The organism is Paenibacillus campinasensis (assembly GCF_002272015.1).
Lineage (GTDB): Bacteria > Bacillota > Bacilli > Paenibacillales > Paenibacillaceae > Paenibacillus_AQ > Paenibacillus_AQ campinasensis.
The window spans coordinates 57,672-103,650 of record NZ_NPBY01000063.1; the positions used below are offsets into that span (position 1 = coordinate 57,672).

Sequence of the window (45,979 nt, forward strand, 5' to 3'; positions counted from 1 at the left end):
GAAGATGATGTAGCCTTAATAACGGATTCATTACTGCTTGAGGCTGCCTGTTTGTTAAATGATGTAGTGAACCTGAGCTTATCCGTTAGCGTGCGAAGAGCAGTCAGTTGGGTGTTCATTTCCTGGTAAGCTTCTCGTTTCCATGCCAACTTCTGTTTTTGTTGATTTAATTTGTTTAGAGGCATTCTTTCTGCAGTCATCAGCTGGCTAACTAGCATATCTGTATCTAGCCCCGAGGCGATACCTCCAAACCGAATAGGTGATATCATTGTTCACACCTCCTGAGTTTATCCCTTTTCATCTACGATCAGACCAACCTGTCTGCAAAGATTATAAACAAGGTCTATGAACTTCTCAGGCGGTATCTCCCTGATGACTTCATCCGTTTCCGTATCAACGACCTTCACTACAATTTGACGGCTCATGTCATGAACAGACAGCTGCAAATGAGTACCTTGCGAAGCAAGCTTTTTGTTGGTCTTCTCTATCAGTTCATTAAAGTATTTGTCTCCTAATGAGAGACTAGGATTTGATGTCATATCATTATGTCTATCCGCTTCCCCTTGTGCCTTAGCAGTACCTACATTGAAGTCATGGGATGAAGTCACGGGTTCATTTATTGGATTAACTCGCATCCACTGCAACTCCCTTAATATTCATTGTAAAAAAAGCCGACCGGATAATCCGGCCGGCTTCCATGAGCTGCGATAAAAATTAACGAAGCAATTGAAGCACACCTTGAGGTTGCTGATTGGCTTGAGCCAACATTGCAGTCGCAGCTTGTTGAAGAATATTGTTTTTCGTGAATTCGGACATTTCTTTAGCCATATCAACGTCACGAATCCGGGATTCAGCAGCTTGCAGGTTCTCGGCAGTTGTTCCGAGGTTGTTGATTGTGTGCTCCAGACGGTTTTGTACAGCACCAAGATCAGAACGGATCGCGGAAACTGTGTCGATTGCAGCTTGAACGATATCCAGGTTACCAGCAGCAGTAGCGTTGGTGCCATCAAGAGCTGTGAGGTTATCCAGGCTAAGAGCAGCTCCATCAGCAGCAGCGAGTGTTAGAGTAATGGTGTCACCGTTGTTTGCACCAACTTGGAAAGTCAATGTCTCGCCAGCAACAGTACCGCTGATCAGTTCTTTCGTGTTGAATTTCGTTTGTGTAGCAATAGAGTCGATTTGCTCACTCAGCTGAGAAATTTCAGCGTCAATCTTTTGAGCGTCTGTATCTGTCAACACTTCGTTCGCTGCTTGCGTGTACAGCTCGGCCATACGTTGAAGCATTGCGTGAGTTTCGTTCAATGCACCTTCAGCGGTCTGAATCAGGGAAATGCCATCCAATGCGTTACGGTTGGCTTGCTCCAGACCACGAATTTGGTTACGCATTTTCTCGGAAATCGCCAAGCCAGCAGCATCGTCAGCGGCACGGTTGATACGGTAACCGGAAGACAATTTCTCAAGGGATTTGCCTTGTTGAGTGTTGTTGAAAGTCAGTTGACGCTGTGTGTTGTAAGAGCTGATATTGTGGTTAATACGCATGATAAAATTCCTCCTTGGAATATGTTAGTGATGAGCATCCTTGCTTCACCCTTAGTGATCGGGACTATGGCATTCGGCCGTCCATACCATGTCGCGCGATCCTTAATATATTTATCGGTCGAGTTACCTTAATGTTTATAGCTCTATATGATTTTTTTATATTTTTTTATTGTTTTTCTTGGCGACAATTTCGTGAAGGATATCTTCAACATTATCATTGAAATCAACGGCATTTTGATTCTGCAGTTTGATGGCTTCGTATATCTCTTCTCGGTAAATCGATATATTTGAAGGTGCTTCAATGCCAATCCTGACCTGATCCCCATTAATATCAATAACGGTAAGAACAATATTGTCATTGATCATTATTTTTTGACCTTTATTTCGAGACAGGATTAACATCGGCATCAGCTCCCTTCTTCCCTCCAAGTAAAGGTTGCTTTGTCGGGTAACTTCCTTGCTCCAAAATGACTTGAGCTGCTACTCTTTTTGTCCGGTTAATCACAATAGGGGCTCTCAAATTACAAGTAATATCCTCAGGTGAACGCACCGTGACAATAACCATGACTTGAATGTCCTCTTCACGATGTACATCCAAAGCCTCAGTCCAATGTTTATCAAGCTGAAATTCATAGTCCTTAAAGAAGACAAACGGATCTGTTACGATGAATGTCAAATTCTCATCCTCGATTGCTTGCAAAAATTCAAAGGGTTGGCGATCCTCTCCAGTTGAAACAAAGGCATACTTCTTTAAGTTCTCAAAGCCTAGTACCGGTCCAATAAATGTTATAACTTGATCCTCGTTAATTTCTACGAGCCCAAATCTTTTCGTGTTGACCATCATGACATCCTTCCTCCTTAATTAAAAAACAATAGCTATAATGCATTAAAATCATTATAGCTATTGTATATCTGCCATCAGACAACCGCATCCAATTGTTTGCCCGCGGCAGACATAAATATAAAATTTTTCTGGATTAAATACGGATTCACTTTACCGGGGTAATAATCAATGACGGGTTTATAGGTTTCCGGATTGAACGTAACGCCACCAGGACGATAAGTGATATGTGCTTGTCCAGGGATAAATGTAATATCTACATTGTCATATCCCGGCTCTCCCGATAATTCAACCCTAGGCCGATCCTTAAACACATTGTCTCTAGCAATCTCAGCAAAGACATTTCCACCTTCTTGAAAAGCCATCATTCTATCTCCATTACGGGCAATCTCAGCAATGTTATGCATGGAAATTTGAAGGGAGGATTGAGCAATCCGATCAGTCATCTCTTCAAATCTCGGTTTACCGAGTGCAGACCAGGCTTTTCTTGAATCGATCTCGAGTCCGGGCATCGTCTGCTCCATTTCTAGGACGCCGCGATGCTGTTTCATATTGAGCGAAGGTCGGGGCTGTTCTATGCTATGCAGACCCTTCGTTGTTTCAATACCCAACCGAGAAAATCCCTGCTGAATTTGAATGCGGGGGATATTCATAAGTAACTCCCCCCTATCTTAGAAAATCCACTAAACTAGGCCTGATAATCCGGGCCATGGTATCGAGTGAAGCCTGATAGATGCTTTCCGCAGTTTTAAGCTCAATAATCACTTTAGAGATATCCGCGTCCTCTACTTTGGACTGAAGGTCCATATAGTTTATATTGAGATCGCCGAGTCGACTAAGTGTAAATTCCAGGCGATTTTGCCTTCCGCCAATTTCTGCCTGCGCTATGATTGTAGTCTCCAGGTTCTTCTGAAGGGCAGGTATAGCGGCTGAAATGCCTGCAGTATCATCGGCAAGTAATGCCTGCCTAAAATTATCCACGACCACAAAGATCCCTGACGGATCTCCAAAAGCCCCGAAAACTTCTTCTCCAAGCGTATTCACTGGGAACGTAATGCCAGCCCCTACCTGGTACATAACAACTCCTTTGTCCAGATCATAAGGAGTTTGAGTAGGGTCATCCGGAAACGGTCGTTGATCCGTTCGCTCCCCATTGAAAATATACTTCCCTTTAAACTGAGCATTACCAAGGGAAACCAACTGATTATACAATTGCTCCACTTCTGCTGCAATATTAACTCGAGCATCAGCAGGGGTCGTCTCCGTCGAGCCTTGAACCGCCAATTCAGCCAAGCGTTGGATAATCTGAGTTGTTTCCATCAACACGGTGTCCCCATACTTGAGCCAAGAATTCGCATCTTCTGCGTTTTGTTCAAATTGAGTTGTGGCCGTAATCTGACTCCGGTATTGCAGCGCACCTGCAACTCCGACCGGATCGTCGGAAGGACGATTGATACGGCGCTGGGTCATCATCTGCTCCTGATATTTGTCAAGCCGCTTGTAATTGCCCTGCAGACCGCCCATCATGTTACTAGTCATCATAGATTGCGTAATTCGCATCATTCATTCCTCCTATCTGCCGACGATGCCGGTGCTGTTGATCAGTTTATCCAGCATCTCATCGATTGTAGTAACCACCCGCGCAGACGCAGTATATGCATGCTGGAAGCGAATAAGATCCGACATTTCTTCATCTAGAGACACGCTGCTAATCGACATCCGAAGCGTGTCCGCATGCTGTACGAGCAGATCGCCATTTTCCATCATATTCCGGGCGTTCACGCTGTCCGAGCCTAATTTTGAGACAATTGACTGCAAATAACCCTCGAAATTTGAAATATTGGTCAAAGCGCCGTTGTTATTATTCGGGTTAAAGCTGAACGAGAGCTCGGACAAGCCGGCAATCAGCAGAGCCATTCCGCCATTTCCTTTCAGAACAACTTCCGACGTCGTTCCATCCGGATTGGTCTTCATCTCTGTCCGCAACGAAGCGGCAATGTTCTTCAAGTCCCCCTGAATCGTAGAACTTAACCTAATGTTTCCCGCGGTAATCGGTGTTCCATCCGCCGATACAAAGAAGTCCCCTCCAGCGGTTGCAGGCTCGCTTAATGTATAACCCAGCTTGTGCAGTCCGTTAAGGCCATCTACCGTATACGGCGTATTCTGAGCCAACATACGCGGATTGTTCGCATCCATGACAGCGTTCGGAATCGTAACTCCTGGAGGCAATATCGTACCCGCCGGAAGGGTTACCTCCACTCTTCCGGTTGCAAGCGTATTTGCCATGATGTTGAGCTGGTTAATGTAAGTCTCCACGTGTACATCGCGAGAGGTTACATAGCCCGCAATCTCGCCGCCTGTCAACGTAGCTGCGATCGCTGCAGTAACTGGAGTGGATGCCATATCATCAATAACAAGCTGACCTCCAAACGTAACCTGATAAATATCATCGGTTTCCGTTACGACCACATTGCCCAGGGCCGATAGCTGGTCAACAAGCAAGTCCCGCTTGTCCCGCAAGTCATTGGCGTTATCGCCAAGGCCCTCGATACGTTTAATACTCTGGGTCAACTCTGAAATCTGGTCGATGTAATTGTTCGCTTCCATGATCTTGGTGTCGATCCGAGCCGTCAGGTTGTTGCGCAGCGTATCCAGCTGGGAGTATATATGATTAAATGTTTCTGTCAAAGCAATAGCCTTCTGCTGGACAGCCATGCGCGCTGATAAATCGGCATCACTCGGATTTTTACTCAGTGTTTGCCAAGCCGTCCAAAACTCTGCAATGTTATTACTTAAACTGCTCTCCGAAGGTTCATTAAAGATCCCTTCAATATTTCGCAGCGTCTCTTGTTGAACAGCCCATGTCGCCAAATTCGTATTCTGGTTCCGATATTCAATATCGAGCAGATAGTCGCGCACACGCGTGATACTCTCCGCCTCAACACCCATGCCGAGCTGCCCCGCTGCCTGAGAACGCTGCATTCCGGGAAACGCGATCGGATTGGAAGCAACAAGACGTGTGGTCTGCCGGGAATAACCCGGTGTGTTGGCATTGGTTACGTTGTGACCGGACGTATTAATGGCTGCCTGTTGTGCAATCAAGCCCCGTTTTCCGACTTCAAGCAAATGAAATGTAGATCTCATCGTATACGTTCCTTTCTTCTTATGCCCTGGTATCAAACATGCTATGGCCCTTGCCTGTCGTGTTCGGCTGGTTAGGATGTCGGTAAAGCATGTCATCATCGGGGTTGCTAACCAGCAAGTTCAAGCTGTAATCAATAAAGTCCAAGGACTGCTCAATCAAATCCCGATTGCTGTTGTTCAATTCCTTCAGTTCCAAGAGCCGATCCGTCAATTCACGCTGCACGGCCAGCAGCTCATCCTTCTCTTCCGGGTTAAATACAAGTCGAGTCAATTCAGTAACCGTCAGCTGAAGCTGGGAGCGGATGCCCTTTTCACGTAAAAAGTTATCAGCGGCGCCTTGTCGCAGCGCTTCCGTTTCCGCCACCTGCTTCAGCAGGCGGTTCTCCCTGGTTATGACTGCTGTCAGACGTTCCACATCATTCACCATGATGGCTTGTCTCTTGTCTTTCCCCGCTTCGATCAGCTGCTCGTGCAGCTCAATCTGCCGTCTCATACAATCGATAATGGACCTAACGCTCACTTGGATTCACCCGATTTGTTATAGGGTTGAAAATAAGGAAGCAATTTATCTGCCAGTCGTTCGGCAGGCACCTGGTACGTCCCGCTCTCCACTTCCTCCTTCAAACGTTGAACCTTCTCAGCGCGTTCCGGATCCTGAACCTTGCTCTGTGCATTCAGTTCCATTGCCTTCATGGAGATGGACACTTCATCCTTCCGGCGCTGCTTCTTATCGATATGCTGTGCTTCTCTCGATTCTATATTCCGCTGATACGAATTGATGCCGTTCAGGCGTCCCGATTCGTTGATCTTCATTCTCAAATCACCTCGCTTAAATTAAAGGACCGATAAGCTTTACTAAGTTTATCGGTCCGGATTGAAACATAGTTAATAGTTCAAAAGTTAGTTTTTCCGCAGTTTATCAATGGCTCGATAAGTCTCCTTCTCCTTGCCGGACCCGGACTTTCGATCCTCGTTCTCGTTCTCCGCCGCTTGCCTAAGCTCCCGTGTCAACCGTGATCTGCAGGAGTCGCACATGTTGCTCTCACGGATCAGCGTTCCGCACACTTCGCAAGGATACGCCATGTTCGGCGCATTCGCTATCGATATTCGGCCTTCTTTAATAAACTTCGTAATCTGCCGGACAGAAACCTCCGTGGCTTCCGATACCTCATGGATCGTGGCACCCTTCTGTTCTCTTAAATAGGTCGCGCATTTCTCATATTCTTTCTCAATTTCTTTCAAGCAATCCTGACACATATCACGAAAATTCAAGGCATATAATTTGCCGCAACGAGGGCAATTCCCAAGATTCATGCTCAACGACCTCCGCTTACGTATGAAACCTTTAATACTCCTAGATTACATGATATTGCCTGCCACGTCTATTGGCTTGCGCGGCAAATTCATAGAATTTCTCTTCACTTCATCTGTTTCCTAAGATCGTGCCCAAGTCAAGCAGTAGACCTCAATCGGCATATCCAGTTCCGTTTCATAGGACTGCAGCACATGAGCACAGGCATCCGCCGTACTGCCGGTCGTATAAATATCATCAATCAGCAAAATTCGTAACGGGGCCCTTCGCTTCCCCCTTGCCCGTTCCGCAATTTGAGACAATCTCATACAAGCATTCGGATCCCTGTCAAACGCGCTCCCCATATCCTTCAATCGCGCCATGCGGTTCTTGAAGCTCTGTTTATCGGTGTGCCGTACGCGCCGTAGAAGACCGACATACGGCAGCTTCACCTTGCCTGCCAGCAGCTCTGCCAGCACTTCGGCTTGATTAAACCCCCGCTCCTGAAGCCTCGCCTCGCTGACAGGGACGGACGTAACCGCATGGATCAGCCGATCCGCCGAATGAATGCCGGAAGTCTCCGAATTGCCTAATACCACGCGCAAGTCCTGCTCTAATTGAACATACGGACGAACGATCATCTCTCCCAGCAGCTCCGCGTAGCGTTCATTTCCCCGGTACTTATATTGGGCCAGCCACTCCCGCATCGGCCCGTTATACATAACGGCACTTCGATTCAGGACAAAGGCCCTTTCATCTGCCCCTGGCCGGCTGCAATCGGGACAACCGATGGCCCTTCCGCATTGGAAACAGCGAATGCTCGTGATCCAAGGTATCATTCTGAAACAAGCCGGACATATACCCGGCAGTTCACGAGTCAGCCGGGTGCGCCTGCCGCAGGTCAAGCAGCTTGGATCGGATGGCCCCAACAACTCTTGCACTCGATTTAATAATTGGCCTAAACCATGCCCAAACATATGGACAGCCCCCCGTTATGTACTTTCAAGCACCGCATATATCTACTAAATGCCAGATGCGTAGGTGCCCGATATTCGCCTCTACTGGCTTCAAAAGTTAACTTCTTCATGAACCACCATGTCGGAGATACCCTCCCGCACTCGCAATCCGGTTCATCTGCTTGATCTGCTGCACAGCCAGACGTTGACTTCGCGTCCACTGCGAGGCTGCAAACAGCACCCTCCCGGCCGGATCATCCTTCGATCGTCCGGCACGTCCGGCCATTTGAATAAGCGCGGCCTCGTCGAACAGCTCGCTATCGGCGTCCACGATAAACACATCGCTTTTCGGTACCGTTACGCCGCGCTCAAGGATCGTCGTGGTGACCAGCACACGAATGTCGCGGTTGCGGAACGACATCACCTTCTCCGCCCGCATAGGATCCACGGAGGACGTACCGTCAACAGGTGTCCCAGGCAGCGCCTGCTGCAAAAGCCGAAGCATCGGCTCGATATGCTTAATCCGCGACACAAACAGAAAGACCTGCGCTCCCCGTCCCAGCGAGGACCTGAGCCGGTTCAACAGCGCCGACGGAAGTCGCTGCTTCTGCAGGCACTGGGCAAGCGTCATCATCTGCATCCGTTCCGGCACCGGCAGCGGATGACCATGGAACCGCGCCGGCACCTTGGCATGCGGCAGCCTTCCTGCCGCCGCCTGTCGCTGCAGCCTGGCTGGCGGCGTAGCGGACAAGAGAATGTACTTCCCTCCAGGCTTGACCGCTCCCGTTGCCGCATAATCCAGCATGGGGTTGTTGTGATACGGAAAAGCGTCAATCTCATCGATCACCACCAGATCGAACGCCCTGCGAAAACGTAGCAGCTGATGGGTCGTGGCAAGCGTAATGCGCCCCTCCTTCCACCTGTCCGGGCTCCCGCCATACAGCGTAACGACGGTCTCGCTGGGGAAAGCTTTCGCTAGTCGCGGCGCCAGCTCCAGTACGACATCTCTACGGGGAGCCGCGACCAGCACCCTGCCGTCCGCATCAAGGACGGCTTGCAGGAGCGGAAAGATCATTTCTGTATAATTTTGCCTCCTATTATATAGGATACGTTGGTTATATCAGCTATTTTAATGGTCTTATTCGGATACACTCAGATTAGTTCAGTTATAAATATGGTCAGAATATGGTCACGACTATGACTAACATTTACTTCCCCGACTTAATTGAATGGGTCGGGGTATTTCCTTTAGTTATATGTAGAAACATTTACCTGTTACTGATAAAATGGCTTTAAAAGTACGGGGGTGTTTATCGATGCCGAGTGTTGAAGAAATCCAGAAACAAGTCGAACTATTGGAATATGGTAACAAGCTGGGCAAAAAAGCCGAAATCAAAGAACTAAGCAAATTCTTGCTACCTGAAGAAAAGATCATTGCGATTGCACGCGGTCGGTATAGCAAGGTAACTGGGAGTATTGTGGCTACGGATAGCAGGGTTATATTGATCAATAAAATTACATTTGGAGGTTCTAAATTCGAGGACTTCCATTACAGCAAAATTACTTCGATCGAGAATGAAAAGGTCCCTCCACTGCTACTGGGCAAAATAAAAATCAATGTGGCGGGTAACGAAGCAACTATAGACCAAATGAAGTACGAAGAATCACAATACATATCCAAACTAATTCGGGAACGTATTGAGCAACGGGCCGGTACCAACCAAGTTAAGCCGTCGGAAAATGATGTATTCGCCAAACTCGAAAAATTAAAGGAGCTTTACGAGAAAAAGATTCTAACTGAAGAAGAGTACCAAGCCAAGAAGAACGAACTTTTATCATCAATCTAATGAAAAAAAGACCCGCCTTTCCGGTAAGGGTCTTTTTAATACGTCCAATAATTAATATTCCTGCTCAGGCTCTTCTTGGGGGCAGGGTCACAGTCAAACTTCAATACCACAATCCCCTCAGCCGTGGATTTGTCAGGCCAAATGATATAGCCCTGGTCTTCTAAATACTTGAGCCCCTTGATTATTTCTTGCTTTCTTCGTCCAGTCTTGATCCCAAGCAGCTTAAAACCGGGCATCTGGTGGCGATTTTGTGGCCCAGGGAAATTGACCAGAATCCGATGTAATTTACGCTCCAAATCAGGAAGCATCTTTTCCCGCCGCCCCCTTTGCCGGCGCCCAGGATAATACATTATCCATTCGGAACACTCTTGGCTGATTAGTATTTAGGCATGTGGCACGAATCAAATTATTTCGGATCCCCTGCAGCCTAATTTTACGCTGAGTGATCGTGTCTTTGCGGTCCACGTAAATGAGTTCAATAACCTCGCCGATGTATTTTTTCATTCCGCCCGCCTCCTATAGGAACATTTGTTTGTATTATAAACGAAATTTGAAATAATATGTATGGTGTTGTAAGGAATAAATAGAAAAGGATCATATGTTCCGTTAATATTTTCCTGCTTTAGTAGTACAATATACTCATCTAAAATTACGGGGGAGCGTATGGCGAAATATACTTTTAACGTTTATATCGATGAATCAGGGGATGAAGGATTTTCGATAAAGGATGGTAAATGGGTTAGTAGTCGATGGTTTATCATCGGAGCTCTGATCACACATAAAGCTAGCGATCTACCGATCTCAAAAACCGTGGATGCTATAAAACTTAAATTCAATTGGAAGAATAATAAACCTCTACACTTTATTGACTTCTCCCATGAAAAGAGAAGTTTCATCATTAATTCACTGACCTCTAATTCAGGGTTTAGAGTTTGTTATGTAGCTTTTGATAAACAGAAGATCCCCGAAGATAGTTTTCTAAGAAAGAAACGATACCTATATAATTACTGTACAAGGTACCTCCTCGAAAGGATCTCTTGGATGGTAGATGACTTGCAAGGGGAAGCGCATTTAATATTCGAAAATAGATCCAGTACATCCTATTCTGAGTTAAATGAATATATCACAGAAACTCTTTCTAAGGGAAAAAGCCAGATTAGGCAAGGGGTTTTTAAGACATGGAAAAACCTTGGGAAGTCTCAATCAAAAAACCTACAATTAGCAGATGCTGTTGTGAGTTCTTTGTATAAAGCTTTAGAGCCGAATCAATATGGATTAACAGAGGATTCCTATATAGAAGCACTCAGACCATTTATTTATAACTCTAATGGTAATTATCATGCTTATGGTCTGAAGGTGTTTCCAAATTCGTTCAGGGATCTTCAAAATGAACATAGGTGGATTAGGATGTTTACAAAAGAAAAATCTGTGTTATAATGTGAATACAGACATGCGCGAGGTAAAAACAAGGTCGCAAATGTGCGGCAGCGCGAAAGCGTGGGATCCTTGTTCTCGGGGTCTGTTATTTTTTTCTAATGACAATTTTGGACGACTAATTAGAGGTTTGGACGCTGATGTCTTTAACGTACTCCGTTTTGGATAAGACAGCGTATAAACCTCTTTGTTTTGAGAAACATAAAGACCCTGCCAGCGAATAGCCAGCAGGGTCTTTGGTTACTTCTTATTTTCCAACCGCATAATGAGAACGGCCGCTTCCTCACGGGTAATTGGTGCGCCTGGACGCGTTCCATCGAAATACCCATTCTTTGTAGCTGCTTCCCACGCCGGCGCAGCCCACGAGCTGACAACGTTGATATCCCTTTCTTTGGTCATCGGCTTACCCTCCTTCCGCTTAAGTCCCAGATACTTGGCGATCCCGGAGACATGGCCGGCGATCAAAGCCTCAATGACTTCCTGACGCTTCAGCTTCGCGGCATCCGATGCCACATCAATAAACAGGTTTTCGGTCAAGACTGCTGGCATTTTGCTTTCGCGGCACATGTGGAGATTCGCAGCCTTCTGCCCCCGATCGATCACGCCAAACGTCTTGATCGCCGCCATGATCTCGGTATGCAGAACGTTTTGAAGCGACCGCGAGGCTGCCGAAACTCCTGTATATCGGAAGGACTCAAACCCGCCAGCTCCGCCGCCGGCATTGCAATGGATGGAGACGAGGAGATCTGCGCCGGCTTTGTTGGCCGCCTCAGTCCGCTCTTTGAGCTCAAGGAATACATCCGTTGAACGGGATAGATGTACCTGCACGCCTTCGTATTCGGCCTCCAGGCGCTGTTTGACGCCCAGGGATACTATCAGGGCGATATCCTTTTCCCGCAGACTATTCGCGACCGCTCCAGGGTCCTTCCCGCCGTGGCCTGGGTCAATCCATACTATTTTCATTGGACGTCACCTCCGGTAGACCTGCCAAGCTCGTCAAAAAGCTGGTGATAGTCGCCAGCAAAACTGTGCCGCCCACCACATACCAATCAACCTCGTTAAATACTGTGGTAGCACCGATCACACCGATTGCCGTCTGAGCTGCTGTCTTAATTGCCCGGATACCTGCCGCTTTAAACCATTTGCTTGTCATTTATAATCTTCCTTTCTTATTTATCTTCGAGCTTATCCAGTCGCTTATGGGCTTGCTTTGCGGATTCTTCGACGCGCGTGATTCGTTCGGACAGCCCGTCCATTCGTTTTCCGATCTCTCGTATATCCACACGGATATCAACAATACCTGTCTTAATGTAAGACACATCCGTTTGAAGCGACGCGTCCGCTGTTGCTTCTTTGGCGACCTCGTCCCTGTAAGATTTGGTCTTACCGTGCCAGCCTAGCAAGATACCGCTGATACCTGCCAATGCGGCGATAATGGTCGTAAGCACGCTCCAGTCCACCCTTCTTCCCCCTGTCTCTATTCGGATAAAAAAGAGCCCTCGGACCACTCCAAGGGCATAAAAAATACGCCTTTCGGCGCGCTACGCTACATATTTGATTCCGGTGATTTGCTGGTATTCCTCCGGCGTGATCATCTTGGCCACGACAAAAGTTTTCAGGCTGTCATCAGTGTATAACGGATGTTGGTTGTCATAATATCGCTTGACGATCGGATACCACATTTACTCTGCACCTCCTTTCAGTGCAGCGACTTCGAGCAAAAGACTGCCTACGGTATCCTCAAGGGATGATATTGTCGCCTTGTCGTTGGCGCTCTCCAAGACTAAATTACCTATTGTCAGGTTTAATTCAGCATTAGCCTTTTGTAATCTCGATAACACGCTATCCGGTGCGATGTAGTCGTAATAAAGAGTGTTGTTCTCTTTATTTAACATCAACACTGGAGACAGACCTGGTATATCTTCCGGTCGAGGTATGCTCTCCTCTTCAGTTTGAATGCCCTCAGGCACCATTTGTTCAGGTTGGACATTGGTAATTGCTGCTCGAACGGCATTCGAATTTTCTTGACAAATAACATAAATACCCATTTCGCTATCTCCTCTCTTTACGCATAGGACACAGTCCCTTGCACCATATGAGTTACGCGCATTGTATTGTCATTAGGTGACGGGTTTTGAGCCTTTATTTCAAGCACCATCGGTCTCGACCTATCAAAACCCGTTGTCGAGATATCAAATCTGTTCATGTTAGGGTTAGGTCGTGGAAATACATTATCAGCTACAGATGAATATGTTCGTTTATTAGTCACAAGATTAAGTAAAAATCTCGGAAAATATCTACCGCCGTATGTGCTTCTGCTCTCATTAAGGACCTCTAGCTCCATGCCGTTGGCATCTCTTAACACTACATTAAGGATGGAAACGTAAGCGCTCAGTGGTTGTTCAACTTTTAGATATATACCATCAATAGTGCTACTTACATATTCAAAACTTATCATCTTAACACCCGCGGGGATGTCAGCAATTTTATAACGTTGTGTCGTATTTGCCCATACCATATAGTCCTGTTGAGAAAAATCAACGTAAACAGAGCCCGATGGCGTTTCTGTTTTAATCTGCGATATCTTGTTTGCCAATACCGCAAATTCATCGCTACCTGATGCCGCAACTCCTTTGCCGCTAATGGCGGTAGCGATCGCCTGTTTCCCGTTAGCGACAGATTGAAAAAGCGCATCATAATCAGACTGTTGCAGTATTTTTCGCCATGTAGACCATCCGTTTGAAAATTCTGTACGAGTCCTAAACATTCTCAATTGAGAAGTTACTGAAGTGAGCGTCTGGATTACATAAGAACCAGATACGGCTACCTCTAAAATACTCCAATCCATATTTGAGGGGACGTTAGTATAATTGGATGCTGCTAGCAGTTGATAAAAGCCTGATGTCACTACATTATTTAGGTCGCTACCTATTGCCAACCCTCCCATTACCCTAACCGCATTCAAGTTAACGTAATTCTTCGCATTAGCCTCAGCGGCGTTCGCCTTTGCTTGCGCTCCTGCCGGGGTCTCTGCCGCGTCAGCCTTTGCTTGTGCAGCAGCTGCAGCGTTAACGCCTGCGCTCCCCCGGTCATAGGCATCCTTTACTGCCTTCTCGGTTGCGGCCACATTCTCCCGCGTCCCGTTCGTGGCATTGGACAGCTGCACGATACCTTTTTGCGTCAATGAAGCATCTTGGATATCGACATCAATCGCATTTATTTGCTCCTGGACCCACGCCTGTTCCGCCGCCTTTTCTTGCAGCTCTTTAAGTGCCTCCGAGGTTAAATTCATGAACCAGTTCCACCATGCGGCAGGCGGCTTGTCGTTCACTTGCCAACCTTCCTGTTTCTTTGATTCGGGAGGCTCCACGCCGGGTGCGCCCCATGTTGGTGCCTTCTTATCGAATGCCAAGCTAATCCCTCCTATATCGGTAATGGATAATCATCGCCCGGGACATAAACCTCTCCCAAGGTTCCGCCGGTTGTCATTTCTTCATCTGCAAATCCAGTTGGCCCGGTTTCTAGCTGGTCATACTGTGAAGAAAACTGAAACGTCCCGGTCAACTCGATTTGAGCAACCCGGACACCCGCGGCCACCGTTTTTTGAATGATCTGTCCGAACTGCAAAGGCGACATCCCGACCTCGTTAAGGCGTTTGGTGGGTACCTTGATAAGCGATATAGCAGCCGGCTCCGGCTCCGCCGGATCATTAAATTTAGGGACAATGCGGATATCCGAATATGGACAATCCAGCGCAAGGGATAGGACCTGAATGATCGTATTTACATCTGTTTTGGACAAGTTTCGGGCAATTTTTGATTTCAGAAGAACCCGGTATACCTCGTCCGTTGATGCCCCCCTTGTCTGCACGATGTTTTCCCCGATCCGGTCCAACGTAGTGCCTTGAGCCTCGTCAATGGACCGCCAGTCCCGTACGCGCTCAAGGGTGTCGTTCACCTGCCGCAGTTGACCGTAAAGAATGCCGATGAGCTTCCCAAGGTTGCTTTGCGGGTCTTTGTTGTAGGCGTCGGCAAAGCGCCGCATCATGTCCTTTAAGCTAAACATGGCTTGTCACCTCGATGTCCTCAGCCTTCACCTGAGCCACTTGAAACGGCTCGATATGAACGTTCTCAGTCCCTAACACTCCGCTCGTACCAACCTTGATAACAACGTCCTCAACCCCTGTTACACTGTAGACGGCGCTGATCAAGCGTGTATAAACCACTTGGGCGCCCATATTCAGACCGTTGTAATAGCTGCCGCCATCTTCGCCACCAACGTACCGGACCAAGGCCGATCGGATTAAATCATCACCGTCTACCGGATAGCTGTCGTTTTTGGTGACATCTACCTGGATTTGCAAGGCGACTTCCTGCGCCCGGCTAAATTTGACGATATGCGGGTAGCCTCCCAGGTCCATGACCTCCACAGAAATGTCACCATACGATTCAATGCCGGCCGCGCCTTTATCAAAGATCGATTTGGCGATGGCTTGATTATCTCCCCCAAGCACGTACGCCTGATACGACTTTGGCGGCCGACCGGCGCTGTCCAACTGCGTTGTAAAGTTTGGAATGACTGTAGCTGCTCTAACACTTTCAAGCCGCAACAAAGCCCCTCGAATCGCATCGACCGAAGCCGCTCCGCCGCCAGCTACGGCTTGATCCATCCGGTCCCGGAATTCGGCATCGGTTTCCTTCTCCCGACCGCCTTGGGTACGCTCCGGGTTCGTAACGGCTGTGATATCAGGGTTTGGATTCACGATAATCGTTATGGAGCCGGCAGCTACATTCCCCTGAGAGCCCGGCGCCATTGCCTCGACTTTAACTGTAGCCTTGCCGTCAGCTCCAAGGGTGAAAGGTTCGATTGTTTCAAAATAAACGCCGGTCTCTGTCGCTACCTGAAATCCCGCTTCCTCGGTCCTGCCTGGCGTTCCCGAAATGACGACGGACCCGGTCGCCCATTGCTCTAAGATTCGCGTCACTCCCGAATAGGGTCCAAGCCTGTCCAGGTTGTTTCCCTCGGCGGTGTTCTTATAGGCACTGTTGTATACATCCTCAGCCACTCCCCAGATCATCGCCAAAAACCATGCAAAAAGCCGCAGGATGATTCCCAGCGGCGAACGTTCAGATGTATTAATATTTTCCCCGAAGGCTTCTTTGGCCTTGTCTTCGATTTCGTCATACAAGTCTTGGAATCGCCTCCGCTTGAATCCGGTTCTATCCAGCACCGATTTCCACCCCCTCTTGTATGGTTTCGCCATTGATTCCGGTCGCAGTGAAGGTGACCAGCATCGTTCGAGATTTACGATTGATCGTAAACTCCACATTTTCGACCGATTGAATGCGGCTCTCCTGCAGCAATCCGGCCGTCAGCTCATCGCGCATCTGTGCCTCGTCGATCTCTTTACCAAGAAACAGTTTGAAGTTGATTCCCATATCCGGATTCAGAAACCATTCATTTTTGTTCGTCCCGATCCCCAGCCGGCAGCATTGCGCCAATTCCTCGGGGCCTTCGATTGTTACCATTTCGCCGCCAGCAAAAACAAGGTCTCCACTTTGATCCACTTTAAGCGATATCATACGAACACCCCCACGATGACGGCGTCATTGATGTCGTGCATGCGGGCGCTGTCCGGCGCTGCCACTTGGCCGCCTAACGTGTTCTTGATTTCCCGATCCGCACAAACGACATATACCACATCGCCCTTCTCATAAAACGGCTTCTCGATCTCGATCTCCGGTCCGATCCTCCGTTTTCGGCCAAGGGCAGGAACGTTTTGAATGACGGCCGGGGCATCGTCGCCAGTGCGGACCAGGGGCTGTACATCTGCCCGACAGGTGGATTCGTCAAACGACACCACCCGGCACGGGATCGCCACATGTACCCCGGACATTGCGCGATTGACGAACCCCTCGATAAGCCTCGATAATGTACCTGCTGCATCCACTTTGCTCATAACAATGCCTCCATTTCCGTTGAGAAGTCCCCTGTCCGGCTAATGCGATGACTGCCGCTTCGGACGTGCAGCCTTCCGCTAAACTGTTCGCTTTCCAAGTCGATAACCGAGGCAGTCGTGATTCGGTACTGTAGCTGGGATTTAAGGTTATACCCTTTGGTACCCCCATCCTCGAAATACTCAGGGGATTCAATCAACCCGGTCTTCTTGGTCAGATTGAAGACGCTATCCCCGCCTCTGCGAAGGCTGCGCACATAAAGCTTGCCTTTATTGATGTAAACGGACGTGCCGCAGTCCTTTGCCACCTTGGATATGATCTCGGTTACCGGCCCTTTGGCCGTATATCCGTCCTGGTACCGGTAATCCTGGTTGAGGTGCATCTGAGCCACCGGCAGGCCGATGTACCGGGCCATTTCCTTAATGATGTGGCTGGCAAGCGTATTCTTGGCGTAGGCAATCTCTTTCACAACCCGTTTCGAAAGGTCCTCTGAGTCAAGCACGTTGATGACCGTAATTTTGTCCACGCCGTCCCGCTGCGTCTTTACGCTGGAGATATAGCCGTGAAGCACGACCCCCGAATCATCCCGGTAGCCGGCGTTCATCATCAGCACTTTGCCGCGCTTGATATTGTTCAGGGTATCGCTCGAAAGGTTCCATATCTTAATTTCTGCCTCATTTGGCAGCGTGTCGTTGTCGAACGGGATGGTCGCCTCGATGTTGAAGTCATCCATGGAGAACTTTATGTTTTCGGTCATGACTTCGGCCACCCGACCAAAATTATTCATCGTCCTCACCTTCAATCACATATAAAAAGACGCTTGTTCCAAGTGTCTCCCAAGTCACAGCCGTGCTTAGTTCGGATTCGTCATAAGGTACGATAGGCAGCTTCGGGAACCGGTTATCCATGACGTCATAAAACAGAGGCATGCCGTATACCAGCTTTTCCCCGACCGCCAGCACATCGCCATCTCGCTCAAGATCCACCGTAAAAAAATCATATTCAGCGTTGTAATGGACCTCAAACGTGAACACTTCGTCTGCAATCGAAATATCAAAGCGATACGGAATTTGCTCTTTTTCAATGTCGATGTACTCCATAATTCACCTCATTGCGCCCACGGGCTTCCCGGCTTGAATTTCACCCTTTTCACTTGCTCTTTTGTGGCTGCCTTGGACGCCTTTTTATTCTTTGTTTTCGATTTGGAACTGCTCTTGCTTTTCTTTTTGTTCTTGGTCTGTTTGGTGCCGGAATTGACGATTTTCACCGTTTGCGCCTTGATCGGCACCGGCAAATCATTAACGTATGATGTTGTCGCAATACGAATTTCCTTGATGGATAGGGAGAAATCAAATCCGGTCGCATTCCGATAGCTCCGGGTCGGAGCAAACCCGGTGATGAGGCCCGAGAAGGTCGTCCGGCCAACGTACCGAACAAGAGTCCCCTTCTCGCTGGCTTCCTTCAAAAAGGTCTCAATCTTGGCCGCGTTTTCCACAACGGATCCGGTCAGAGAAAGTACCCGAGGTTTACGCTGCACGTGATCCGTTACGTCGATATCCTTCTCCACCGGTTGCTCCGTGACATCCACGGAAAAATCATACGATTCGTCTTCCACCATGAGGTAATGCCCATTGATCGTTGCCATTAGTCCGCAGCCACCTCCAAGCCATTTCGACGAGCCACACTCTCAAACAGATCGTTAATTTTCGCCAATAGAACCGATTCCTCATTCGGTCCCAGCGTAGAACCAGACAGATTGATATTCAAACTAATTTCCTGCCTTGTCGTAGCACCGCCTGAACTGCTTGCACGCGCAGGCGCCAAAGGTGCCGATTCTCCGCCAGAGGAATACGCTTTGTTTTCTTCAGCCGTCAATACTCGCTCGCCTTCGTGCAGCTCCGCGATATATCCGTCAAATGGAACATTCGCAAGGCCGTTTGCGTGGCTGCCGTCCACCGGGATTTCCGGAATTTCCGGGATGTTGATGGCGAATTCTTTTCCGCCCAGCCAATCCGGCAACTTGATCGATAAGGCGCTGTTGATTTTTCGAATCATGCTATTGATCAGGCCAGTGATAAAGTTTACACCGTTAGCGAAGTTGTTTTTGACGTTCGTCCACATATTCGTAAGTCCTGTGGATATCCCTTCCCAAGTGCTGGTTGCCGTGTTCTTGATTTTGTCCCATACCCCGGTGACAAACGAAGCGATATTGTTCGCAATTGTCGAAATGGTGTTCCAGATCGTATTCCATGTATTGGTGAAGAAAGCCACTATCGCACTGAATACGGCCCTGGTCATTTCTCCAAAAGCGTTCCAATTTGCCACCACGGTATTGACGATACTCATGACGACAGAGGTAATAGCGTTCCAGGCAGCAGTTCCCCATGTCACGAAAAACTCCACTATGGAATTGAAGAGACCAACAACCCAGGTTTTAAAGGTGTTCCAAACGTTGGTTAGCCATGTACTAACTGCACCCCAATTTTTGAAAATCAGGATCACTCCGGCTACTGCAGCAGCCACGCCGAGTGCGATCGCGACAAACGGCAGCCATGGCGCTACCGCAGCCCATCCGGCCGCAGCCATAGCCCACATGGTCGGAATAAGTTTAATGCCCATAACCATAGCGAACGCACCTAATGCAGGGCCAATAACATCAATATTGTCTGCTAGGAATTTTGCAGTATCACCAGCAATACTGAATCCAGCCGCTAACGAATCCATAACAGCGCCGCCAACCTCTGTTATTTTCGGCCCGGTCTGCTCTAGCCATTGGGAGAACTCTACAAGGTATGGCAACAACTTATCACCCAAGGGCTGTAGGATCCCTGTTTCCATCTGCCGGCCGATCCGGGCGAATGCCTCTCCGGGAGTGTTCATCTTGATCGCATTCAACTCGCCCATTTTATCGATAGTCATATCGAACTCATTTCGGGCGGATCCCATCGCTAGAATGACATCCGATTGCAAGTCCTCGAATTGGGTTCCGAACAACCCAAGGGCTACCGTGTTCTGATCCACAGGATCGGCAATGTCTCCGATCATCGAAATGATTTGATCGAATGCCGCCTTCGCTTCCGGCCCGCCTTCCGCGAACGTCCTCATCATTTTTTCGGCGTTAAGCCCCAGCATCTCGTAGGCCTCGATTGCTCCGGTGTCGCCGGCATCCTTGGACCGGATGGTGAATTCCTTCACGGCATCATTGATTTTGTCTAAGTTAAAGGCACCTTCCTTGGCCCCCGCCGCCATGACATCGAACATTGATTCTGCATCGAAGCCAAGTTCCTTATAATGGACCGAGTATTCATCTAGGGAATCGAGCAATTCCCCAGAATAGTCCAGGCCCTTTTGCGAACCTTGAGCAATTAGTGAAAAGGCCTGTTCGGATGTGATACCAAAGTTTTTCATCATGGTATCAACCGATCGTACCGATTCAGACACCTCATATCCGAAGGCTTCCCGCAAGAGAAGAGCATCCTGAGTCATTTCCTTGAGTGCTTCGCCTTGCGTTTGCGTGATTTTGGCTGTTTCGGCTATGGCGCTCCCAAGGTCCTGCCAGTTCTCCCCAAAGTTATCGTTGTACAGGTCCGTAGCAATGGCCTTCGTTTCTTCCATCTGTTCGGCCGTCATACCAGTCGCCATTTGGACGGTCTTCATCGAGTCGTTAAATTCGTTGGCCGCATTCACCGCAGCCACACCGATTCCAACAACCGCAGCCGTTACCGCTCCGGCAGCCACCCCGACAGCGGCCCAATTCGTCTCCATCTCCTGTACTTGCTTGTCGGCCTTCCTCAGAGCTCCATCAGCCACCTTGAAGCCAACCGCAAACATGAGGTTACTTATAACAGCCACCCACTACACCCCCCTTCCAAACCAAAAAAGAGCGCCCGGGGGCGCTCACTTCTTTTGCTGGTCTTTTTGCTGTTGTTTGATGTGGATGTCCAGAGCTGCATTCGCCTCCATGATGTCGTCAAAATCCATCCGGTCTAAATCGCTGTAGGTGATGTTCATATCCGAGAGCAGCAACCGCCACATGGGCCAGCGTTCCCTAGCCCTCCGTTCCGCTTCCGCCTTGCTGATCGTCACTGTCTTCACCGTCCTGATCCCGGCCGGAAATAAACTCATACGCGGCGTTAATGACCTCGGAATATTCTTTGTAGGTCGGGAAATCGTCAATTTTCAGTTTCGGATTAACGATAACGTGCTTCAGCATTTCATCAGCCAACCGTTCCTCCATCACAACACCGAATTTATTTTTGCTGGCATCATTGATTTTGGATACGGCCCGGACGCCTGGAAATTGGAATACGTACTCTGTTCCTGATTTAGATGTATAGGTTTTCTGTTTGAAGTTTGTCATTTGGATTACCCCTTTTCTTTAATTTGGATTGATTTAGCTAATATCTGCGTCAAGACATTGAACTTCGTATTCTCGATCCCCAGCCTCGGTACCGTAGGACCGCGCTGCCGGCTTCTTGATATAAGCCTCCGTCACCGTGATGGTCTCCTTCGGTTCGCCGTTATAGATAACGGATACCGGAACCAGCTCCCCAGACACGGCAAGTTTGTCTAGCATTGATACTTGCGGGCTTGTTGCAAGGAGCGTGATAGACAACGTTGCCAATGGGTTATTGATTTTGGCCCTCACTACATCCCCTTGCGCTCCAACCTTTGTCTCATATCCGTCTTCGTCCTTTTCGAATTCGGCCATATCTTCACCAAATCCGGTAAGGTACACGCCGTTAACCATGACCGTTAAATCTTTCGGATCATATGTTTTTACTGCCACTTCGTTTCCCCTCCTTAATAGGTCACTACGCCGCGAATAGTGGTTTCGTGGATCGCTCCGGCCAACTCAAATGCAAACGTACCGCCGTTATAGACCCGGCTCGCCCGCTCTAGTGGCGTTGTTTGCTCCCTCGTCTTGAACGTGGTGCTGTACAATCCAACGCCGTCCGCTCCCCGGGCAATGATGCCTTGATTCAAGCAGCGCTGCAGCACGGTGCGCACAACGCCCTCGATTTGAGCAATGCCGGTGTTGTCATACCCAATCTTCCGGTCCCTAGCGTTGTTGAACAGCTTCTGCACTTCGTATTCCAGTGTGTGAATGACAAAGTGCTTGGAATGGATGACGTCGATATACTCACCGGAGACGGTTTTACCTTCCGATGTGACCGGGTCGCCCGCTTTGGTTACGTAGGTGAGGGCGCCAAGGTCGTGAATCTCCCGCAGCTCGGCTGCCGTAATATCCAAAGGTTGAATCCCTTTCAGGCGCTGCCCCTTCCAAGTAATGCTTCCAACTGGCTTCGACCCCGCTTCCCCGACCAATGCCGCCTCTGGGTAATTGTCAATATTGGTGTGGTAGAACACAAAGGTGTTCTTATATTCCTTGGCTTTAATCGCCGTCATATCATCTTTGCTGCTTGTGCTGACCGCAAATTGCCGGGCATCCGCAGCCTCAATGGCATCGGCGATTGCCGTGATGTCCTCCAACGTGCTGCGAGTGCATACCGCAAAGTACCAATCTTTATCGAAGATCGTTGGCAGGAAATCATCCCATGTGCCGGCCGTCGCCCGCAGCATCACCGCAACCTCTGGCGGTCGGTTGTCTTGGTCGAGAATTGCTTTAGCCGCCTTGTAGACCTCCGAACCTGTAGTGAATTCGGCTGCCACTTCGGATAGTTCCGTGTAGGTTTTGTATGGCTTTGCCGTTGCAGACGTGCCGATGATCAACGGTTTACCGAAACCGACTATCGGCGTTGGCTTCTGAATGTCAATAATGACGTTTACGTCTTTAATTGCTGACAATGGTACCAGCTCCTTCTATATTTACTTTTTCAATCGGATACAGCTTGCTTCGCGAAACTTCTGGCATTCTGAACACCACCTCGAACCCATGCCGGCGCTCCCATTCAGCCTCAACAGCAATATCCCGGTTCTCGACGCGGCCGATTTCATGAACGATGATCCAAAAGGCATCCTTCAAGATATCGTGACCGTCCGTTTTGAACCATTCCCGCGCCCGCAGCGCGTTGTTCATGCTGGTCGGGGGATCGTCGGCATAAGACAAAAAAGAGACGGTAAATTCCACCGTCTCAATCTGTTTAATATGATCCCCGCTGTGGATCTCGACCGGGAAGCCGCGAACGCGCTCAAAACCGGGTTCGAAATGATACGTCAAGAATGCCGTTTGCGGAATGCTGCCGCCACCGTTCATGTGAATGACCTGCAGGCCGGTATACTCGGATAAACTTTGCACCAGCAGCTTTCGAATGTCATTATACGGGATCATTGACAACCCTCTTTTTGGCAATGTATTTGTTCGTGTCTCGGTAGTCCCGATCTTCCGGCATGTCGATGGTGTATTGAATGCCTTGATATTCAATCAGGTCCCCAGGCTCGTGCCGATGCGCCGTAAAGAGCGCTCGGTCGTCAGCCGTGTAATTGCCACCTTCGGCCAACTGCAACTCCGCCGAAACTGGCTGGAAATGCCCCTTTAGCGCAACCCGGACAGGCTCGGCGGGGATCGGATCGCCGTATTCGTCATACCCTTGACCATCGCCCGGCCGCACCAGGAAATAGGGCTTTTCGTATTTCTTGATGATTGAGTTAAAACGGAACATCACTACCGCCGTCCTCCCCTCTTCGGTACAATGACCGCTGTGATCGATTCCCGAAGCTGCTCTTCATCCCGCAGGATCTTCTTATTCCCCTTCCGCTTGGCGTAGATCGGAGATAAAGGCGGAGTGCGGAGCTTGTCGAAGTTTTTGAGCACTCGCTCCTTTCCGACATCGCCAATTTTTCGCAGCAAGTCATCGGCATCGAGGTTTCCAGTCACCAACTCGACTACACCCTCTTTGACCACGCGGGCGATCGGAGTTTGTGCCTTTTTCTTCCCGGAGCCTATGAAGGACCGGGCCGGAATGCCGGCCTTGATCGATCCGTATTCATGGATGCCGGCGATCATCGCCAGTTCTTCGTCACCTTGAGCCCCGATATGAACCTCACGCGTGACCAAGTCCTGCAGCGTTTCGATGATCCCCGGCAGGTAAGTATCTTCCGTGACCTCAATGTTTGCCCGGCGGTAGCTTCGGCGCCTCTTCTTCGGCATCCTAAATCACCTCACAACTGAATCAGCGCTTTGACGACATCCGGCAGCCCCTTGCTCTCGTCATAGGTCACGGAAATATCTCCTACCCGCTCCGACTTCACGCCCGGGGAGCGCAGCAGTATTTGAGCAAACATGATGCAGGCCAGCTCAATATTTTCCGGCAGTGTGGCCGGCGGTGCGCCCGCCTCGTCGCTTGGCAGGATATACCCGGCCAAATACTCCACCTCGACCAATCGCGCCCCACAGGGCCAGCCAGTGCGCCGAAACAGCATACCGTTTTCGGGTTCGATGACAAAGGAATCGGGATCCTGTTGTTTTCCCTCGACTCGGAGCATGAAAACCTCATGAACGGGATAATTTCGGAGTCGGAGGAATTGGGTTCCAGAGCCGTCCAGCGTTTGCCGATATGGCTTGTATGCGTAACTCCGATTTGTTTCCCGTTCAATGGCTGCCGATGCTGCTTTCAAGACCGTTATGATTTCAAGGTCCTGGGATGTGTCATCTTCCGGAACGCCAAAAAATCGTTTAGCTTTTTTCAGACTTGCCAGCATTTTTATCACCATCTGCGCCCTTCTCGGCCGCTTTCTTGGCTTCCTCGATTTCGGCTTTGCTTGCTTCCTTACCGATCACATCCGCGGCCTTCAAGACGGCTGCCCGGTCCTCGTCAGCTTCATAAATGGAGCCCTTCGTGATGATTTCGTTCGTTTCCTTGTCTACGAAATCATTCGTGACATGGTAATGCTTTGTTTTCTCAGCCATGATAATCACTCACTTTCTAAATAAGATAAAGCCCGGGCAAAGCCGGGCTTAGGGTTACGGTGCAGGGATGCCCAGCTTCACAAACGGCGATACTTCGTAACCATTCTTGAGTGTCAGCGGACCATTAAGCCAAGGCTTGCCGTCTACGTTCCAAAACGCCTTGATGATCGTTTTGTTCTGCTTGAACAACGGATGTTCGGAAGCCTGGATGAAGATCCCCGCGCCATCTTTTATCACGTAGTAACCAAAGTCCGTCAGTACCAGATCGCCGTCCTCGCCCAGGATTGGGGAGTTTTCAGAGAATCGGATCGGATAGCCCAGCAAGGTGCCTGTCATTTTATCCGCAATATTCGGCTGGAAGATCAGATTTCCGGCATCGTCCTTCATCGTCAGCAATTGCGGCAGGATCGATTGGGAACCAGCCCATACCAGATTTCCGCCGAGCTTCGCTTTCGCCAACATGCCGACAATATCGGCATAGGTGATAGTGCCGGCTGTCTTCCTTGCCACCGTCACGGTTGCCGGGGAACTAATCGCGCCAAGCGGCTTAGCCGTACCGTTGCCGTACAAGAACGCATCATCTTCGGCTGCAGCAATGGCCCCGCGGAACAATCGGGTGACAATTGTATTGATGGCCGACGAGTTCCGGAGCAATTTGTCCGTAACGACGATATGGCCGGCTACTTCATGAGGCGTCAAGTTCAGGTCTTTAAACTTGGCATTGGTTTCCGGCTTTTCATCGCCCTCACCGATCCAGTTGACTTCAACGCCGCCGTACATGTTGCTTCCCGCCCCTTGATCAAGCGCCGGGAACGTCATGCTTGCATCCGGCGTATCCTCGCCGGCAGGAATCACCAGTGCACGCGGGCGCACGATTGCCGATTCTGGTGTTACTTCGAAGAGCTGCGCCGAAAATTGCGGAGGAACAAAAATACCGCCGCTGGTGTTATTCTTCATCGCCAGCTCGCGGTATTCTTTAAGGCGTTCATCATGCGGATTTTCTCGATAGGTTTTCACCATCTCTCCAAAGCTGCGGAATTCAGATTCATGCTGCGGATCGTCCGGTGTGCGCTTGGTGCCGCCGCCAGACATCGCAAGGGCTTGCGAACGCTCTTCCAATTTGATTTCACTTTCTAAATCCCTTGCCTCAGCTTCCAACCCCGTGAATTTCGTCTCTTCTTCATCCGTGAAGCCGCGTTTCTCGCCTTGGGCAGCCTCGATCATCGAGCGCATTTCATCCTTCTTTGCTGCAAGTTTCTTTCTCAGTTCGATCAGGTTTTTCACAATGACCAACTCCTATAAGTTCAATTTTTTTAATCGCATTTCCAAATCCAGCAATGCAGCATCGCGCTGTTCTTCGTCATTTGCTGTATGGGTGTTCGGTTGAGGCCTGGAATTGAAAATATCCTCTGCCGAGCGAATACCGACCGACGACTGAGGGTAAGCCGGGGTAGTAACCGGACTTACTTCGAACAGCTCCGCTTCAATAATGGAACGGATCGGCATATCCGAATTCGTTTCGTCCCATTCCTCCACGACCGAGCGAAAAATAAAAGACGACCCTCGCACGTCTCCGCGCTCGATCGTCTCAATGTGTTTTTCCGCCCAGCTTGGCGGCGTAATCTCGTACCTGAGCCCAATGTCATCCTCAATGAGCGCAAGCGTGTTCGGTGTTCTTCCCAGGACTTCCCGTGAATCATGCTGCCAAGAGGCGTAAACATCGGGGTTAATCAAGCTGGCCGTGAATGCTCCGCGCTTGAATCTCTCCTGGAACATCCCAAAAATCGGGTGTGATAACTGATCCCAGCGGACCGCATACCCTACAATTTTTGTCGGTTCGCCGTCAACCTTCCGGACCTCCGGCCGACTCTCCGGCAGCACCCATTCCCTCTGCTCCTTCTTGTTCTCCTTCATCGTTATCACCTCCCTTCAATGCTTCTTTTGGCGCAAGCTTGCCCTTGTAATACTCGTCCAAGAGATCCAGAGGAATCATATTCAACGGCGCAAAGTATCGGTCTCCGCCCGGAATAGGGTTTTCGTTCTCCTTCTCCCGAATGTCGTTTTGCGAGTACACGCCGATGTTGAACATTTCTTTATAGAAGGCAGCTCGGGCCGCGGAATCGCCCCGAAGGTAGCCTTCGATAAGAAACTCAGCAAATAGACGTTGCTGCTCTGTTTCGCTGAACAGTTTCCAGTTGATTGTTTGCTCCCACCGGATCAACCAAGGGCGGACCGAATGAACGATGAAATCCGTGCTTTGATGCTCAATGTTTGAGAATGTGGCCCGCTCCAAATCCGCCATCATATGCGGAGGAACGCGGAAGATCCGGGCAATTTCTAGAATCTGAAATTTCCTCGTCTCCAAAAACTGAGCATCATTCGGCGGTATGGTGTTCTTCGAGAATGTCATGCCTTCCTCAAGCAGCATAAGCCGGTGCGCCTTTCCTAATCCTTCGTACTTCTCACGCAGGGATTGTTTTAAACGTTCAAACGCTTCGTCCGTTAAGGTACCGGGATGGGTCGCGACAGCGCCCACATTTGTACCATTTTCGAAGAAGTCGGCTCCGAATTGTTCCGTAGCTAGCGCAAGTTCAATAGACCGCTTTGCCCACTGAATAACGGATATCCCCTTTTTTCCGTCAAACCCGAGGCCTGGAATATGAAACATAGCGTAAAAAGGGACATTATGCTGCTTTCCATCTGAAGTCGTCACCCTAAAGAATGGGTCACCCGCTTCCGTTTCCATATGTTCTACCCGGTGCGGTGGTATCGGCCATAAGGCCTTGATATCTCCCTTGCCGTCATACTCGATTTCGGCGTAACAGTTCCCCCACAATAAAATATGGGTCATCATGGTTTCTCGAAAAGTGAAAGCTGTCATCCTTGGATTTGGTCTCCGTTGCAACAGGTCGCCTACAGGGTGACTCACTCGCTCTCTTCCTCGTGGTTTAAGGCGCTTATACACGGGTAGAGGTAACGACGCCACAGTTTCGGCCAAAATACGAACGCATGTCAGGACGGCTGTAGACCTCATAGCCGAACGTTCAGTGACAACAATGCTGTTCCCGTAGGGAATTCCTAGCGCATTGTAAAGCCAGCGCTTCGGATTGCTCAGATCGCTCGATTCACTTCGTTTCTCTAACCAACGTGAGATAATAGGAATCCTCAGTGTTTTCACCCCCTTCCAGCGTTAAATCGTCCGGACCCCTCGTTCTTCGTACACGGACCGCTTCGTTCTGTTCGCCATGCAAAGTTTGTGCGCATTGATGACAGCGTCAATCGGGTCGATCCGCTTGGTCTTGGCTTTCGGATCCTTATCGATCTTGATTTCGCCGAAGCTGTTGCTTACCGTCTTGGCGTTGACCATGGACCATGTCAGCAGCTTATTGTTTCGGTCATAACTCACGTTGCCCGCTTCCACTTCCAGCCGGAAATCGACGGTGGCATCGTTCAAACTGCGCGCGCTCTGGACGATCTCGACACAATCCACGCCGAACTCTTCCAGGTCAGACAAAAAGGCATCGGCATTATGTGGGTCATAAGCGATGCCTTTGAGTTTCAGTTCGTATTTTTTAATTAGGTCTTTGTAGTACCGGATGATGTATTTATAGTCCGTCTTCACGCCGCCCAAGGTTTCGGTCACCGTGATCAAGTCGTCCATGATCCACATATCATACGGAGCATCATCCGATTGCACATGCTCGTCAACCCGAGCCGCCGGCATGAAGCTGTGGGAATGCACGTAGTATTGCCGGTGCGGACCATCGTCCAAAGGGAACTCCAAGCAGCCAGATGTCAGGTCGCCGCCGGACGAAAGGTCGAGCCCGAGATAGCATTCTCGGCCCCGCATCGCTTCAAGCGTGGTGTCGGATTCGCATTGCTTCCAGTGCTCCATGTTCATGTACTGGTTATCTGCGAATTGCACCCAAATATTGAGGCCCTTTGTCATGAAATCTCGGAGATCCGCGCCGCGTTTCTTCTTCGCTTTGATCGCATCGGCGCGCAGGCTGGCTAACGTTTCCTCTGTCCAGAGTGGGTTCGCCTTCGGCCAGTTGGCTTCATCCCAGATGTCATCGCCTTTATCCAGCTCACATATGAAAACGAAATGAGTTTCGTCCACATGGAGCCCGGCCAGGATCATCTTACCGTACTCATATTCCTCGTAGCACGGCAGATTCAAGTCAAAGCCGGCGGTTGTTATGATTGAGGTCAAACATTGTTTAAGCTTGCGTTGTCCGCCCGTTAGCAGCTTGTACATTTGGTTCGTCTTATGCTTGTGATATTCATCGACGGACGCAAAATAAGGCCGGAAACCGTCAATCGTCTCGGTATCTCGACCTATCGCCTTGATTTCCCCGCGGGTGATGTTGCAGAGAATCGTACTCTTATATTCCTTGGAAGTGAATAGCCCTTCCTCGTACTTACTGCCGCCGAGTTCCGGATCCGCATTGATGAATTTAAGACATTCCTTCAAAACAATGCGTGCCTGGTCCTCTTTCGTCGCTGCGCAGTAGATTTGCGGGTAATTATAGCCGTCAAAATTGCCATAAAACAGTGCCGGAACCGCATTCCCGAGTGATTTCCCGTTTTGCCGGGCCACTTGGACGTAGGATGTGCGGAATCTTCGGTACCCATCCATGTTCAGCCAGCCGTTCCAGCTTCCGAAAATGAAGTCTTGGAAGCCCCAAAGCCTGAGCGGTTCGGGCTCTTCCCCCTCGGCAAGCGTCAAACTTTCGGCGAAATCGATGATTTCATGAGCCTTTTCCGGGTCGAAAACGAATGGAAATTCGTCCGTTCCTTGCCGCTCAAGGTCTTTTAAGTGTCGTTCGCATGCCTGCCGCTGCGTCTGGCCGGCAATAATCCTGCCTGAAACCACCTCTTGAGCGTAGGCGGTGACCCGATCTAGCTCCGTAACCGTGTTATAAGGGTAAATCTGAGCGCTAACCACTGCGATTTGCCCCGAATCGTCCAAATTTACTTGGCGGCTTATCTTCTTTCTTCGGTTTCGGCACGTTCTTGATCTTGGCGAGTGGATTCAGGAAAAGACGGTCCTGCATTTTAAGCAGCATGTCCATTTTCTTGTTGATCGCCGTCTCGATCTTCAAGATTCCCTCGATGGACGCGAGCTGTGATAAATACATCTGAGCCCTAGCTTCAAATTCGTTCGCTTCCTCGAATTTCTCAAAATATTCGAGCAAAACGTCCTCGTTTATCGCTATTTTTTCAATCCTTTGATATTGTTTCAGCAGCCTTTCATATTCCGAATACGTCTTGCAATACATCGCCAGCAGCCCGACATCCGAAGACGTTAAAAGCTCAACGCCCTGCTGAGCTGCTGCCTTATATTCCTTTAAGCAATCCTTCCACTGCTTATAGGCGATGGTGTCACTCTTCACGTATTCCGGGGGTTTGAGCTTGTCGAGCTCCGTTTTCCCAAGCTTGATTTCGCTCTCTTGTCGCTGCCGAATTTCCTCTTTTGTTAATCGGTTCGGATTCCCCTCTGCGAGGTGAAGGCCTATCGGCTTTCCGTTCCGTCCCATCGGGTTCACCTCCCAAAATCTCAGAAAATTTCAAAAAACGAATTTTTGCGCGAATAAGGGGGCGCGCGGTCAACTAGGCAAAAGCCCCCAGAGATTTGACCCCCCCTACCCCCTGAGCACCCTCAGACGTGTGTTCGGGAGGGCCAGGTCACGGACGCCTCTATACCCCCTTAGAATCGCTCTCATGAGGTGCTTGTTTTGCTTGGCTTCACATAGATGACCCGGTTTTTAATACCCACAAGGTTACGCCATCGACGCGCCTCATCTTCCGGCAAGGCATCTACAATAACAACCTTGTCTAGCCAACCATCACCCCATCGTTTCCAGTCGCCCATCTTATCAGCAACTAGGATAACTCCCTTTCGTTCCTTGGCGATCTTTCGTATAGCACTGGATGCACCTTCGCCGCGCATGTAATGTACCACCTGATATACTGCCCCTTCATTCACTGCGGCCCTGATCCTGTCCTCAATACTCATTGCATCTTGCTCGTCGGTCACCGTTCCTATAACCAGCGCATGTTTTAGGGTGTTGCTCAGACTGTCCTTCAATACATCGCCTGCAAGTTTACCCGGCATGCCGGCATTGATTGCTTCTTGCAAGGCGCTGCCCATCTTCTGAATCAACACCTCATACCAGTCTTCGAACCTGACCTTCACACTGAGATTCAATGAACTCTTAATCTTTTCTATTTCCCCATGTGGTAGTACATGGTCATTGTATAGATGAGCGATGTGCTCACCACTTCTCAGCGTACCACCTGCATGTAGACTATTGTCCATTCGTACCCCTCCATTGCCGGTGCCGTGTCAGTATGATCTTCTGGGCCGCACGACAGCGGTCTATTTCAGCGTTCTTTCTTGCACATATTTGCTCCCACTTCTTTAGGACTGAAAGAGTCTTATCCTCAAGAGACAGCCCGCGCAGCTTATCCCATATATTCAGTCGAACATATAGGCGATCCTTGTTTTTTACGCTGCCGGGAATATATATGCGGATGATGGATGTTTGTGGGCTTGTTACTTCTACACCAGTAATGTCCCATTTGAATATATCGATTGGTTTAACCTCCATTACCAAACCCTCCATCCTCTTTGGCCGTCTTGCGGCTGTGGCAGCTATGGCAGCGTGCCCGCCAGTTACTTTTATCCCAGAACAGAACCGGATCGCCGCGGTGCGGAATCTCGTGATCAACGTCTGTAGCGGGTGTCAGCTCCCCCGCTGCGTAACAGTCGATACAAAGCGGGTTCTCTTTAAGGAACTTTTTCCGCTCCCGCCTCCAAATGTGATCATATCCCCGCTCCGCTGATGTGCCCCGCTTCCGGTCATATGATTGCTTGGGATGGTCTTCACAGTAACCGGCTGTGGTTAGCTGCTTACAGCCTGTGTGACGGCAGAACTTTTTCAGAGCCACTTGTTACATTTCCCTTATGGTCCAACGATCGAATAAATGCGGATGCTTCTCTTTGGATGGATAGAGTCGGAATGAATCTTCTTCATCTTTTTCCGTTACTATATTTTTTGTGATCTTCTCGATGGTGTACTGTTTCCCCAATCGATCAAGCGCGTCCATAGCACTGTGTAATTCTTCACGAGTAAATACCGTTTCTGAATATCCCACCTTGTACTTCACCCTTTCTTGAGAAATGAAAATAGCCGCCTATAGATAGGCGACTTAAAACCTTGTTATCCGGCCCCCGCTCCGCTGGGATGATTCGGCCGCATCGATGGCCTTCGGCCAAATAGCTACAATCGCAAATTACACGCGCTTTTATGCGTATTATTGGTTGACGCGCATTATGATGCGTGTTATAATAGAATCATGGAAGGGAGGTAAGCGATGGGGAAACAGATAACGGTTAGAGAAGTGATTCAACGGTTGAGAAAGGAAGGGTTTCGACCTTCCCCCTCTCACACTGGCGGCGGGAGTCATAAAAGATGGAAACATCAAACTGACCCCACCCGCTACGCGGACATTAGTTACCACAGTAGCGGACAAACCATACCGATTGGAACACTCAAGAGTATCGAGAAGACATCAGGGGTTAAATTCTAACCCCTTCTTCTCCCCTAATCGTTTGCCTCCCGTGAATCGTAGCATTGAATGTAATGTAAAATAGAATTTGAAGGAGTGGTCCCATGAAAGACACACACATTTATCCGGTTGTTATTGAACAGTCCGATGATGGAGTGAGCTTGTACTTCCCTGATATTCCGGGAACTGCTGTGCTGGCTCCTAATGTCGTATCCGGGATTAAGGAGGCTAAAATGATGTTGATTGACCGTCTCATTGAGATGGAAGACAAGAATCTGCCGATACCTGAGCCGTCCGACCTCCGCGACATTGAGCTGTACAATGAAACAGACCGCATCGCGATTGTCGATGTGTTTTTACCGCCATATCGTGATGAAGCGGCTAACAAAGCCGTGACAAAGAACTGTACGCTTCCCAAATGGCTACGAGATGCCAGTGAGGAAGCTGGTTTGAATTTCTCCCAGGTTCTTCAAAACGGATTGAAAGAAGCGCTGGGCATAAAAGTAAAAGAGCGGCCATAAAGGCTGCTCTTTTTTTTTGCGTATCGAGACCGTGCCGTATAGTTATCTCAATACCTTAATGTCCACCCATGGACGTTCGGCCTTGACAGGATTCGAACCTGCCTATACCATGAAGGCCATAATCAAATTGCAGTGATCTTAACTGCATTCCCCGCTTGCTACATCACCGGCGATATACGCCTAGGCGCGAAGCCCACAATGTAACCGAGTCCTGCAATGATAAGGGTTAGCAGGGACACCCGAGCGCGTAGCTCTATGTCCCTACTGTAATGTTGATCCAATATCAGATTAGTCCCGTGATGTTCTCACTTTAGTGTCAGATTTTTATATAACTCCTGCAAGTTTCAAGCATTCGGCAATGGTCGTAACGCCCGCGTCAATACGTCGATTAATTGTCGATACGCTATACGTTGCTTCGAACCTCATTCTGGTGTATTTGTGCTTGTTCCCTTTGATGTAACGATGTTCCAAGATCCGCCTCACCTCTTCGTCCAAGATCAACTCAAACCCCGCTTCAATCTCCGCCTTTTTGCGTCTATCGTCCATCAGCCGTATCTTTTCTCCTGGTGACAGGTTTTCTTTCTGGGAGTACACTTCAATCCGCTTACATATTAAAGGGTACGTCTGCAATAATCTCTTAGCCGCTTTTTTTTCCTCTTCCGTCACACTAGGCCAAAATTCCATTTGCACCACCGCCCCATATGCCCACTCCATTCATATATATTCGAATAGATCAGCCTGTCCTTCCCTTGGAAAGTCTGAAGAGTCGCATATTAGTTCCTGTTCCAGCCATTCGGCCGGTGCCTCAATCCTGTAGTGCGGCCATACAGGTTCACCAGCTTTTGAATATTTTGGATTTTGTCGTTCAGCCTTCGCCGTCCATACCCAATATGAATGTGCTTTTATTTTCATCTGTTTTCCTTTCCCTTTGATTTAGATATCCTTTTTCAATTTTGGTTTGCCGCAGCCCGGGCTTCTTCGAAAAGGGGTTGAAGATCTATTCTAACCCTTGGTGTATATCTCCGAGTGGCTTGGCTTCTAATGATGTTCTGGACCATTCGGCGCCCTTTGCTCACCTCAGAGACAAGCTCCTGCTTTTGGGTCACAAGGTCATACAACGGCTGCAGTCTTTCGTTCTCATCTTTCGCCCTGCGCCGCCGTCTACGGTTATCTTGTAACTGTTTGGCCAACTCAAGCCGCTCTATTTGATCCAGTTCAAAGAATTCCAGGGCATGGTTTAAATCAAGATACTCACCATCACAATAAGCAATCTCTTCTAAATTCTGATCATAATTATCTCTCACTGCCTTCAATATCTCGTGGAGTTGCTGGGCCGCATCCTTAGCTGAAATATCCAACCTTCCCCCTCCCCTCTTCGCTATGTTTCAACTCTTCGCATAATTCATCATATAAAGCCATGTATAGTTGATACTTTGGATGGTTCTTCCCCATAGCATCCAACATTTTAGCGCCTTTATAGATCCGTTCTCTCAATCGTTCTTGATAGTATTCGACCAATTCATTGAAGAGTCTGTCAAAGTGATCATAAATTTCTTGCTTGGTTTGGGCTGTACAATTTACGGCCCTTAATTTTTGGTAAGTTACATCATCCAGCTTCTTGCTTCGATAAGCACCTTCCAGTTGCCGGAGGAAAATTTTTTGATACCTGATAATGAGACGGACATTGTCTTCCATGTTCTCAATGTCGGAAGCTGATTGCTCCATACCATCACCACCGTTCAATATTGAATCCGATGTATATCACAAAAGCGACTATAGTTTTTTAAATAAATCATTTCGGCCAAACCTGTTCCAGTGTTCCGGCCCTTAGCAACAATAATCTCAACGATGTTCTTTTTCTCACTTTCAGCGTTGTAATAGTCGTCCCGATAAAGAAAATCTATTTCATCAGCGTCTTGTTCGATGGATCCGGATTCCCGAAGGTCAGACATCATCGGGTGTTTGTCCTGTCGCTGTTCTACACCACGACTAAGCTGAGACAAAACTTCAACTGGACAATCATTGTCGCGGGCGATCTGCTTCAATGTTCTGCTGATATAGGCGACTTCTTGCTCACGACTCTGAAACTTCTTTCCGGAATTGATCAATTGCAAGTAGTCAATCTGAACATGTAATTCAGAATGAACCTTCTTCAACTGCTTGACCTTAGCCGCTATTTCTTGGATGGTGATTCCTGGAGTATCGTCGATATAAATCGGCATCTTATCTAATATGGAGCGGGCTGTTGTATATTTCGGCCAATCGTCTTCACCGAGATTCCCTGTTCGTAATAAGCTCCCGTCCAAATTGCCGATGTTGGCTATGATCCGCTCCCCAAGTTTCTTTCCTGGCATTTCAAGGCTAAAGATAGCAGTAGCATATCCAGCATTTGCGGCAGCTACGGACCCATTCAACATAAACGCGGTCTTCCCCATGCTTGGCCGTGCTGCTACGATGATCAAATCCCCCTTCTGCCGACCCCCTGTAAGCTTATTCAGATCAGCTCCACAAGTCGGAACGCCTGTAATCCCTTTGGTTTGGCTGCGTGCCTCGATTTCGTCCTCGTGATTCCTCATAACCTCATGGATACGAGTTAACTTCCTCTCGGACCGTACCTTTTCGCCCAATCCCTCAGCTGCAGCCTGGAAGCTTGCAACGACCTTTTGCGGGTCAACCTCTTCTTCTATCAGTCTTCGCTGTTCTTCCAGCGCTTCGAGTGCCTTGCGCCTGATGCCGGCAGCCTCAATCATTTTGATGTAATGGATTGCATTCGCAGTTGATGGAACATGTTCGGCCAAATCTCCCAGGTAATCAATACCCCCAATGTCTTCCGGTGCTCCCCGATCATTGAGCCGATTTGATAATGTCAGAATGTCTATGGACGTCCCTTCCCCGTACAGATCAAGAATCGCTTCAAACACGGGACGATGCATTTCAGAGAAGTATTCGGGCTCTAAGCATTCAACTGCTTTTGCCGTAGTTTCCTGGCTCCGATCAAGTAGAATACTTCCCAGAACCGCCTGTTCTGCCTCCATATTGAAATCAATCATGTTGCTTGCCCTCCGTTAGCCGCGGTCGCGGACATGCGTTCCTCTCCCAACCATCCATGAGCCGGAATCGCTCTTCGGTCTGTATCCGCAAGTTATCCACCGATAAGGGGGAGGTGTTCCCCCTGATATCGGCTATGGTCGGCGGATATCTAGACGTTTTAATGTGCTGGGCTAGGTTTTCCGCGGCCTTACTGTAACTAACATCCTGTAGCATTGATCTCCATAAAGTTTCCATTTCCTCAGAAACTTGAACTGTCGGGTAAGCTGTGACTATCACTGATAGGAGATGCAAAAGTTCCTTGTTGTTCACGGTTTATCTCCCCCATTCGCTTTTTCAGGTATTCTTTGCTCCGGTCTTGCCGATTCCCGCTGCCCTGGCTGCCCTTTTTTTCCGTTGCCATCTTGATACCAAGCTCTTGATACTTCTCCCTCAACTTTTTAGGACTCAATATATTGCTGCTCCAAAAATGATGTGATGTGCACCAATCAATAATTGATTGAAGTTCTCTAGGGTCTCGTTTGCTGATCTCTATGATTTTTCGAAACTCATCGGCCCACTTCTGCATGTCGGCATCCCGGACCAGATGTTCCACCTTATTAACAGCAGCATGTTCCATGATTTTTCGATGAAAGTAAAGAGCCATTTTGTAATAGCGATCATCCGATCCGTAAACGCGTTTTTTGCGTTTGCGAGAAGATGAATTGTTATTATCATTGTTGTCATTATTATCATTATTGTTTATATTATCGGGTTGTCGTTGCTTTCGTTGCGGGTTCGACGGGTTTTCATCGTTGCTTTCGTCATTGCTTTCGTTGATTCCGATTCTCTGATAAACCGCATAGTTACTAATGGTTATAAGCATCTTCTGCGTTGCTTTCGTCGTCGTGATCATTGTTGCTCCCGCATTGCTTTCGTTACCCCCGTCAGACCGTTTTCGCAGCCACTCTATAATTTGATAAATTTGGTCCCTACTAGGCCGTTCTATCCGAGCACCAACGCGCCATTTACAAGCTTCTATGATCTCAGGTATGGATGTCACCAGTTGACCCGGTTGTAGACCTTTGTACTGCGTATGTTGAGCAGAAAGAAGAAGATAAACCCACACCTTTATATAAAGCGGGGGTTTCTCCCAAATCTCGCTCTCTATTAACTTACGGTGAAGGCTGATCCACCCTTCCATTTCACCACCCGCTTATAATCATTTTGTTATTTCCTGCTGTCCAAATGCAGCAGACAGCAGCCGTTCCAAGGCGTCACCGCCATCTATGATCCGCCATGTCATCTGCGCAAAGAAGTCTCTTCTTTCTTCTAATCCAATACCTTCAAGGGCGTCCGCAATCATTTGTGTCATGGCCTCCCGATCGGAATATGCGGATCTCCAATCCAACATTAGATGGGCATACCTTCCCTTGTATTCATGATCAGGCACACGCCCCCTAGTTGCCATGAAAGTTAATAATTCGGATTCTAGTAGTGTTAAATTTGTATCCTTGGTCATAGGTGAGGCACACCCTTTCTCTTTAAGCCTTCTCCCCATCCACTAGAAGTATTATGGACAGGGGAGCCGCCTTTTGTGCCTGGACTGACACTGAAATGGGAGTCAAACCCGTGGCAATGTTGGCATTCCGCTTGGATATAAAAACCCATTTCTTTCTCATATCCACTATGAACTTCAAGACCATGACCTTCACAATGAACAAAATTCCGAACTAAAATATCCCCTACCTCACTCAAATAAATCTTGGATGCTTCAATCTTCTCTTCCAGACTGAAATCAGGGTCACAATCCACAATTTTCGTGAAGGTTAGGGCAAATGTTAGACTGTATTTTTCAATCAGTTTTATATACATCCCCTCATTTTCGCGGGGAATCATTACACCTTTAGGTCTGATATTTGTTGTCACTGGATACACTCCTTAATGGGCACCCCTTGACGTTTTTCCTGATGTTATGTAATAATGTCGCCAAGGGAATACCCGTAAATTATGTGATCGCCTTAACGTCCCGCCAAAGACAAGTTAAGGTGATTTTTGCTTGTTATGGACACAATACCGGCTTCCAACTCATTCATGGTTACTTCCTCTTCATGAGTGACATCATGCATTAGATCAACAAGATCTTCATAAAGATGTCTTTCCGAGTACTGATCATCGTTTGTAATCGACAACAAGATATCTGCTACCTTTTTCTTCATTCCGATGACAACATTCAATCGTCTAGCAGGTGGATATATCGTCTGAGTTCCCACTTCCTTATCAGATTGTAATGTGAAGGACACATCATCGAACTTGCAACCGTACAGCCTGCATAATGCTGTTGCATCATCAAACTCCATCTCATCTGGGTTTTCTTCGTACCAAGCCAGTTTTTTCTTGGATATGCCCATAGCCAATGCAGCATCCCCCAATGTCATCCCTGCTTTTTCTCGTGCTTCCTGAATAGAGAGCTTTTTCTTCAATCTACTTCCCTACCTTTCCTTTAGCATGTTCATGATATTTATGATTTCGCGACCATCGGAAATAAACTGTTTGAAAGTGCGCTCGATCCATTCGATCCCCTGCTCCTTCGTTTTTCTTCTGACCTCTTGCCTAATAGCGGCGGCCGTCTTCCCGTATTTCCTCATAGCCAACAACTTGTAATATTCATCCATAAACTGGATCGCCTTAGCATTTTTGTTATCAATCATTTCGATATAAGTCCACTTTAAGAGTCCGCGACCAGAAAACATGACTTCTTCATCCCCGCTTTTACGAAGCAAATCGATGCCTTCTTCGAACAAGGGCTTACTCACGTTTGCCTTTTTGAGTCGACGCATAGTCAGATTCGGCGCATCAATTTGTGCTTGGTACGAAACCAATCGAACATTCCGATCGTAATCATGATCAAAACCATTTTCTTTGAAAGCCTCAAGGGTTGCTATTATCCCAGCAGACGCTTCTTCTATGGTCAGCGGATTGGGATAAATTCTAAAATTGTTGCGGCCCATATAAACTGCGACTGCATATTTTGAATGCGGATCTTCTTCGACAATTGGGAAACTAAATATTGTTCCACCAAGTTCTTTCCGCAATTCTTGAGCTCTAAGCTCAATGTGACTCTTATTCATTTGGATTTACCTCCGGATGGATATGCGCGCGGTAATCTGCATTCGACTCAGACAACAGGTTTGCAAGTTTCATCAGGGCAATGCTTCGGCTTTGCCAGCCATTTGCATTAGAGAAATTTTGATCATTAACACTTTCGATTGCTTTCTTTTGTGCTCTTTGAGCTGTTGCTATTAATGCGTCCTGCGCATCAAGCAGGTCATCAAATTCCAATGTTCTTATATACTCAACGAGACTCTGCTCGTAAGAATTCACAAAGAGCGGCGAATATTCATCCTCGCTGTCCTCTTTATATCCTCTAGCTTCAGCAATACCTTCTGGCGGAATTTCTTCACTACTAAACCATGCTGCATAGTTTTCACTTGCAATGCATAAAGAAATTTGACAATCAGTAATATGTTTTGAGATCGATAGATTAAGTTCAAAACAATGCTCCGATTCACCTAAAGTAACAACAACCGAATCCCCCGTCCCAACTCTATTAAAAGACTCCACGTATTCTGCTTTCACGGGTTGTCTCGTAATGCCTAAGATTGGATCCGCCTGTCCAGATATGTGCATTTCCATACTGCACAAGACTTCATATTTATTCATTACCGAAAAGAGATGAAGAGCTTCACCAACACTTGAAGGGCTCATAACTGTAATTGACATTTCATTTAGCTCCTTTAGATCGTTTTTTTATATTGCGAACAATGATTGCGTGTTGCAGAGGATTCTTGAACCATATACGCGCCAGTTCGGGAAGATCAAAATAGTTTCTGTCCATTGAATTCCTCAATCTCCCGCATCAGATTTGTTGGGGGCATCCAGCGTTGGATATACTTTAGTCCGCTTTCGAAGTCCTTTGTGTACGTGTTGTTGTACGAATTGATCCCGAACCAATCCTGGTAATCGTGCCAAAGTGCTGAATACACCCGATGACGGAGCCCGCTGTCTTTATAAGCGGCCATTTTCTTGCCGCCGAGAACGCCAATGACTTTTGCATTCCCAGCTTTCTTTAGTACTTGCTGTTGCCCGTAGTCGATGGTTGTTCGGTTCTCAAGATAACCAATCCGTGAGTCGAGCTGCTGGACTTTTCCATCTACAAACAAGATTGCTTTGAGCTCCGGACTCATGTTGTTAAAATGGTGGTCCCTTTGAATGAACGCCGCTGCAAGTACATCTTTTGCCTTTAATTGATATTGGATCAGTTTCTCGGCAACTTCCGGCTGATTTCTTTGCATGTTTGGAGTGATTGATATTTTCGCAAGCCATAACGGGAGGAAGTCTAGTTCGATGGTTAGAACATCTCTCGCCCCTCCGTTTCCGTTCAGGGTCAAATTTAACCCCCCTTGCTTCAAGACTAGATCAGACTGAATCTTCTTCCGTTCGTTCTTCATCTGATCTTCAGTTAACCCAATCCCTTCACAAACCCAGCGGACACCTACATAAACCTTCCCATCGCTCGCTTTTACTCCCAATAGATCAGCTCCGTTAAATGGAACCAGTTTTTGTTCAATCGGATGGATATTGTTCATACTTATCTCCCTTCGGAAATCATGAAATTACTTTGGATTGCTCAGAGCGGTTGAGGTAATGGAAATGCTTGTCCAAGAAACTTTTCATCTCAGCTCCTTTGAACATCCAGCGGCCGCCTTCACAACCATTTGTGATTTGCTCCATTTCTGATTTAAATCTAGGATTCAGAAGGATTTTGGATATGAGCCAGTCCCTTTTACGACATGTTTCAAACTCCAATCTCTTCATATCCCACCAAATGCCTTCCCCCGATTCTTTCAAAAGCCTCCTGACTTCTTCTTTTGCTAATTCGCGAACAAGACCTTCATCGACAATTAGTTTGAATATTGGTGTTGACTCCATGCCTTCACTCCCCCTCCCTAACCAGCCGTCTTAATTAATTCATACAGATCGGGATCGATTGTCTCTCTAGCTGCTGCCAGTCTTAACTCGTTTTTGTCAATTCCTAAAATCTCGGCTAAAGCAATGTTGACATTATCTTTCGCTGGTGGAACTTTTCCGTTTTGAAGCTTGCTAAGCACTCCGCGGTCTAGCATGATGTCCCTCTTAGCCAACTGGAAACAGATTTGAGTAAGCGATAACCCTTTTTTTGTTATCCCTCGCTTTAGAATCTTGCTGTACAATAGCCTTCCTCCTTTCTTTGCTGACTCAAAAATCACAGGGTGTGACTTTTTCGTCATCCGTTGATCAAATCTTACCAACAGAAAATAGACATGTCAATGACGTAAAAGTCACACAACACAAAAAAGTGTTGATTAAAAAATCAACACTGTGGTAATATTATTGATAAAGAAATTGGAGTGGAGGTTGAAGTAGTTGGATTATTCACAATTAGTGGATAAATACATTAAAGATAGCGGTCTAAGCTTAGGTGAAATTGCAAAACGACTTAAAGAAGAGAAGGGTATTAAAATTGACAGATCATATATATCAAAGCTTCGAAACAACCCTAAATACCCTGCTTCAGAGGAGATAAACCGTGCCTTGGCCGAAATAACTGGGGGCGACCCGGAACAATTGGTTCTAGCAGGATTTTATCAAAATGCACCAACAGAAGTTAAGTCGTCTATAGATGAGGCCATGTCTTTTCGGGAAATCTTTATTGAATTTATTAAGTCAAATGCCAACAAAGAACTTACTCAAGAAGAAGTTGAAAAAGAGATTCACGAATTAGTTACATTGCCTGAAGAAGAGTTTGAAACAAAAAGCCAAGAACTTAAAATCCGATTGCTTGATAGCCCCCCCGAGCAATTGTTGAAGTCCTATAAATTAATCTTAAAAGGTCTTGGTCAAGAGGGAAAAATAAGCAAGCTTGAAGAACTAAAAAATCTTCGCGAATCACATTCTGTGTCTATTCCCAAGATGGCCTCTTTATTGGGTATTAGCCAAGATTTATACAATACTGTGGAAAAAATCGGGGCAATAAAGATTAATAGAGAGTATAACAATGAACTAAACAATTATTACGCTAAGGCACTAGACATTTTGAATGACCCCAACATTGACACAATACTAAAAGATTCGGGTCACGATACGAAGGAAACGGGGTTGAGCGAATTTGAGGAATTTATAAATAACCCTGAACACGGTATTTTCTTTAAGGAATATCTGAATGCCCCAGAAGAAAAACGAGAAGAAATGAGACAGATTTTCCGAATTTTAATGGACAAAGAAAAGGGACGAAAACCAGGAGATCGACAAGGGGAATAAATCTTTACTTAACAGGATCAGCCTTTTTTGCTGTTCCTTCACACCCACAAAGGGAACATATGTTTTCATCCAGGAGGATACTTGTCATGTTCTCACATTACGTTAAAACTCATTTAGAAGATTTTATTGAAGATGTCTATTTAAAAGCTGGGATATTAACTCCGGATCAATTAACTATTGATGAAGTTTCTTATCGATTAAACATATGGGTTCATTATGCCAAAGTCTCCAGTCGTGCCCTAGAATCAGCGCAGGGCATGTATAGTATGTTTTTAGATAACCGGTTAACTCCAATGAGACAAAAGTTAGACTTCTTCCACGAACTTTGCCACCTTCTTAGACATGCCGGCAATCAAATGTTAATGCCGCGATCCTTTACACAAGCCCAGGAGTACGAAGCTGATATGTTTGTGATGTATGCAACCATGCCTTACTTCATGCTCACAGAACTCGATATCCCAACCATACATAACGATGCTACAAATTATATAAGCACAATGTTTAACGTCCCATGGCAACTCGCAAAGCGCCGCGTTGATCAAATATTAAGAAGACACTTCGAGGGCAAATTAATGAGTAGGAATACGATGAATTCATATTTGGAAGTGAACACCAAAAATCAAGAGTCTTTGTCGTCTGGTTCTCCAAGGATATATGCTTACTACGATCCGACTCATTACACAGATGAACCTTCACAATTACTCATCTATCTGGATTATTGGACATTAACCAGCATGGGTGAGTACGAGATCCCTCTTGACGAAGATTTCAAGAAAATTGAGTTAGAGGATCCCCAGTCTCATAATTTCCGACCGATTTCACCTATTGATTTAGTTTGTGGTAATGAGAGCATCAAAATAAACATCGATCGCCTGACTCGAAAGTATGGAGTCCATTCTCAGACGTTTGTTTTACAGATGCACGATCTCAAGACATTACTAAACGAAGTTAGTAATTTTTAAGGAGGTTGCCAGTATGGCCAGTTTCCAGAAATACACAACCAAAGACGGTGTACGATGGATGTATAAATACTATTCCACCATCGATCCGGTAACCGGAAAGAAAAAGCAGTCAACTAAACGAGGATTCAAATCGAAGAAAGAGGCTCAATTAGATGCTGCAGCAGTAGAACTGGAAATAACTAATGGGACATTCGTAAAGGAAAAAAGTATAACCTTTGCGGAGTTTGCGCCTAAATGGTTGAAAATTTATAGTAGCACCCAACACGTTAAAGTCTCAACAGTAGCTTCAAGACAAGTATCACTAAACAGACTACTAAAGAATTTCAAACATATTATGCTAAAAGACATTAGCAATGAAATGTATCAGGACTACCTTATCTCTTTGAAAAATAAGGGGTATTCAAAAGAGACGATCATCAGTACACATGCCACCGCTAAGTTGTTATTTAAAAAAGCAAAACAAATGGAGATTATTAAAACAAATCCTACATTAGACGCGATAGTGCCGGCCTTTACTCAAACAGTTGATGAAATTGAAAATGAGGTCGAGCTACCAAAGTATTTTGAAAAGAATGAGCTAGTTCATTTTCTTCAGGTAGCTAAGAAAAATGGAATGGATAAAGACTACCCTACTTTCCTCACCCTGGCGTACACCGGAATGCGAGTAGGTGAACTTTGTGCTTTGAAATGGAAAGATATTGATTTCGAGAAAAAGACCATTAGAATTACAAAAACATACTGGAACAAAACAAACGATACTGTAAAATACACTTTAAATACTCCGAAATCAAAAGCGTCTAAAAGAACAATACTAATTGATGATGAACTTATTAGTGAGCTTAAAAAATTCAAAACCATGCAAAAAGAAGTTATAATTCGTCACAGAAAAGAATACTACGACGAAGATTTCGTATTTGCGAAACTCACTCAATTTTATGGATACCCGGAAAAACCAAAGGTGATTGGGGATCGTCTGAAGAGACTACTGAAATTAGCTGAGTTAAACGAGAGTCTTACACCTCATTCGTTTAGACACACACATACTTCGTTGCTTGCTGAAGCAGGCGTAGGGTTGACCGAAATCATGGAGAGGCTTGGACAACGTAATGAGAAAATTACGCGTAATGTCTACATGCATGTGACCAAGAAATTGAAGACGGATGCCGTTGAAAAGTTCCAAAAACTCATGAACGGCATTTAATTTTCACTCAAATATGGTCAGAATGTGGTCACAGATATAAAACAACTCTTATATTCCTTATTGTTAAAGCATTATTCATCAAGCCGGAAAGACCATTTCTGTCTTTCCGGCTCCTGTCACCGCCCAGATGAGAAACTGGGCGGCCCCCGCGGAGCCCGCGGCACGCGGCTCCGCCAAGAACCGCAGCGCAGCGCCAGCGGCGGCGCTCTGCGCTGCGCTCAGCCCCCACCGGCCCAGGGCCTCGGTGGGGGAACCCCCGGCCGTGCCCCGCACGGCCGGCCCTGCTGTGCCATGCAGCAGCAGGGCACAAGCGCGGCTGCGCCCCATAGCGAGGCAGGCCTCGCAATAGGCGCAAGCCGCGGAGCCGCACGCGGCGCATGCCGTGCGGCTCTCGGCCACGCTGCCGCATCGCCGGCAGCGAAGGGCCGGTGCCCGGCGGCTGCGCAGCCAGCCGGGCACTCCCCGCGGGGCAGGCCGATCCGGCCCCAGCCCCGCTTCCAGGCGCAGCCGGCCCAGCAGGCAGCCCAGCTGGGCCGCAGGGCGCCAGTCGCCGCCGTCCCCGGCGACCTCCGCGAGCAGCCCTTCCACCTCGCCAGCCAGCAAGGCTCGGCCTACCATACGGCGGCATAACAGCTCCGTCCGCCGCATCAGCTCGTCCAAGTCTAGCCCTTGCGACTCTCGCCTCCCCTGCCGCTCCCCCGACCACGCCCTTGTTCCGGCGACCGCCCCGTTTGTTCCCATGGGCAGCGACGCGCTCAAGGTGTGCGAAGCGGTCCTCCGCACCTTCTGAGAGCTCAGCTCGAACTCTCCCCATAGGCTCACAGCATAGAGCAAAGCTTCCCAAGACGCTCGGTTCTCAGGCGGCTCCGTTTCTAGAAAAGGCATCAGCTTTTCCCGCATATACCGCCGCCATTCCATCACTCCCCATGCGTCCATTCCCTTCAGCGGCGTATAATGATCCCTCCATGCTACGGCCCATCCGAGAGGCATGTGTTCCGAGAGGACCACCAAACGCGTTCCCTTACCGTTATTCTTGAGCGATCCTAGCCACCACTCTATATCCACGCGCAGATCGAGCGATAAGCAGCAATTCCATTGCTCTTCATTCCGAAGCATATACAGCGCCACCCGCATCAGGTTTCATCCTTTCCTTATTATAATTTCCTCGCTTGGAACAAAAGCTGATCGTCTAACGAGATATGATTCAGTTCAACGCCATTGCGAGGATGTCGGACGTCCACTTCCAAATAAGGGTGAAGAACCCGCTTGTTATTTGAAGAGCCAGGTCCTGGCCCTGCCCTCGTCTGACCTTCGCCTTGCCCCGTTATCCCTTTCGCTCAGGAGGATCGGATGCTAGAAGAGAGACATTCGATTTAAACAGGTCAAGATTCGAGAAGGTTCAAGATGTGAGCGTGTTTATGATTTGAGATTTCAAGTATGGAAGACTTTTTGGT

Annotated in this window: 66 protein-coding genes and 1 pseudogene (1 of these 67 running past the window's edge); 7 read left to right on the forward strand and 60 right to left on the reverse strand. The window is 47.9% G+C overall.

The genetic code is table 11. From position 1 onward, the window contains the following. The 13 genes and pseudogenes from fliD to CHH67_RS19660 form a co-directional block, all read right to left on the reverse strand. Positions 1-269, reverse strand: partial view of a flagellar filament capping protein FliD gene (fliD, locus tag CHH67_RS19600; protein WP_095267039.1) — the 5' end (the start) only. Its footprint begins 1,219 nt before the window's first position; 269 of the gene's 1,488 nt are visible here — the first part of the coding sequence; the start codon lies at positions 267-269; its stop codon lies beyond the left edge, outside the window. A gap of 18 nt (positions 270-287) precedes the next feature. Further along, positions 288-635, reverse strand: a complete 348-nt coding sequence (locus CHH67_RS19605) for a flagellar protein FlaG (RefSeq protein WP_095267041.1) — start codon at positions 633-635, stop codon at positions 288-290. A 79-nt stretch (positions 636-714) separates the two neighbouring features. Next, on the reverse strand, positions 715-1,539 hold the full coding sequence (locus tag CHH67_RS19610) for a flagellin N-terminal helical domain-containing protein (protein WP_095267042.1): 825 nt from the start codon (positions 1,537-1,539) through the stop codon (positions 715-717). A gap of 156 nt (positions 1,540-1,695) precedes the next feature. Beyond that, the gene (locus CHH67_RS19615) at positions 1,696-1,905 is read right to left on the reverse strand and encodes a carbon storage regulator (protein ID WP_342351964.1); all 210 of its coding nucleotides are present in this window, start codon (positions 1,903-1,905) and stop codon (positions 1,696-1,698) included. Positions 1,906-1,918: 13 nt separating this feature from the next. Continuing rightward, entirely contained in the window at positions 1,919-2,383 is a 465-nt protein-coding gene (fliW, locus tag CHH67_RS19620) for a flagellar assembly protein FliW (RefSeq protein WP_095267046.1), read from the reverse strand. Between the two features lie 74 nt (positions 2,384-2,457). Next, positions 2,458-3,033, reverse strand: coding sequence for a DUF6470 family protein (locus CHH67_RS19625; protein ID WP_095267048.1), 576 nt, complete (start codon positions 3,031-3,033; stop codon positions 2,458-2,460). A gap of 13 nt (positions 3,034-3,046) precedes the next feature. Further along, positions 3,047-3,943 (reverse strand): flagellar hook-associated protein FlgL, encoded by an 897-nt coding sequence (gene flgL / locus CHH67_RS19630; protein ID WP_244908262.1) that lies wholly within the window; start codon positions 3,941-3,943, stop codon positions 3,047-3,049. 9 nt (positions 3,944-3,952) lie between these two features. Then, on the reverse strand, positions 3,953-5,524 hold the full coding sequence (flgK, locus tag CHH67_RS19635) for a flagellar hook-associated protein FlgK (RefSeq protein WP_095267051.1): 1,572 nt from the start codon (positions 5,522-5,524) through the stop codon (positions 3,953-3,955). Positions 5,525-5,543: 19 nt separating this feature from the next. Next, positions 5,544-6,044, reverse strand: coding sequence for a flagellar protein FlgN (locus CHH67_RS19640; protein ID WP_095267052.1), 501 nt, complete (start codon positions 6,042-6,044; stop codon positions 5,544-5,546). Further along, positions 6,041-6,337 (reverse strand): flagellar biosynthesis anti-sigma factor FlgM, encoded by a 297-nt coding sequence (gene flgM / locus CHH67_RS19645; RefSeq protein ID WP_095267053.1) that lies wholly within the window; start codon positions 6,335-6,337, stop codon positions 6,041-6,043. Before flgM ends, CHH67_RS19640 begins: the two co-directional genes overlap by 4 nt. Positions 6,338-6,424: 87 nt before the next feature. Beyond that, positions 6,425-6,838, reverse strand: coding sequence for a TIGR03826 family flagellar region protein (locus tag CHH67_RS19650; RefSeq protein WP_095267055.1), 414 nt, complete (start codon positions 6,836-6,838; stop codon positions 6,425-6,427). Positions 6,839-6,958: 120 nt separating this feature from the next. Further along, positions 6,959-7,537 (reverse strand): ComF family protein, encoded by a 579-nt coding sequence (locus tag CHH67_RS19655; protein ID WP_244908263.1) that lies wholly within the window; start codon positions 7,535-7,537, stop codon positions 6,959-6,961. Between the two features lie 361 nt (positions 7,538-7,898). After that, positions 7,899-8,852, reverse strand: a pseudogene (locus CHH67_RS19660) (helicase-related protein); the annotation flags it as partial. A 235-nt stretch (positions 8,853-9,087) separates the two neighbouring features. Between CHH67_RS19660 and CHH67_RS19665 the strand changes: the two are divergent. Beyond that, entirely contained in the window at positions 9,088-9,618 is a 531-nt protein-coding gene (locus CHH67_RS19665; RefSeq protein ID WP_179292177.1) for a PH domain-containing protein, read from the forward strand. Between the two features lie 35 nt (positions 9,619-9,653). On the opposite strand, the gene CHH67_RS19670 is transcribed toward CHH67_RS19665, so the two are convergent. After that, positions 9,654-9,926, reverse strand: a complete 273-nt coding sequence (locus CHH67_RS19670; RefSeq protein WP_095267059.1) for a hypothetical protein — start codon at positions 9,924-9,926, stop codon at positions 9,654-9,656. Beyond that, entirely contained in the window at positions 9,916-10,122 is a 207-nt protein-coding gene (locus tag CHH67_RS19675) for a hypothetical protein (RefSeq protein ID WP_095267060.1), read from the reverse strand. The genes CHH67_RS19670 and CHH67_RS19675 overlap by 11 nt, the downstream gene beginning before the upstream one ends. 159 nt (positions 10,123-10,281) lie before the next feature. On the opposite strand from CHH67_RS19675, the gene CHH67_RS19680 reads away from it, so the two are divergent. Further along, positions 10,282-11,055, forward strand: coding sequence for a DUF3800 domain-containing protein (locus CHH67_RS19680; protein WP_095267061.1), 774 nt, complete (start codon positions 10,282-10,284; stop codon positions 11,053-11,055). 237 nt (positions 11,056-11,292) lie between these two features. Here the strand turns inward: CHH67_RS19680 and CHH67_RS19685 are convergent, their stop codons facing one another. The 31 genes from CHH67_RS19685 to CHH67_RS26000 form a co-directional block, all read right to left on the reverse strand. Continuing rightward, positions 11,293-12,015: an N-acetylmuramoyl-L-alanine amidase gene (locus tag CHH67_RS19685; RefSeq protein WP_095267062.1), complete on the reverse strand. Its 723-nt coding sequence runs from the start codon at positions 12,013-12,015 to the stop codon at positions 11,293-11,295. Then, the gene (locus CHH67_RS19690) at positions 11,996-12,205 is read right to left on the reverse strand and encodes a holin (RefSeq protein ID WP_095267063.1); all 210 of its coding nucleotides are present in this window, start codon (positions 12,203-12,205) and stop codon (positions 11,996-11,998) included. The genes CHH67_RS19685 and CHH67_RS19690 overlap by 20 nt, the downstream gene beginning before the upstream one ends. A 16-nt stretch (positions 12,206-12,221) precedes the next feature. Beyond that, the gene (locus CHH67_RS19695; RefSeq protein WP_095267064.1) at positions 12,222-12,512 is read right to left on the reverse strand and encodes a hypothetical protein; all 291 of its coding nucleotides are present in this window, start codon (positions 12,510-12,512) and stop codon (positions 12,222-12,224) included. A gap of 81 nt (positions 12,513-12,593) precedes the next feature. Next, positions 12,594-12,734 carry an XkdX family protein gene (locus tag CHH67_RS19700; protein WP_095267065.1) on the reverse strand — a complete coding sequence of 47 codons (141 nt, stop codon included), beginning with the start codon at positions 12,732-12,734 and terminating at the stop codon, positions 12,594-12,596. Continuing rightward, on the reverse strand, positions 12,735-13,100 hold the full coding sequence (locus CHH67_RS19705) for a hypothetical protein (RefSeq protein WP_095267066.1): 366 nt from the start codon (positions 13,098-13,100) through the stop codon (positions 12,735-12,737). A 17-nt stretch (positions 13,101-13,117) separates the two neighbouring features. Further along, complete coding sequence (locus CHH67_RS26850) at positions 13,118-14,464, reverse strand: pyocin knob domain-containing protein (protein ID WP_244908264.1); 1,347 nt, start codon at positions 14,462-14,464, stop codon at positions 13,118-13,120. 11 nt (positions 14,465-14,475) lie between these two features. Further along, positions 14,476-15,117 carry a hypothetical protein gene (locus CHH67_RS19715; RefSeq protein ID WP_095267067.1) on the reverse strand — a complete coding sequence of 214 codons (642 nt, stop codon included), beginning with the start codon at positions 15,115-15,117 and terminating at the stop codon, positions 14,476-14,478. Beyond that, the gene (locus CHH67_RS19720; protein ID WP_095267068.1) at positions 15,110-16,282 is read right to left on the reverse strand and encodes a baseplate J/gp47 family protein; all 1,173 of its coding nucleotides are present in this window, start codon (positions 16,280-16,282) and stop codon (positions 15,110-15,112) included. Before CHH67_RS19720 ends, CHH67_RS19715 begins: the two co-directional genes overlap by 8 nt. Further along, positions 16,272-16,634, reverse strand: a complete 363-nt coding sequence (locus tag CHH67_RS19725) for a DUF2634 domain-containing protein (RefSeq protein WP_095267069.1) — start codon at positions 16,632-16,634, stop codon at positions 16,272-16,274. The genes CHH67_RS19720 and CHH67_RS19725 overlap by 11 nt, the downstream gene beginning before the upstream one ends. Further along, positions 16,631-17,011, reverse strand: coding sequence for a Gp138 family membrane-puncturing spike protein (locus CHH67_RS19730; protein WP_095267070.1), 381 nt, complete (start codon positions 17,009-17,011; stop codon positions 16,631-16,633). Before CHH67_RS19730 ends, CHH67_RS19725 begins: the two co-directional genes overlap by 4 nt. Then, positions 17,008-17,796, reverse strand: coding sequence for a phage protein (locus tag CHH67_RS19735; protein WP_095267071.1), 789 nt, complete (start codon positions 17,794-17,796; stop codon positions 17,008-17,010). The genes CHH67_RS19730 and CHH67_RS19735 overlap by 4 nt, the downstream gene beginning before the upstream one ends. Then, positions 17,789-18,109: a phage baseplate plug family protein gene (locus CHH67_RS19740; RefSeq protein WP_095267072.1), complete on the reverse strand. Its 321-nt coding sequence runs from the start codon at positions 18,107-18,109 to the stop codon at positions 17,789-17,791. The genes CHH67_RS19735 and CHH67_RS19740 overlap by 8 nt, the downstream gene beginning before the upstream one ends. Before the next feature lie 8 nt (positions 18,110-18,117). Then, the gene (locus CHH67_RS19745) at positions 18,118-18,654 is read right to left on the reverse strand and encodes a phage baseplate protein (protein ID WP_095267073.1); all 537 of its coding nucleotides are present in this window, start codon (positions 18,652-18,654) and stop codon (positions 18,118-18,120) included. Continuing rightward, positions 18,654-20,840: a phage tail tape measure protein gene (locus tag CHH67_RS19750; RefSeq protein WP_144029289.1), complete on the reverse strand. Its 2,187-nt coding sequence runs from the start codon at positions 20,838-20,840 to the stop codon at positions 18,654-18,656. The genes CHH67_RS19745 and CHH67_RS19750 overlap by 1 nt, the downstream gene beginning before the upstream one ends. Before the next feature lie 66 nt (positions 20,841-20,906). Further along, the gene (locus CHH67_RS25995) at positions 20,907-21,095 is read right to left on the reverse strand and encodes a hypothetical protein (protein WP_144029290.1); all 189 of its coding nucleotides are present in this window, start codon (positions 21,093-21,095) and stop codon (positions 20,907-20,909) included. Beyond that, a complete protein-coding gene (locus tag CHH67_RS19755; protein ID WP_095267075.1) occupies positions 21,058-21,369 on the reverse strand; it encodes a hypothetical protein in 312 nt (103 codons plus the stop codon). Before CHH67_RS19755 ends, CHH67_RS25995 begins: the two co-directional genes overlap by 38 nt. A 33-nt stretch (positions 21,370-21,402) precedes the next feature. Further along, on the reverse strand, positions 21,403-21,798 hold the full coding sequence (locus CHH67_RS19760; protein ID WP_244908265.1) for a DUF3277 family protein: 396 nt from the start codon (positions 21,796-21,798) through the stop codon (positions 21,403-21,405). 14 nt (positions 21,799-21,812) lie between these two features. Then, a complete protein-coding gene (locus CHH67_RS19765; RefSeq protein ID WP_095267076.1) occupies positions 21,813-22,817 on the reverse strand; it encodes a DUF3383 family protein in 1,005 nt (334 codons plus the stop codon). After that, positions 22,804-23,301 carry a phage neck terminator protein gene (locus tag CHH67_RS19770; RefSeq protein WP_095267077.1) on the reverse strand — a complete coding sequence of 166 codons (498 nt, stop codon included), beginning with the start codon at positions 23,299-23,301 and terminating at the stop codon, positions 22,804-22,806. The genes CHH67_RS19765 and CHH67_RS19770 overlap by 14 nt, the downstream gene beginning before the upstream one ends. Continuing rightward, positions 23,288-23,632 (reverse strand): head-tail adaptor protein, encoded by a 345-nt coding sequence (locus CHH67_RS19775; protein WP_095267078.1) that lies wholly within the window; start codon positions 23,630-23,632, stop codon positions 23,288-23,290. The genes CHH67_RS19770 and CHH67_RS19775 overlap by 14 nt, the downstream gene beginning before the upstream one ends. 2 nt (positions 23,633-23,634) lie before the next feature. Next, on the reverse strand, positions 23,635-24,120 hold the full coding sequence (locus tag CHH67_RS19780; RefSeq protein WP_095267079.1) for a phage virion morphogenesis protein: 486 nt from the start codon (positions 24,118-24,120) through the stop codon (positions 23,635-23,637). Positions 24,121-24,131: 11 nt separating this feature from the next. Then, positions 24,132-24,683: a head-tail connector protein gene (locus CHH67_RS19785; protein ID WP_244908266.1), complete on the reverse strand. Its 552-nt coding sequence runs from the start codon at positions 24,681-24,683 to the stop codon at positions 24,132-24,134. Further along, positions 24,646-24,879: a hypothetical protein gene (locus tag CHH67_RS19790; RefSeq protein WP_095267082.1), complete on the reverse strand. Its 234-nt coding sequence runs from the start codon at positions 24,877-24,879 to the stop codon at positions 24,646-24,648. The genes CHH67_RS19785 and CHH67_RS19790 overlap by 38 nt, the downstream gene beginning before the upstream one ends. A 54-nt stretch (positions 24,880-24,933) precedes the next feature. Further along, positions 24,934-26,163 (reverse strand): phage major capsid protein, encoded by a 1,230-nt coding sequence (locus CHH67_RS19795; RefSeq protein ID WP_218832046.1) that lies wholly within the window; start codon positions 26,161-26,163, stop codon positions 24,934-24,936. A 12-nt stretch (positions 26,164-26,175) separates the two neighbouring features. Further along, on the reverse strand, positions 26,176-26,793 hold the full coding sequence (locus CHH67_RS19800; RefSeq protein ID WP_095267083.1) for an HK97 family phage prohead protease: 618 nt from the start codon (positions 26,791-26,793) through the stop codon (positions 26,176-26,178). Further along, a complete protein-coding gene (locus CHH67_RS19805; protein WP_095267085.1) occupies positions 26,723-28,057 on the reverse strand; it encodes a phage portal protein in 1,335 nt (444 codons plus the stop codon). The genes CHH67_RS19800 and CHH67_RS19805 overlap by 71 nt, the downstream gene beginning before the upstream one ends. 12 nt (positions 28,058-28,069) lie before the next feature. Next, on the reverse strand, positions 28,070-29,827 hold the full coding sequence (locus CHH67_RS19810; RefSeq protein WP_095267086.1) for a terminase large subunit: 1,758 nt from the start codon (positions 29,825-29,827) through the stop codon (positions 28,070-28,072). Continuing rightward, the gene (locus CHH67_RS19815; protein ID WP_095267088.1) at positions 29,820-30,419 is read right to left on the reverse strand and encodes a terminase; all 600 of its coding nucleotides are present in this window, start codon (positions 30,417-30,419) and stop codon (positions 29,820-29,822) included. Before CHH67_RS19815 ends, CHH67_RS19810 begins: the two co-directional genes overlap by 8 nt. A 182-nt stretch (positions 30,420-30,601) precedes the next feature. Next, positions 30,602-31,201, reverse strand: coding sequence for a hypothetical protein (locus CHH67_RS19820; protein ID WP_095267089.1), 600 nt, complete (start codon positions 31,199-31,201; stop codon positions 30,602-30,604). 281 nt (positions 31,202-31,482) lie between these two features. Then, positions 31,483-31,833, reverse strand: a complete 351-nt coding sequence (locus CHH67_RS19830) for an HNH endonuclease signature motif containing protein (protein ID WP_095267092.1) — start codon at positions 31,831-31,833, stop codon at positions 31,483-31,485. Between the two features lie 3 nt (positions 31,834-31,836). After that, on the reverse strand, positions 31,837-32,040 hold the full coding sequence (locus CHH67_RS26000) for a hypothetical protein (RefSeq protein ID WP_144029291.1): 204 nt from the start codon (positions 32,038-32,040) through the stop codon (positions 31,837-31,839). Between the two features lie 219 nt (positions 32,041-32,259). On the opposite strand from CHH67_RS26000, the gene CHH67_RS19835 reads away from it, so the two are divergent. Together CHH67_RS19835 and CHH67_RS19840 are read left to right on the forward strand one after the other, a co-directional pair. Continuing rightward, positions 32,260-32,475, forward strand: coding sequence for a type II toxin-antitoxin system HicA family toxin (locus tag CHH67_RS19835; RefSeq protein ID WP_095267093.1), 216 nt, complete (start codon positions 32,260-32,262; stop codon positions 32,473-32,475). 83 nt (positions 32,476-32,558) lie between these two features. After that, complete coding sequence (locus CHH67_RS19840) at positions 32,559-32,975, forward strand: type II toxin-antitoxin system HicB family antitoxin (protein ID WP_095267094.1); 417 nt, start codon at positions 32,559-32,561, stop codon at positions 32,973-32,975. Between the two features lie 324 nt (positions 32,976-33,299). Here CHH67_RS19840 and CHH67_RS19845 read toward each other — a convergent pair whose 3' ends face one another. The 13 genes from CHH67_RS19845 to CHH67_RS19915 form a co-directional block, all read right to left on the reverse strand. Further along, complete coding sequence (locus CHH67_RS19845) at positions 33,300-33,689, reverse strand: hypothetical protein (RefSeq protein ID WP_095267095.1); 390 nt, start codon at positions 33,687-33,689, stop codon at positions 33,300-33,302. A 233-nt stretch (positions 33,690-33,922) separates the two neighbouring features. Further along, positions 33,923-34,333, reverse strand: a complete 411-nt coding sequence (locus tag CHH67_RS19855; protein ID WP_095267098.1) for a hypothetical protein — start codon at positions 34,331-34,333, stop codon at positions 33,923-33,925. Further along, on the reverse strand, positions 34,317-34,700 hold the full coding sequence (locus CHH67_RS19860) for a hypothetical protein (protein ID WP_095267100.1): 384 nt from the start codon (positions 34,698-34,700) through the stop codon (positions 34,317-34,319). Before CHH67_RS19860 ends, CHH67_RS19855 begins: the two co-directional genes overlap by 17 nt. A 14-nt stretch (positions 34,701-34,714) precedes the next feature. After that, positions 34,715-36,025, reverse strand: a complete 1,311-nt coding sequence (gene dnaB / locus CHH67_RS19865) for a replicative DNA helicase (RefSeq protein ID WP_095267101.1) — start codon at positions 36,023-36,025, stop codon at positions 34,715-34,717. 239 nt (positions 36,026-36,264) lie between these two features. Further along, entirely contained in the window at positions 36,265-37,206 is a 942-nt protein-coding gene (locus CHH67_RS19875; protein WP_095267103.1) for a hypothetical protein, read from the reverse strand. Between the two features lie 18 nt (positions 37,207-37,224). Further along, positions 37,225-37,524 carry a pyruvate-formate lyase-activating enzyme gene (locus CHH67_RS19880; RefSeq protein WP_095267104.1) on the reverse strand — a complete coding sequence of 100 codons (300 nt, stop codon included), beginning with the start codon at positions 37,522-37,524 and terminating at the stop codon, positions 37,225-37,227. Then, positions 37,521-37,931: a hypothetical protein gene (locus tag CHH67_RS19885; RefSeq protein WP_095267105.1), complete on the reverse strand. Its 411-nt coding sequence runs from the start codon at positions 37,929-37,931 to the stop codon at positions 37,521-37,523. The genes CHH67_RS19880 and CHH67_RS19885 overlap by 4 nt, the downstream gene beginning before the upstream one ends. Positions 37,932-38,023: 92 nt before the next feature. Further along, entirely contained in the window at positions 38,024-38,485 is a 462-nt protein-coding gene (locus tag CHH67_RS19890) for a helix-turn-helix domain-containing protein (RefSeq protein ID WP_095267107.1), read from the reverse strand. A gap of 9 nt (positions 38,486-38,494) precedes the next feature. Continuing rightward, positions 38,495-39,133 carry a hypothetical protein gene (locus CHH67_RS19895; RefSeq protein ID WP_095267108.1) on the reverse strand — a complete coding sequence of 213 codons (639 nt, stop codon included), beginning with the start codon at positions 39,131-39,133 and terminating at the stop codon, positions 38,495-38,497. Continuing rightward, positions 39,126-39,785: a hypothetical protein gene (locus CHH67_RS19900; RefSeq protein ID WP_095267109.1), complete on the reverse strand. Its 660-nt coding sequence runs from the start codon at positions 39,783-39,785 to the stop codon at positions 39,126-39,128. The genes CHH67_RS19895 and CHH67_RS19900 overlap by 8 nt, the downstream gene beginning before the upstream one ends. A gap of 95 nt (positions 39,786-39,880) precedes the next feature. Further along, positions 39,881-40,651 carry an ORF6C domain-containing protein gene (locus CHH67_RS19905; RefSeq protein WP_095267111.1) on the reverse strand — a complete coding sequence of 257 codons (771 nt, stop codon included), beginning with the start codon at positions 40,649-40,651 and terminating at the stop codon, positions 39,881-39,883. A 19-nt stretch (positions 40,652-40,670) separates the two neighbouring features. After that, positions 40,671-40,994, reverse strand: a complete 324-nt coding sequence (locus tag CHH67_RS19910; protein WP_095267112.1) for a DUF771 domain-containing protein — start codon at positions 40,992-40,994, stop codon at positions 40,671-40,673. Between the two features lie 17 nt (positions 40,995-41,011). Beyond that, a complete protein-coding gene (locus CHH67_RS19915; RefSeq protein ID WP_095267114.1) occupies positions 41,012-41,275 on the reverse strand; it encodes a transcriptional regulator in 264 nt (87 codons plus the stop codon). Positions 41,276-41,468: 193 nt separating this feature from the next. On the opposite strand from CHH67_RS19915, the gene CHH67_RS19920 reads away from it, so the two are divergent. From CHH67_RS19920 to CHH67_RS19930, 3 genes are all read left to right on the forward strand, one after another. Continuing rightward, complete coding sequence (locus tag CHH67_RS19920) at positions 41,469-42,362, forward strand: hypothetical protein (RefSeq protein WP_095267116.1); 894 nt, start codon at positions 41,469-41,471, stop codon at positions 42,360-42,362. Between the two features lie 86 nt (positions 42,363-42,448). Then, positions 42,449-43,324, forward strand: a complete 876-nt coding sequence (locus CHH67_RS19925) for an ImmA/IrrE family metallo-endopeptidase (protein ID WP_095267117.1) — start codon at positions 42,449-42,451, stop codon at positions 43,322-43,324. A 13-nt stretch (positions 43,325-43,337) separates the two neighbouring features. Further along, complete coding sequence (locus CHH67_RS19930; protein WP_095267118.1) at positions 43,338-44,525, forward strand: site-specific integrase; 1,188 nt, start codon at positions 43,338-43,340, stop codon at positions 44,523-44,525. 28 nt (positions 44,526-44,553) lie between these two features. On the opposite strand, the gene CHH67_RS19935 is transcribed toward CHH67_RS19930, so the two are convergent. Continuing rightward, the gene (locus CHH67_RS19935) at positions 44,554-45,339 is read right to left on the reverse strand and encodes a hypothetical protein (protein WP_179292178.1); all 786 of its coding nucleotides are present in this window, start codon (positions 45,337-45,339) and stop codon (positions 44,554-44,556) included. Positions 45,340-45,979 lie beyond the last annotated feature (640 nt).

What these genes read in the sequence shown, in the direction of transcription:
- CHH67_RS19750 (WP_144029289.1), bottom strand. Translation starts at nt 20,840, where the DNA reads ATGTTTGCGGTTGGCTTCAAGGTGGCTGATGGAGCTCTGAGGAAGGCC.
- CHH67_RS19785 (WP_244908266.1), bottom strand. Translation starts at nt 24,683, where the DNA reads ATGGTGATAAAAATGCTGGCAAGTCTGAAAAAAGCTAAACGATTTTTT.
- CHH67_RS19840 (WP_095267094.1), top strand. Translation starts at nt 32,559, where the DNA reads ATGAAAGACACACACATTTATCCGGTTGTTATTGAACAGTCCGATGAT.
- CHH67_RS19930 (WP_095267118.1), top strand. Translation starts at nt 43,338, where the DNA reads ATGGCCAGTTTCCAGAAATACACAACCAAAGACGGTGTACGATGGATG.
- CHH67_RS19835 (WP_095267093.1), top strand. Translation starts at nt 32,260, where the DNA reads ATGGGGAAACAGATAACGGTTAGAGAAGTGATTCAACGGTTGAGAAAG.
- CHH67_RS19675 (WP_095267060.1), bottom strand. Translation starts at nt 10,122, where the DNA reads ATGAAAAAATACATCGGCGAGGTTATTGAACTCATTTACGTGGACCGC.
- CHH67_RS19605 (WP_095267041.1), bottom strand. Translation starts at nt 635, where the DNA reads ATGCGAGTTAATCCAATAAATGAACCCGTGACTTCATCCCATGACTTC.
- CHH67_RS19625 (WP_095267048.1), bottom strand. Translation starts at nt 3,033, where the DNA reads ATGAATATCCCCCGCATTCAAATTCAGCAGGGATTTTCTCGGTTGGGT.
- flgL (WP_244908262.1), bottom strand. Translation starts at nt 3,943, where the DNA reads ATGATGCGAATTACGCAATCTATGATGACTAGTAACATGATGGGCGGT.
- CHH67_RS19845 (WP_095267095.1), bottom strand. Translation starts at nt 33,689, where the DNA reads ATGGAGTGGGCATATGGGGCGGTGGTGCAAATGGAATTTTGGCCTAGT.
- CHH67_RS19685 (WP_095267062.1), bottom strand. Translation starts at nt 12,015, where the DNA reads ATGAAAATAGTATGGATTGACCCAGGCCACGGCGGGAAGGACCCTGGA.
- CHH67_RS19790 (WP_095267082.1), bottom strand. Translation starts at nt 24,879, where the DNA reads ATGGCTGAGAAAACAAAGCATTACCATGTCACGAATGATTTCGTAGAC.
- CHH67_RS19905 (WP_095267111.1), bottom strand. Translation starts at nt 40,651, where the DNA reads ATGAACAATATCCATCCGATTGAACAAAAACTGGTTCCATTTAACGGA.
- CHH67_RS19815 (WP_095267088.1), bottom strand. Translation starts at nt 30,419, where the DNA reads ATGGGACGGAACGGAAAGCCGATAGGCCTTCACCTCGCAGAGGGGAAT.
- CHH67_RS19900 (WP_095267109.1), bottom strand. Translation starts at nt 39,785, where the DNA reads ATGTCAATTACAGTTATGAGCCCTTCAAGTGTTGGTGAAGCTCTTCAT.
- CHH67_RS19925 (WP_095267117.1), top strand. Translation starts at nt 42,449, where the DNA reads ATGTTCTCACATTACGTTAAAACTCATTTAGAAGATTTTATTGAAGAT.
- CHH67_RS19610 (WP_095267042.1), bottom strand. Translation starts at nt 1,539, where the DNA reads ATGCGTATTAACCACAATATCAGCTCTTACAACACACAGCGTCAACTG.
- CHH67_RS19730 (WP_095267070.1), bottom strand. Translation starts at nt 17,011, where the DNA reads ATGAGCAAAGTGGATGCAGCAGGTACATTATCGAGGCTTATCGAGGGG.
- CHH67_RS19910 (WP_095267112.1), bottom strand. Translation starts at nt 40,994, where the DNA reads ATGGAGTCAACACCAATATTCAAACTAATTGTCGATGAAGGTCTTGTT.
- CHH67_RS19740 (WP_095267072.1), bottom strand. Translation starts at nt 18,109, where the DNA reads ATGGAGTACATCGACATTGAAAAAGAGCAAATTCCGTATCGCTTTGAT.
- fliW (WP_095267046.1), bottom strand. Translation starts at nt 2,383, where the DNA reads ATGATGGTCAACACGAAAAGATTTGGGCTCGTAGAAATTAACGAGGAT.
- CHH67_RS19800 (WP_095267083.1), bottom strand. Translation starts at nt 26,793, where the DNA reads ATGAAGGAGAACAAGAAGGAGCAGAGGGAATGGGTGCTGCCGGAGAGT.
- CHH67_RS19735 (WP_095267071.1), bottom strand. Translation starts at nt 17,796, where the DNA reads ATGAATAATTTTGGTCGGGTGGCCGAAGTCATGACCGAAAACATAAAG.
- CHH67_RS19615 (WP_342351964.1), bottom strand. Translation starts at nt 1,905, where the DNA reads ATGATCAATGACAATATTGTTCTTACCGTTATTGATATTAATGGGGAT.
- CHH67_RS19935 (WP_179292178.1), bottom strand. Translation starts at nt 45,339, where the DNA reads ATGGGGAGAGTTCGAGCTGAGCTCTCAGAAGGTGCGGAGGACCGCTTC.
- CHH67_RS19690 (WP_095267063.1), bottom strand. Translation starts at nt 12,205, where the DNA reads ATGACAAGCAAATGGTTTAAAGCGGCAGGTATCCGGGCAATTAAGACA.
- CHH67_RS19820 (WP_095267089.1), bottom strand. Translation starts at nt 31,201, where the DNA reads ATGGACAATAGTCTACATGCAGGTGGTACGCTGAGAAGTGGTGAGCAC.
- CHH67_RS19665 (WP_179292177.1), top strand. Translation starts at nt 9,088, where the DNA reads ATGCCGAGTGTTGAAGAAATCCAGAAACAAGTCGAACTATTGGAATAT.
- CHH67_RS19705 (WP_095267066.1), bottom strand. Translation starts at nt 13,100, where the DNA reads ATGGGTATTTATGTTATTTGTCAAGAAAATTCGAATGCCGTTCGAGCA.
- CHH67_RS19770 (WP_095267077.1), bottom strand. Translation starts at nt 23,301, where the DNA reads ATGATCCCGTATAATGACATTCGAAAGCTGCTGGTGCAAAGTTTATCC.
- CHH67_RS19860 (WP_095267100.1), bottom strand. Translation starts at nt 34,700, where the DNA reads ATGGAGCAATCAGCTTCCGACATTGAGAACATGGAAGACAATGTCCGT.
- CHH67_RS19880 (WP_095267104.1), bottom strand. Translation starts at nt 37,524, where the DNA reads ATGACCAAGGATACAAATTTAACACTACTAGAATCCGAATTATTAACT.
- CHH67_RS19775 (WP_095267078.1), bottom strand. Translation starts at nt 23,632, where the DNA reads ATGTTCCGTTTTAACTCAATCATCAAGAAATACGAAAAGCCCTATTTC.
- flgK (WP_095267051.1), bottom strand. Translation starts at nt 5,524, where the DNA reads ATGAGATCTACATTTCATTTGCTTGAAGTCGGAAAACGGGGCTTGATT.
- CHH67_RS19895 (WP_095267108.1), bottom strand. Translation starts at nt 39,133, where the DNA reads ATGAATAAGAGTCACATTGAGCTTAGAGCTCAAGAATTGCGGAAAGAA.
- CHH67_RS19650 (WP_095267055.1), bottom strand. Translation starts at nt 6,838, where the DNA reads ATGAATCTTGGGAATTGCCCTCGTTGCGGCAAATTATATGCCTTGAAT.
- CHH67_RS19700 (WP_095267065.1), bottom strand. Translation starts at nt 12,734, where the DNA reads ATGTGGTATCCGATCGTCAAGCGATATTATGACAACCAACATCCGTTA.
- CHH67_RS19875 (WP_095267103.1), bottom strand. Translation starts at nt 37,206, where the DNA reads ATGGAAGGGTGGATCAGCCTTCACCGTAAGTTAATAGAGAGCGAGATT.
- CHH67_RS19745 (WP_095267073.1), bottom strand. Translation starts at nt 18,654, where the DNA reads ATGGCAACGATCAATGGGCATTACCTCATGGTGGAAGACGAATCGTAT.
- dnaB (WP_095267101.1), bottom strand. Translation starts at nt 36,025, where the DNA reads ATGATTGATTTCAATATGGAGGCAGAACAGGCGGTTCTGGGAAGTATT.
- CHH67_RS19755 (WP_095267075.1), bottom strand. Translation starts at nt 21,369, where the DNA reads ATGACAAACTTCAAACAGAAAACCTATACATCTAAATCAGGAACAGAG.
- CHH67_RS19680 (WP_095267061.1), top strand. Translation starts at nt 10,282, where the DNA reads ATGGCGAAATATACTTTTAACGTTTATATCGATGAATCAGGGGATGAA.
- CHH67_RS19725 (WP_095267069.1), bottom strand. Translation starts at nt 16,634, where the DNA reads ATGATATCGCTTAAAGTGGATCAAAGTGGAGACCTTGTTTTTGCTGGC.
- CHH67_RS19670 (WP_095267059.1), bottom strand. Translation starts at nt 9,926, where the DNA reads ATGCTTCCTGATTTGGAGCGTAAATTACATCGGATTCTGGTCAATTTC.
- CHH67_RS19780 (WP_095267079.1), bottom strand. Translation starts at nt 24,120, where the DNA reads ATGCCGAAGAAGAGGCGCCGAAGCTACCGCCGGGCAAACATTGAGGTC.
- CHH67_RS19715 (WP_095267067.1), bottom strand. Translation starts at nt 15,117, where the DNA reads ATGTTTAGCTTAAAGGACATGATGCGGCGCTTTGCCGACGCCTACAAC.
- flgM (WP_095267053.1), bottom strand. Translation starts at nt 6,337, where the DNA reads ATGAAGATCAACGAATCGGGACGCCTGAACGGCATCAATTCGTATCAG.
- CHH67_RS19655 (WP_244908263.1), bottom strand. Translation starts at nt 7,537, where the DNA reads ATGTATAACGGGCCGATGCGGGAGTGGCTGGCCCAATATAAGTACCGG.